The 55,266-nt window shown below is 66.6% G+C and carries 60 protein-coding genes (2 of these 60 running past the window's edge); 25 read left to right on the forward strand and 35 right to left on the reverse strand.

The features are described from left to right. The 8 genes from lpqB to H7J93_RS08105 all read right to left on the reverse strand — a co-directional run. Positions 1–34, reverse strand: the 5' end (the start) of a protein-coding gene (gene lpqB, locus H7J93_RS08070; RefSeq protein WP_267305961.1) for an MtrAB system accessory lipoprotein LpqB. The gene continues 1,733 nt to the left of window position 1, outside the view; the window shows 34 of its 1,767 coding nt (coding positions 1–34); it begins with the start codon at positions 32–34; its stop codon lies off the left edge, out of view. Positions 35–48: 14 nt separating this feature from the next. Next, a complete protein-coding gene (gene mtrB, locus H7J93_RS08075) occupies positions 49–1,686 on the reverse strand; it encodes an MtrAB system histidine kinase MtrB (RefSeq protein ID WP_267305746.1) in 1,638 nt (545 codons plus the stop codon). A gap of 49 nt (positions 1,687–1,735) precedes the next feature. Beyond that, the gene (gene mtrA, locus H7J93_RS08080; protein WP_163686772.1) at positions 1,736–2,422 is read right to left on the reverse strand and encodes a two-component system response regulator MtrA; all 687 of its coding nucleotides are present in this window, start codon (positions 2,420–2,422) and stop codon (positions 1,736–1,738) included. A gap of 160 nt (positions 2,423–2,582) precedes the next feature. Next, positions 2,583–3,266, reverse strand: a complete 684-nt coding sequence (locus H7J93_RS08085; protein WP_267305747.1) for a C39 family peptidase — start codon at positions 3,264–3,266, stop codon at positions 2,583–2,585. 118 nt (positions 3,267–3,384) lie between these two features. Beyond that, the gene (locus H7J93_RS08090; RefSeq protein WP_267305748.1) at positions 3,385–4,938 is read right to left on the reverse strand and encodes a serine/threonine-protein kinase; all 1,554 of its coding nucleotides are present in this window, start codon (positions 4,936–4,938) and stop codon (positions 3,385–3,387) included. Between the two features lie 112 nt (positions 4,939–5,050). Beyond that, positions 5,051–6,196 carry a BTAD domain-containing putative transcriptional regulator gene (locus H7J93_RS08095; RefSeq protein ID WP_267305749.1) on the reverse strand — a complete coding sequence of 382 codons (1,146 nt, stop codon included), beginning with the start codon at positions 6,194–6,196 and terminating at the stop codon, positions 5,051–5,053. Positions 6,197–6,357: 161 nt separating this feature from the next. After that, the gene (locus H7J93_RS08100; RefSeq protein WP_267305750.1) at positions 6,358–7,548 is read right to left on the reverse strand and encodes a prolipoprotein diacylglyceryl transferase; all 1,191 of its coding nucleotides are present in this window, start codon (positions 7,546–7,548) and stop codon (positions 6,358–6,360) included. A gap of 100 nt (positions 7,549–7,648) precedes the next feature. After that, positions 7,649–8,275: a dTMP kinase gene (locus H7J93_RS08105; protein ID WP_267305751.1), complete on the reverse strand. Its 627-nt coding sequence runs from the start codon at positions 8,273–8,275 to the stop codon at positions 7,649–7,651. Positions 8,276–8,334: 59 nt separating this feature from the next. Here H7J93_RS08105 and H7J93_RS08110 point away from each other — a divergent pair, with 59 nt between their 5' ends. Beyond that, positions 8,335–9,066, forward strand: coding sequence for a DUF899 domain-containing protein (locus tag H7J93_RS08110; RefSeq protein ID WP_267305752.1), 732 nt, complete (start codon positions 8,335–8,337; stop codon positions 9,064–9,066). An 11-nt stretch (positions 9,067–9,077) separates the two neighbouring features. On the opposite strand, the gene H7J93_RS08115 is transcribed toward H7J93_RS08110, so the two are convergent. Beyond that, the gene (locus tag H7J93_RS08115) at positions 9,078–10,382 is read right to left on the reverse strand and encodes a lipase family protein (protein ID WP_267305753.1); all 1,305 of its coding nucleotides are present in this window, start codon (positions 10,380–10,382) and stop codon (positions 9,078–9,080) included. 150 nt (positions 10,383–10,532) lie between these two features. Between H7J93_RS08115 and H7J93_RS08120 the strand changes: the two genes are divergently transcribed. Next, complete coding sequence (locus tag H7J93_RS08120) at positions 10,533–10,895, forward strand: heme-binding protein (RefSeq protein ID WP_267305754.1); 363 nt, start codon at positions 10,533–10,535, stop codon at positions 10,893–10,895. Positions 10,896–10,958: 63 nt separating this feature from the next. On the opposite strand, the gene ahcY is transcribed toward H7J93_RS08120, so the two are convergent. From ahcY to H7J93_RS08150, 6 genes are all read right to left on the reverse strand, one after another. Continuing rightward, complete coding sequence (ahcY, locus tag H7J93_RS08125; RefSeq protein WP_267305755.1) at positions 10,959–12,416, reverse strand: adenosylhomocysteinase; 1,458 nt, start codon at positions 12,414–12,416, stop codon at positions 10,959–10,961. A gap of 128 nt (positions 12,417–12,544) precedes the next feature. Continuing rightward, positions 12,545–13,177, reverse strand: coding sequence for a TetR family transcriptional regulator AlkX (gene alkX / locus H7J93_RS08130; RefSeq protein WP_267305756.1), 633 nt, complete (start codon positions 13,175–13,177; stop codon positions 12,545–12,547). Between the two features lie 56 nt (positions 13,178–13,233). Beyond that, positions 13,234–13,413, reverse strand: a complete 180-nt coding sequence (locus tag H7J93_RS08135; protein ID WP_267305757.1) for a rubredoxin — start codon at positions 13,411–13,413, stop codon at positions 13,234–13,236. Positions 13,414–13,495: 82 nt separating this feature from the next. After that, positions 13,496–13,651, reverse strand: coding sequence for a rubredoxin (locus tag H7J93_RS08140; RefSeq protein ID WP_276021612.1), 156 nt, complete (start codon positions 13,649–13,651; stop codon positions 13,496–13,498). Between the two features lie 2 nt (positions 13,652–13,653). Continuing rightward, complete coding sequence (locus tag H7J93_RS08145; RefSeq protein ID WP_267305962.1) at positions 13,654–14,856, reverse strand: alkane 1-monooxygenase; 1,203 nt, start codon at positions 14,854–14,856, stop codon at positions 13,654–13,656. A gap of 170 nt (positions 14,857–15,026) precedes the next feature. After that, on the reverse strand, positions 15,027–16,493 hold the full coding sequence (locus tag H7J93_RS08150; protein WP_267305759.1) for an amino acid permease: 1,467 nt from the start codon (positions 16,491–16,493) through the stop codon (positions 15,027–15,029). A 53-nt stretch (positions 16,494–16,546) separates the two neighbouring features. Here H7J93_RS08150 and H7J93_RS08155 point away from each other — a divergent pair, with 53 nt between their 5' ends. After that, a complete protein-coding gene (locus H7J93_RS08155) occupies positions 16,547–17,920 on the forward strand; it encodes an FAD-dependent oxidoreductase (RefSeq protein ID WP_267305760.1) in 1,374 nt (457 codons plus the stop codon). Positions 17,921–17,953: 33 nt separating this feature from the next. Further along, the gene (locus tag H7J93_RS08160; protein ID WP_267305761.1) at positions 17,954–18,283 is read left to right on the forward strand and encodes a hypothetical protein; all 330 of its coding nucleotides are present in this window, start codon (positions 17,954–17,956) and stop codon (positions 18,281–18,283) included. On the opposite strand, the gene manA is transcribed toward H7J93_RS08160, so the two are convergent. The 4 genes from manA to H7J93_RS08180 all read right to left on the reverse strand — a co-directional run bounded on the left by manA (position 18,280) and on the right by H7J93_RS08180 (position 22,503). Next, positions 18,280–19,506 (reverse strand): mannose-6-phosphate isomerase, class I, encoded by a 1,227-nt coding sequence (gene manA, locus H7J93_RS08165; protein ID WP_267305762.1) that lies wholly within the window; start codon positions 19,504–19,506, stop codon positions 18,280–18,282. The genes H7J93_RS08160 and manA overlap by 4 nt on opposite strands. A gap of 4 nt (positions 19,507–19,510) precedes the next feature. Further along, a complete protein-coding gene (locus H7J93_RS08170; RefSeq protein WP_267305763.1) occupies positions 19,511–20,611 on the reverse strand; it encodes a TobH protein in 1,101 nt (366 codons plus the stop codon). Continuing rightward, positions 20,608–21,996, reverse strand: coding sequence for a phosphomannomutase/phosphoglucomutase (locus H7J93_RS08175; RefSeq protein ID WP_267305764.1), 1,389 nt, complete (start codon positions 21,994–21,996; stop codon positions 20,608–20,610). The genes H7J93_RS08170 and H7J93_RS08175 overlap by 4 nt, the downstream gene beginning before the upstream one ends. A gap of 87 nt (positions 21,997–22,083) precedes the next feature. After that, entirely contained in the window at positions 22,084–22,503 is a 420-nt protein-coding gene (locus H7J93_RS08180; RefSeq protein WP_267305765.1) for a DUF3499 domain-containing protein, read from the reverse strand. A gap of 128 nt (positions 22,504–22,631) precedes the next feature. Between H7J93_RS08180 and H7J93_RS08185 the strand changes: the two genes are divergently transcribed. Continuing rightward, positions 22,632–23,054, forward strand: a complete 423-nt coding sequence (locus H7J93_RS08185) for a metallopeptidase family protein (protein WP_267305963.1) — start codon at positions 22,632–22,634, stop codon at positions 23,052–23,054. A 9-nt stretch (positions 23,055–23,063) separates the two neighbouring features. On the opposite strand, the gene H7J93_RS29405 is transcribed toward H7J93_RS08185, so the two are convergent. Further along, positions 23,064–23,471, reverse strand: coding sequence for a WhiB family transcriptional regulator (locus tag H7J93_RS29405; protein WP_372507812.1), 408 nt, complete (start codon positions 23,469–23,471; stop codon positions 23,064–23,066). Between the two features lie 295 nt (positions 23,472–23,766). Here H7J93_RS29405 and cofD point away from each other — a divergent pair, with 295 nt between their 5' ends. The 3 genes from cofD to H7J93_RS08205 are packed head-to-tail and all read left to right on the forward strand — an operon-like array spanning position 23,767 to position 26,644. Beyond that, a complete protein-coding gene (gene cofD / locus H7J93_RS08195; RefSeq protein ID WP_267305766.1) occupies positions 23,767–24,768 on the forward strand; it encodes a 2-phospho-L-lactate transferase in 1,002 nt (333 codons plus the stop codon). After that, on the forward strand, positions 24,765–26,105 hold the full coding sequence (locus H7J93_RS08200) for a coenzyme F420-0:L-glutamate ligase (protein ID WP_267305767.1): 1,341 nt from the start codon (positions 24,765–24,767) through the stop codon (positions 26,103–26,105). Before cofD ends, H7J93_RS08200 begins: the two co-directional genes overlap by 4 nt. Further along, positions 26,102–26,644 (forward strand): NUDIX hydrolase, encoded by a 543-nt coding sequence (locus H7J93_RS08205; protein WP_267305768.1) that lies wholly within the window; start codon positions 26,102–26,104, stop codon positions 26,642–26,644. Before H7J93_RS08200 ends, H7J93_RS08205 begins: the two co-directional genes overlap by 4 nt. Here H7J93_RS08205 and H7J93_RS08210 read toward each other — a convergent pair. Then, positions 26,604–27,845 carry a cytochrome P450 gene (locus H7J93_RS08210; protein WP_267305769.1) on the reverse strand — a complete coding sequence of 414 codons (1,242 nt, stop codon included), beginning with the start codon at positions 27,843–27,845 and terminating at the stop codon, positions 26,604–26,606. The genes H7J93_RS08205 and H7J93_RS08210 overlap by 41 nt on opposite strands. A gap of 155 nt (positions 27,846–28,000) precedes the next feature. Between H7J93_RS08210 and H7J93_RS08215 the strand changes: the two genes are divergently transcribed. Then, on the forward strand, positions 28,001–31,303 hold the full coding sequence (locus H7J93_RS08215) for a helix-turn-helix transcriptional regulator (RefSeq protein WP_267305770.1): 3,303 nt from the start codon (positions 28,001–28,003) through the stop codon (positions 31,301–31,303). 14 nt (positions 31,304–31,317) lie between these two features. On the opposite strand, the gene manB is transcribed toward H7J93_RS08215, so the two are convergent. Genes manB through rfbD form a run of 3 tightly spaced genes read right to left on the reverse strand, consistent with a single transcriptional unit; the run spans position 31,318 to position 34,194 of the window. Further along, positions 31,318–32,394 (reverse strand): mannose-1-phosphate guanylyltransferase, encoded by a 1,077-nt coding sequence (gene manB / locus H7J93_RS08220; RefSeq protein WP_267305771.1) that lies wholly within the window; start codon positions 32,392–32,394, stop codon positions 31,318–31,320. Next, the gene (locus H7J93_RS08225; protein ID WP_267305772.1) at positions 32,394–33,296 is read right to left on the reverse strand and encodes a glycosyltransferase family 2 protein; all 903 of its coding nucleotides are present in this window, start codon (positions 33,294–33,296) and stop codon (positions 32,394–32,396) included. Before H7J93_RS08225 ends, manB begins: the two co-directional genes overlap by 1 nt. A gap of 34 nt (positions 33,297–33,330) precedes the next feature. Then, a complete protein-coding gene (gene rfbD / locus H7J93_RS08230; protein ID WP_267305773.1) occupies positions 33,331–34,194 on the reverse strand; it encodes a dTDP-4-dehydrorhamnose reductase in 864 nt (287 codons plus the stop codon). Between the two features lie 67 nt (positions 34,195–34,261). Here rfbD and H7J93_RS08235 point away from each other — a divergent pair, with 67 nt between their 5' ends. From H7J93_RS08235 to H7J93_RS08245, 3 genes are read left to right on the forward strand one after another with little or no spacing between them, the layout of a single operon-like run. Next, positions 34,262–35,722, forward strand: a complete 1,461-nt coding sequence (locus H7J93_RS08235) for an LCP family protein (RefSeq protein WP_267305774.1) — start codon at positions 34,262–34,264, stop codon at positions 35,720–35,722. A gap of 2 nt (positions 35,723–35,724) precedes the next feature. Continuing rightward, a complete protein-coding gene (locus H7J93_RS08240; protein WP_267305775.1) occupies positions 35,725–36,429 on the forward strand; it encodes a TIGR03089 family protein in 705 nt (234 codons plus the stop codon). A gap of 23 nt (positions 36,430–36,452) precedes the next feature. Next, positions 36,453–37,868: a multicopper oxidase family protein gene (locus H7J93_RS08245; protein WP_267305776.1), complete on the forward strand. Its 1,416-nt coding sequence runs from the start codon at positions 36,453–36,455 to the stop codon at positions 37,866–37,868. 73 nt (positions 37,869–37,941) lie between these two features. On the opposite strand, the gene H7J93_RS08250 is transcribed toward H7J93_RS08245, so the two are convergent. The 3 genes from H7J93_RS08250 to H7J93_RS08260 all read right to left on the reverse strand — a co-directional run bounded on the left by H7J93_RS08250 (position 37,942) and on the right by H7J93_RS08260 (position 40,859). Further along, positions 37,942–39,105 (reverse strand): acyl-CoA dehydrogenase, encoded by a 1,164-nt coding sequence (locus tag H7J93_RS08250; protein WP_267305777.1) that lies wholly within the window; start codon positions 39,103–39,105, stop codon positions 37,942–37,944. Positions 39,106–39,169: 64 nt separating this feature from the next. Beyond that, entirely contained in the window at positions 39,170–39,682 is a 513-nt protein-coding gene (gene purE / locus H7J93_RS08255; RefSeq protein ID WP_267305778.1) for a 5-(carboxyamino)imidazole ribonucleotide mutase, read from the reverse strand. Beyond that, positions 39,675–40,859 carry a 5-(carboxyamino)imidazole ribonucleotide synthase gene (locus tag H7J93_RS08260; protein ID WP_372507828.1) on the reverse strand — a complete coding sequence of 395 codons (1,185 nt, stop codon included), beginning with the start codon at positions 40,857–40,859 and terminating at the stop codon, positions 39,675–39,677. Before H7J93_RS08260 ends, purE begins: the two co-directional genes overlap by 8 nt. Positions 40,860–40,987: 128 nt before the next feature. Between H7J93_RS08260 and H7J93_RS08265 the strand changes: the two genes are divergently transcribed. Continuing rightward, the gene (locus tag H7J93_RS08265) at positions 40,988–41,671 is read left to right on the forward strand and encodes a GtrA family protein (RefSeq protein WP_267305780.1); all 684 of its coding nucleotides are present in this window, start codon (positions 40,988–40,990) and stop codon (positions 41,669–41,671) included. Here the strand turns inward: H7J93_RS08265 and H7J93_RS08270 are convergent. After that, complete coding sequence (locus tag H7J93_RS08270; protein ID WP_267305781.1) at positions 41,626–42,144, reverse strand: PH domain-containing protein; 519 nt, start codon at positions 42,142–42,144, stop codon at positions 41,626–41,628. The two genes, H7J93_RS08265 and H7J93_RS08270, sit on opposite strands and share 46 nt — an antisense overlap. A gap of 20 nt (positions 42,145–42,164) precedes the next feature. Next, positions 42,165–42,971 (reverse strand): biotin--[acetyl-CoA-carboxylase] ligase, encoded by an 807-nt coding sequence (locus tag H7J93_RS08275; RefSeq protein ID WP_267305782.1) that lies wholly within the window; start codon positions 42,969–42,971, stop codon positions 42,165–42,167. A 96-nt stretch (positions 42,972–43,067) separates the two neighbouring features. On the opposite strand from H7J93_RS08275, the gene H7J93_RS08280 reads away from it, so the two are divergent. The 6 genes from H7J93_RS08280 to H7J93_RS08305 all read left to right on the forward strand — a co-directional run bounded on the left by H7J93_RS08280 (position 43,068) and on the right by H7J93_RS08305 (position 49,034). Further along, positions 43,068–44,708 carry an acyl-CoA carboxylase subunit beta gene (locus H7J93_RS08280; protein ID WP_267305783.1) on the forward strand — a complete coding sequence of 547 codons (1,641 nt, stop codon included), beginning with the start codon at positions 43,068–43,070 and terminating at the stop codon, positions 44,706–44,708. A 77-nt stretch (positions 44,709–44,785) separates the two neighbouring features. Beyond that, on the forward strand, positions 44,786–45,037 hold the full coding sequence (locus H7J93_RS08285) for an acyl-CoA carboxylase subunit epsilon (protein ID WP_267305964.1): 252 nt from the start codon (positions 44,786–44,788) through the stop codon (positions 45,035–45,037). Next, the gene (locus H7J93_RS08290) at positions 45,034–45,675 is read left to right on the forward strand and encodes a Maf family protein (RefSeq protein ID WP_267305784.1); all 642 of its coding nucleotides are present in this window, start codon (positions 45,034–45,036) and stop codon (positions 45,673–45,675) included. Before H7J93_RS08285 ends, H7J93_RS08290 begins: the two co-directional genes overlap by 4 nt. Positions 45,676–45,793: 118 nt before the next feature. Then, complete coding sequence (locus tag H7J93_RS08295; RefSeq protein ID WP_267305785.1) at positions 45,794–46,681, forward strand: sulfurtransferase; 888 nt, start codon at positions 45,794–45,796, stop codon at positions 46,679–46,681. A gap of 19 nt (positions 46,682–46,700) precedes the next feature. Continuing rightward, a complete protein-coding gene (locus H7J93_RS08300) occupies positions 46,701–47,111 on the forward strand; it encodes a SufE family protein (RefSeq protein ID WP_267305786.1) in 411 nt (136 codons plus the stop codon). Positions 47,112–47,234: 123 nt separating this feature from the next. Continuing rightward, positions 47,235–49,034: an acetyl-CoA carboxylase biotin carboxylase subunit gene (locus tag H7J93_RS08305; protein WP_267305787.1), complete on the forward strand. Its 1,800-nt coding sequence runs from the start codon at positions 47,235–47,237 to the stop codon at positions 49,032–49,034. A 51-nt stretch (positions 49,035–49,085) separates the two neighbouring features. Here H7J93_RS08305 and H7J93_RS08310 read toward each other — a convergent pair whose 3' ends face one another. Further along, entirely contained in the window at positions 49,086–49,784 is a 699-nt protein-coding gene (locus tag H7J93_RS08310) for an SDR family oxidoreductase (RefSeq protein WP_267305788.1), read from the reverse strand. A gap of 22 nt (positions 49,785–49,806) precedes the next feature. Between H7J93_RS08310 and H7J93_RS08315 the strand changes: the two genes are divergently transcribed. Continuing rightward, on the forward strand, positions 49,807–50,136 hold the full coding sequence (locus H7J93_RS08315; protein WP_267305789.1) for a hypothetical protein: 330 nt from the start codon (positions 49,807–49,809) through the stop codon (positions 50,134–50,136). Here the strand turns inward: H7J93_RS08315 and H7J93_RS08320 are convergent. Continuing rightward, positions 50,129–50,680, reverse strand: coding sequence for a nucleotidyltransferase family protein (locus tag H7J93_RS08320; RefSeq protein ID WP_267305790.1), 552 nt, complete (start codon positions 50,678–50,680; stop codon positions 50,129–50,131). The genes H7J93_RS08315 and H7J93_RS08320 overlap by 8 nt on opposite strands. Positions 50,681–50,931: 251 nt before the next feature. Between H7J93_RS08320 and H7J93_RS08325 the strand changes: the two genes are divergently transcribed. Next, the gene (locus H7J93_RS08325) at positions 50,932–51,375 is read left to right on the forward strand and encodes an STAS domain-containing protein (protein ID WP_267305791.1); all 444 of its coding nucleotides are present in this window, start codon (positions 50,932–50,934) and stop codon (positions 51,373–51,375) included. On the opposite strand, the gene H7J93_RS08330 is transcribed toward H7J93_RS08325, so the two are convergent. Beyond that, positions 51,346–52,068, reverse strand: a complete 723-nt coding sequence (locus tag H7J93_RS08330) for an RNA polymerase sigma factor SigF (RefSeq protein ID WP_275989105.1) — start codon at positions 52,066–52,068, stop codon at positions 51,346–51,348. The two genes, H7J93_RS08325 and H7J93_RS08330, sit on opposite strands and share 30 nt — an antisense overlap. Before the next feature lie 62 nt (positions 52,069–52,130). Beyond that, positions 52,131–52,565, reverse strand: a complete 435-nt coding sequence (locus tag H7J93_RS08335; RefSeq protein ID WP_267305792.1) for an ATP-binding protein — start codon at positions 52,563–52,565, stop codon at positions 52,131–52,133. Between the two features lie 121 nt (positions 52,566–52,686). On the opposite strand from H7J93_RS08335, the gene H7J93_RS08340 reads away from it, so the two are divergent. The 4 genes from H7J93_RS08340 (at position 52,687) to mbp1 (ending at position 54,609) form a co-directional block, all read left to right on the forward strand. After that, complete coding sequence (locus H7J93_RS08340; protein ID WP_267305793.1) at positions 52,687–52,854, forward strand: hypothetical protein; 168 nt, start codon at positions 52,687–52,689, stop codon at positions 52,852–52,854. Between the two features lie 81 nt (positions 52,855–52,935). After that, the gene (locus H7J93_RS08345) at positions 52,936–53,952 is read left to right on the forward strand and encodes a DNA topoisomerase IB (protein WP_267305794.1); all 1,017 of its coding nucleotides are present in this window, start codon (positions 52,936–52,938) and stop codon (positions 53,950–53,952) included. Between the two features lie 78 nt (positions 53,953–54,030). Then, complete coding sequence (locus H7J93_RS08350; RefSeq protein ID WP_267305795.1) at positions 54,031–54,237, forward strand: hypothetical protein; 207 nt, start codon at positions 54,031–54,033, stop codon at positions 54,235–54,237. A gap of 132 nt (positions 54,238–54,369) precedes the next feature. Then, positions 54,370–54,609 (forward strand): microaggregate-binding protein 1, encoded by a 240-nt coding sequence (gene mbp1 / locus H7J93_RS08355; protein ID WP_083154374.1) that lies wholly within the window; start codon positions 54,370–54,372, stop codon positions 54,607–54,609. A gap of 60 nt (positions 54,610–54,669) precedes the next feature. Here mbp1 and usfY read toward each other — a convergent pair whose 3' ends face one another. Next, positions 54,670–54,978 carry a protein UsfY gene (gene usfY / locus H7J93_RS08360; RefSeq protein WP_267305796.1) on the reverse strand — a complete coding sequence of 103 codons (309 nt, stop codon included), beginning with the start codon at positions 54,976–54,978 and terminating at the stop codon, positions 54,670–54,672. Between the two features lie 92 nt (positions 54,979–55,070). Continuing rightward, positions 55,071–55,266, reverse strand: the 3' end of a protein-coding gene (locus H7J93_RS08365; RefSeq protein ID WP_267305797.1) for a flavodoxin family protein. Its footprint extends 428 nt past the window's final position; the window shows 196 of its 624 coding nt (coding positions 429–624); its start codon lies beyond the right edge, outside the window; the stop codon is at positions 55,071–55,073.

The following is a 55,266-nucleotide window of genomic DNA, read 5'->3' on the forward strand; positions in this document are numbered from 1 at the left end:
AAACCGCCGCCAACCCGCGGACGCAGGACGCCATCATGCCCGAGCGCCTCACACGTTCTCCGCTTCACGGGTCGCACGCCGCGGGGCATGGTCGGGCCCAACGGGTTTCAGTGGGAGTGGACTCGTTGTGACCTTGTGTCCGCGCACCAGCGGGAGGGTCAGCCGGAAGCACGCGCCCTTGCCGGGCTCACCCCAGGCCTCCAGGCGCCCCTGATGCAGCCGGGCGTCCTCGATGCTGATCGCCAGGCCGAGTCCGGTGCCTCCGGAGCGACGCACCCGCGAGGGGTCTGACCGCCAGAACCTGCTGAACACCAGTTTCTCCTCGCCCGGCCGCAAACCGACACCGTAGTCGCGGACGGTCACCGCGACCGTGTCTTCGTCGACGGCCATCCGGATGCGGACCGGCTGATGCTCCGCGTGGTCGATGGCGTTGGCGATCAGGTTGCGCAGGATGCGTTCGACCCGGCGCGGGTCGACCTCGGCGATGACATCGTGGGAGGGCATGTCGACGATCAGCTCGATGCCGGCCTCAGCGGCCAGATGGCCCACGTTGTCCAGGGCGCTGCGGACGGTCGAACGCAGATCCACCGACTCGATGGACAGTTCGGCGACACCGGCGTCGTGGCGTGAGATCTCCAGCAGATCGTTGAGAAGCGTTTCGAAGCGGTCGAGCTCGCTGACCATCAACTCGGTCGAGCGGCGCAGCGCCGGATCGAGTTCCTCGCTGTGGTCATGGATCAGGTCGGCGGCCATCCGCACCGTCGTCAGCGGGGTGCGCAGTTCGTGGCTGACGTCGGAGGTGAACCGCCGCTGCAGGTTGCCGAACTCCTCGAGTTGGGTGATCTGGCGGTGCAGGCTTTCGGCCATGTCGTTGAACGACACCGCCAGCCGGGCCATGTCGTCCTCGCCGCGCACCGGCATCCGCTCGGTCAGGTGCCCTTCGGCGAAGCGCTCGGCGATGCGCGACGCCGACCGCACCGGGAGCACGATCTGCCGGGCCACCACAAGCGCGATCGCCGCCAGCAGACCGAGCAACACGACCGCGCCCGTCGCCATCGTCCCGCGCACGAGGGTGATGGTGGATTCCTCGTTGTTCAGCGGAAAGATCAGGTACAGCTCGAGATTGGCCACCGGCGACGACGTCGGGCTGCCGATGATCAACGCCGGGCCGGAAAAACCGTCGGTGTTCACGGTCGCGTACTGGTAGCTGACCTGGCCGGCCTTGACGAACTCGCGCAGGGCGTTCGGGATCTGCTGTACCGGACCGGCCGCGGTCGCGGCACGCGGTCCGTCGCCGGGCACCACCAGCACCGCATCGAAGGCGCCGGCCAGCCCGGGACCCGCGTCGGCGGTGCGGTCGATCAGGGTGTTGCGCGCCAGCTGCAGGCTGCTGTCCAGCGAGCGCGTCTCCTCGCCGCCGACGATGCCGCTGACGGTGCTGCGCGCCCGGTCGATCTCCTCGGTCGCCGCACTCACCTTCACCTCGAGAATGCGGTCGGTGATCTGACTGGTGAGCACGAAGCCGAGCGCCAGGATGACGGCCAGCGACAAACCGAGCGTCAAGGTGACGACGCGCAACTGCAGCGAGCGCCGCCAGACGGCACCCATCGCGCGGCTCAGCGCACCCAATCCGCGGAACAGTGGTGCCGATCGCCGATGGATGCGCCTCCTCGAACCCCAGATCACGGCGACCGCCGCACGGTCAACATCACGACCACGGCGCAGCCGTGAGGGATCACGGAGGTCCGGCCTTGTATCCCACTCCTCGAACAGTCAGTACCACCTGCGGGTTCTCCGGGTCCTTTTCGACCTTCGCCCGCAAACGCTGGACATGCACGTTCACCAAACGGGTGTCGGCGGGGTGACGGTATCCCCACACCTGTTCGAGCAGCACATCACGAGTAAACACCTGCCGTGGTTTGCGCGCCAACGCCACCAACAGGTCGAACTCCAGCGGCGTCAGGGAAATCTGTTCACCGAGCCGGGTGACCTTGTGAGCCGGTACGTCGATGTCCACGTCGGCGATCGACAGCATCTCGGCGGGCTCGTCCTCGTTGCGGCGAAGACGGGCGCGCACACGCGCGACGAGCTCCTTGGGCTTGAACGGCTTCATCACGTAGTCGTCGGCGCCGGACTCCAGGCCCAGCACGACGTCGACGGTGTCGGTCTTGGCCGTCAGCATGACGATCGGCACGCCTGAGTCCGCGCGCAGCACGCGGCACACGTCGATGCCGTTCATACCGGGCAGCATCAGGTCGAGCAGCACCAGGTCGGGCCGCAGTTCGCGGACCGCCGTCAGCGCTTGGGTGCCGTCACCGATGACCGCGGTATCGAACCCCTCCCCGCGCAGCACGATGGTGAGCATCTCGGCGAGCGAAGGGTCGTCATCGACAACCAGAATCCTTTGCCTCATGGTGTCCATGGTGTCACCAGATCGCGACAAACTGCGGGTACCACACGCGCGTTTTGCCTATTGACCCGCCGCGGAGGCACATCTGCGGCCCACTTTTGGGGCTACCCATGGGCAGAAGCCGCGGCGCGTCGAGTTCGCGCCGCGGGCTTCCCCGCCTTGAGGGACATCCTCAGGCGGCGTCCAGGGTGATGACCATGTCGTGGCCGCTGGTCTTCCAGGCTGCCTCGAAGACGTCGATCGGGACCTGCTCGTCGGCGCCGTCGTCGGTGCCGCTGTCGTTGAGGTGCACGATGCCGGCTTCGGTGTCGACGCCGGTGACCACCAGGTCATGGTCGGCGGTCGTGCGGTCCCCGTCTTCGTCCCAGATGGTTTCGGCGTTGACCCCTGCGATCACCTTGCGGCCCTCGTCGAGCGCATTCACGAGCGCCGTCATACCGGTCGGGACACCGATCTCGGCTGCGATGTCGTCGTCGGTGTAGACGGCGCGGATGCCGTAGTGCGCCAGCAGGATGGGCAGGTCCTCCGAGTCGGTACCGTTGCCCCCGTCCGGGTTGCCGGGCGGCGGCGGGAGGTAGATCGGGCCGTCGTGGTTTGCGCTCGGCGTGGCACCGGCCAAGGCGACGATCTCGTCTTCGGTCGGCTGGCGGCCGGTCAGCTGTCCCACCACATCGGCCGTGGCCATCAACGAACAGTCGTCGAGGTGCTGTTCGACAAAGAACGACGCGGCGTCATCGGGGTTGCCGTGGATGTCGGGGGTGTCGGCATTGGCGATGCCACCGGCCAGGCCGACCGCAGCAGCGCCGATCAGGACGGCGGCGGTGACAGAGCGGATGCTGATCGTGAAGGTCTTCATGGGTTTTCCTTTTCTCGAGGCGCCCGTTCTGCGCCGGTGAGAAAAGGTTCGACCCAGCCACTACCGAGATCCTTGAGGGATTCTTGAGCCGATCGAAGCGGCCCCGGTCTCAGTGACGTCAGGTGGTGGAGACCCACCAGTCGTACAGCGCCTTGAGGTCGTTGCCCTGTGCTGCGCCGAGCATCAGATCTGAGGTCTTCGTCCAGACCAGGTCGGCCCGCCCGTTGAGGGTGCCGCAGGCCAACATGCCCTCCGACTGATCGGGGGTGTTCTCGTAATCCCAACTGGTCGGCGAGCTGTCGCTGTCGGGGCATGCGGTGAGTTCGTCGTCGGCGATCGCGCCGTCGAAGTCCTCCTGCAGCCGGTCCACATCGCTGTAAAGCGCATAGAGCGCGCCCTCGTGGCCGTCACCGCTCTCGGTGGGCTTGCAGTCCACCGCCGCAATGGCGTTGTCCCACTCCTTGTTCGGCGTACATGCCGTCGGATCGGGCACCAGCGACATCAGCTGCCGCTCGGCCGGGGTGAGGTTGGCGGCCGTGCTGACCGGGTTCGGCGGTTCGTCGGGCACGGTGCGTGTGATCGTCAGCGTCGACGACGTCGCAGAGGCGTCCTTGGGGACGCGGGCCACCAGCCACGCGACGGTGGCCGCGACGGCGATCACGAGCACGACGGCCGCACCGCCGATGATCAGCGCCCGGCGGTCCCGCCGGGGCGTCGGGCCCTCGCGGCCCGCGGGCGGCGCGGAATCCGGTGCGGCGACCGCATTCACGGGCACCGTCTCCTGGTGGGCCGGATGCACGGGGTTCGAAACCTGGATCATCGGCCCCGAATCGCCTCCGCCCACGATTGCCGCTGCGGCGCGGGCGAATTCACCGGCCGTCTCGTAGCGGTCGGCGGCCTCCTTGGCCATGCCCTTCGCGATGATCGCGTCGAAGGCGGGTGGGATATCTGGGCGCATCTTGCTCGGCTGGGGCGGAGGTTCGATCAGATGCGCAGTGATCAGCATGCTGATGCTGTCGGCGGCGAACGGCTGCGCACCCGTGAGGCACTGGTGCAGCACGCACGCCAGCGCGTAGATGTCGGCCTTCTCGGTGACGGGCTTGGAGCTGAACCGCTCCGGCGCCATGTAAGCGTATGTGCCTATGGCGGTGCCCTTTTCGGTGAGCGTGTGGTCGGTGGCGGCGTTGGCGATGCCGAAGTCGACGAGGTAGGCGAAATCGTCAGCGGTGATGAGGATGTTCTCCGGCTTGACGTCGCGGTGCGTGATTCCGGCGGCGTGTGCGGCGTCGAGCGCCGCCGCCACCTGGCGGATGATCCAGACCGCGCGTGCCGGCGCCATCGCGCCGTCCCTGGCCAGCACGCTGCGCAAATCGATTCCGTCGATCAGCCGCATGTCGACGTAGAGGACACCGTCGATCTCGCCGTAGTCGTGGATGGGCACCACGTGCGGCTCTTGCAACTGGCCGGCGGCGCGGGCCTCGCGCTGCAGCCGTTCCCTGAACACCGGGTCATGCGACAGCGAGTCGGGCAGCAGCTTGAGCGCCACGATTCGGCCTTTGACGGTGTCCTCGGCCTCGTAGACCTCGCCCATGCCGCCGCGGCCGATCAGGCGGGTGAGGTGATAGGGGCCTAACCGCGAGCCCACCCGTGCGTTGTGCGGGGAGTCGTTCATCGCCGCCCTTCCTCGCACGCGTCCCGGTCCCACCGGGCCGGGTGTCCCCACTTCGGCTTTCCGAGCACCGTACTACTTCGCCCACAGCGACGGCGCAAGCGGCGCGTCGGCGTCAGTTCGCCGCCGCAGAGGCGTCGTACTCGAATGTGAACAGGTGCCCGCAGATCCGGATCTGATCGCCGTGGGCCAGCGCGACGCTGCCCTGGATCCGCGTGCCGTTGAGCTCCACGCCGTTGGCCGAGCGCAGATCGCTGATCGCGAAACCTGTTCCGGTGTCGATGATCGCCGCATGGTGGCGGCTGACCTTCGCGTCGTCCAGCACGATGTCGTTGTCGGGCAGCCTGCCGATCTTGGTGGCGACCGAGCTCAACGGGTGACGGTCGCCCGATGCGGCCACCAACCACACCGCCCCGCCGCGTGCCTCTACCTGCGTGCGCTGGTCGAGCACCGTCTTCGCGCCCGCGGCCGTGGTTTGCGCGGTCGCCTTCACGTCCAGCGGCTGCTGGCGCAGGATCTTGTCGTGCAAGGTCTGCACTGTCGGACCGGGATCGATGCCCAGGTCGTTTGCCAGTGCGGTTTTCAGCCGACGGTAGGCGTCGAGCGCGTCGGACTGGCGTTCACAGAGGTAGTAGGCGCTGATCAGCTGAGCCCACAGCGGTTCGCGGTAGGGATGGTCGGCCACCAGGGCTTCCACCTCGCCGATGATCAACGCGGCCCGACCGCAGGCGAGTTCGGCTTCGGCGTGGGCGGTGGCCACAGTCAGGCGCTCCTCGTCGAGGGCGGTCGCAAACGGGTCGACGAACGGGAACTCGCGCAGATCCTCGAGCACGTCGCCGCGCCACTGCTTCAGCGCGGCCGCCAGGTGCCGGCTCGCCCGCTCGAAATCTCCGGCCGCACCGGCCAGTACCCCCGCGGTCTTCTCCGCCGCGAACCGGCCGAGATCGCACGCGCTGTCGGCCACGGTCAACCGGTATCCGGGGGCGACGCTTGCCAACGTCTTCTGTGGCGCGGGGTCCGCCTGGCCGATGAGCTTGCGCAGGTTCGAGACATACGAGTGGACGCTGCCCCGGGCGCCGGGCAGCGGCGAATCGCCCCACACCGCGTTGATCAGCGTGTCGACGGCCACCGCGCGGTTGCGGTTGATCACCAGCGTGGCGAGGATGGCGCGCAGCTTCGGCGTCCCCACTGCCACGTCGACACCGTCGATGGTCATCTGCAGCGGGCCGAGCACACCGAAACCGAGAGCTTTACCCGCCATGTGGTGCGCCACCTTCCCCTCGATGTGCCTCCGCCGGGTCAATTGTGTCCTAGCGCTGGGTCTTGGCACGGGGGCCGGTCCAGGAAACCGCCCTGGGGGCGCGGGCTTTCGCCCACGCCCCCAGAAACGGTGCTGCGGTTATCCAGTTGTCAGCCGTTGGCTCACCGCTTGGCGACGGCGACGTTGTAGCCGGGCAGCGGTCCCTCCGACGGCGCCGCGAGTCCGGGAAGTTGCAGCGTCTTGGTGATCTCGAACTGACGCTCACCGCTCGCGTTCTTCGACCACTGACCCCAGGCGGTGTCGACGCCGTCGATCAACACTCGGCGCGCACCCATGGTGTTGTCGTCCCCGAGGTCGACCAGCGTCTTGACCCGGAACGGCTGGGAGATGCCGGTCGAGTAACGCAGTTGCACCAGGACGTTCTTCAGGGCTGCGGGCGGTGCCGGCTTGGGGGCGCCGCCGGTGAAGCTGCCCACGGACACCTGCCTGATCGGCCCGGACGGTGACGCGACCACCGCCGTGAACGGATACACGCCCGCGGCGGGGGTGTTCAGGACGACGCGCTGCAAGGGCGGCACGGTGACGATCCGCGGGGCGTTGCCGTAGGTGTAGACCAACTGCAGCGGGTTGTTGTACGGGTTGAGAATGACCGGCCGGTTGTAGGTGTCATAGCTGACCCAGCTCGAATCCCACGTTGTCACTTCACGATTCCACTCGCCGGCGGCCACCGTGCTGTCGCTCGTCATCGCCTGGGTGACGAGCTCACTTATCTGCTCGACATCGGCCTGCTGTGCCGGCTCGGGATCAGCCAACACTGGCTCGGCGTCGTCGGCCACGTCGACATCGTGCGGTGACGGGGCGTCGGCGACCGGTGTGCTGTCCGGGATATCGGCAGGCGCCTCCGCGGGTGCGTCGGCGGGTGCCTCGGGCACCGAATCGGCGGGCGCGTCGCCGGGTACGTCCGCCGGCTCCTCGGGGGTCGAATCGGCGGGCGCCTCCGCCGGAACGTCGGCAGGCTCCTCGGGCGCCGAATCCGCAGGCGCCTCCGCCGGCTCCTCGGGCACGTCCGCGGGCGCCTCCGCCGGCTCCTCGGGCATGTCCACGGGCGCCTCGGGCTCTGAATCGGCAGGGGCCGCTGGCATGTCGTAGTCGTTGTCGAACGCCGCCACATCGCCCGACGAGTCGTCGTCGTCGGCCTTGTGCCCGGAGAACTGCTGCGAGTGCGCGGCCGGCACTCCCGTGGCCCAATCCTGATGGCCCGGGGTCACGGCGGCGCTGGCGCCGCCCGCCAGGCCGATGGCCGCGCTGCCGATGAGGCCGGCGACCAGAGCCGCGCGGATGGTGTTCTTCATGTTCTGCTCCTGTGTCGGTTCCAGGCACCCGAGTGGTGCTGGTGGTGACAACAGGCTGCGAGGACCGCCTCCAGGGATTCTTACGCTCCCCGGCGGTCCGCTAGGACAACCGGTTCGCGAGCTCACCCGCATCGACGTCGGGCGGCACGACCGCCCAGCGGCCGCCCCAGTTGGCCGTGGCCAGCGCGCTGTAGACCTCGCCGGTGCGACGCTGCAGGCCGTCGTCGCGTTCGTATGCGTCCTTCGCGCGGTCGGCCTCTTCTCGGGCGCGGTTCTCCGCCCGTTCGGCGGCAAGCTCGATCGGCACCGCGAGCAGGATCTGGGCGTCGGGCTTCGGGAGCTGGAGACGGTCGTATTCGAGATGGCGCACCCATTCCACGACCTCACCGTCGGCGCCCTGGTGCAGCCGGGCCGCGCTGTAGGCGGCGTTGGAGGCGACGTAGCGGTCGAGGATCACGACATCGTATGCATCGGTGAGGTGGCCGATCTGTTCCTTGGCGCCGGCGCGGTCGAGGGCGAACAGCACCGCCATCGCGTAGACCGAGTCGGCCAGATCGCCGTGGGCCCCGCGCAACGCCTCGGCGGCCAGGTCGGCCTCCACCGAATGGTGGTAGCGCGGAAACGCAAGGGTGGCGACCGATTTGTGCGCACCCTCGAAGGCGGTGCGCAGACCGTTGGTCAAGGTGCGCTTGCCGGCACCGTCGACACCTTCGATCACGATGAGCACCCAGCGAGCGTAACGGCGCGCCGGTCGATGAGTTTCGTCGCCGCCGACGGTCTACTCAGATGACCAACCTGGAGCACGGGAGCGATGAAGTGATGACGACACACACCGTCGGGACGCGGGAGCAGTGGCGGGCCGCGTACGAGCAGCAGCTGGCCAAGGAAAAAGAGCTGACCCGACGCGCCACCGAACTTGCCGAGGAACGCCGCAGACTGCCGTGGGTGCCGGTGGACAAGCAGTACCTGTTCGACACCACAGCCGGAAAGCGCACGCTGGCCGAACTGTTCGACGGCCGCTCACAGCTGATCGTGCGGCACTTCATGCACGGGCCCAAGACGCCGGAGGGCTGCCCGGGGTGCACGTTCGAGACGGACAATCTGGTCGGCGCCGTGCCACATCTGGCGCACCGGGACGTGACGTTCGTGCTGGCGTCACGATCGCCGCTGCCGGTGCTCACGGCGTACAAGCAGCGGATGGGTTGGGACGTGGAGTGGGTGTCGTCCGGCGGCACCGACTTCGATGCCGACTTCTTCCACTACATGCATGTCCCGACGCCACGCCGGGGCAGCGGCAACATGCTCGACGTGATGGAGCTGATGGCGCTGAGCTGCTTCGCGCTGGAGGACGGCCCGGAGGGCAGCCCAGAGAAAAGCACTGTCTACCACACGTATTCGACCTACGACCGCGGGACCGAGGCGCTGAACGCGACGTGGCAGCTGCTCGACCGCGCGCCTCGGGGCCGGGGTGACGACTTCTCGAACTGGCCGCGCAAGCGCGATGAGTACGACACGTAGCGACGCGTCGATCAGAACTGGCCGCAGTTCGGTGTCGTCGGCAATCCGTTGAACCGGTCGGCAATCCACTGCATCGCCCGCTCCCCGTCCACCAGCATCGGCAGCCCGTGGTTGACGATGGCCTTGTTCAGAAAGGGCGGCTGCTCGTTGGTCCACATCTGCACATCGGCGCCCTGAGCGCACCAGTCGCGGCCCAGCTGAGCGGCCGGCCCGTACGGCACCAACGGGTCGAACCGGTTGCTGAGGATCATCACCGGCGCGTTGGGCTTGTACATGCCCAGCTTCTGCATGTCGAACAGGCTGCTGAACGGTTCCTGATTGACCAGTTCGTGGATGTCCTCGGTGAAGTACGGCTGTAGGTGGCGGAACATGAACTTCGTCAGGGTCTCGGCCACGCACTGGTCCTGCACCTTGTTCAGGAGATCCGCCCCGCGCGGCGTCATCTTCGAGCGGATCACCTGCTCGAACTCCGGGTAGGTGGTGATCACCGAGTTGAGTGCATAGCCGACGGCGCCGACCAGGACACTGCCGTCCGCGTACGGAAACAGTTCCTTCAGATCCGCAGGCGGCGCGCCCGCGTACGTTCCGACGACGTTGAGCTCCGGTGCGTACGACGGCGCCAACTCAGCCGCCGACGCCGCCGCGCCGCCGCCCTGCGAATAACCCCAAAAGGCAAGCGGGCCATGCGGATCCAGCGATGTGTCGGGAAGCCGCAGCGCCGCCCTGCCGGCGTCGAGCATCGCGTTGCCCTGGGCGACCCGATTGACGTAGGTGTGCAATCCGGGTGTGCCGAGGCCCTGGTAGTCGGTCATCACGATCGCGAAACCCCGCGCCACCATCGTGGCGACGAACAACTCCTCGTAGTTGAACGCCAGGTCCAGCCACGGCGACCAGTGGATGCCCTGATTGAACTGCCGCGACGGCGCGCACTGGTCGCCCTGCCCCTGAGTCCCTGGCCCGTACACGATCAGCGGACGGGGTCCCTGGCCCGGCCAGTTGTTGTAGGGCTCGAAGTACGTGCCGGTGACCGCCATCGGGTTTCCGCGAGCGTCGGTGCTGCGGTACATAATTCGCGTCCCGGTCGCCATGATGGCGCCCAGCTGGCCCGACGGTTCGAGTACCAGTCGCGACGGCTCGGTGCGAATGAGATCGCCCGGCGTGCCCGGCGGCAGCGGGTCAGGCGGGGTGTAGAACGCGGTGTACTCGTCCTCGTTGAATATGGGATTCCAGTCGTCGTTGCTGGGATCGGCGTTGGCTTGTGGCGCGAAAACCGCTGCCAGCGCAACGAGAACAGCGACAACCACCCCCCGGCGCACACATGGACCGTAACAGAACCGTTATGACCCTCGGCAGATGTGCAAGCACTGCGGGTTTCCTGTGCATGCGCTTGGGATCGGACGCGCCGGCGGCAGGTGAAACCCAGACTGAGAACCGAACGTGCTCGCCTGATGACCCGAGGAGTCCACATGCTCAACGCTGCCGCCACTCGCCGGCTGGTGATATCCGCATTTGCCGGCGCCGCATGGTGCGTCGCGCTGTTCAGCGCCGTCCCCCTCGCGAATGCGGATCCGCAGAATCCACCGGGCTGCACCGCTGCCGATCTCGAAGGCGTTCGGGCCGGCGTCGATGCGTCGACCGCGGCCTACCTGTTCACCCATCCGGACCTCAACGGGCTCATGGGCTCGCTGCAGGGCCAGTCGCGCGCACAGGTCGCCGAGCACGTCACGGACTACTTGAAGGCGCACCCGCAGGAGAACGTCGAGATGACCGGTATCCGTCAACCGTTGATGGATATCAAGAACCATTGCGGCGCACTGGTTTCGCCCTGAGCCCCACCACCAGAAACACAGAGGCCCCTGACACGTCGCGTCAGGGGCCTCTGTTCTAGAGCGTCAGTACCGGTAATGCTCCGGCTTGTACGGGCCTTCGACGTCGACGCCGATGTACTCCGCCTGCTCCTTGGTGAGCTTGGTCAGCGTGCCGCCGAGTGCCTCGACGTGGATACGCGCGACCTTCTCGTCGAGGTGCTTGGCCAACCGGTAGACCGCGTTGTCGTACTCGTCGTTCTTGGTCCACAGCTCGATCTGAGCGATCACCTGGTTGGAGAAGCTGTTGCTCATCACGAACGACGGGTGCCCCGTCGCATTGCCCAGGTTCAGCAGCCGGCCTTCCGACAGCACGACGATCGACTTGCCGCTGTCGAAGATCCACTGATCGACCTGCGGCTTGATGTTGAGCCGCTTGGCACCCGAACGCTCGAGTGCTGCCATCTGGATCTCGTCGTCGAAGTGGCCGATGTTGCCGAGGATGGCCTGGTCCTTCATCTGCCGCATGTGATCCAGCGTGATGATGTCCTTGTTGCCGGTCGCCGTGATCACGATGTCGGCGTCGCCGATCGCCTCCTCGACGGTGCGCACGTCGAAGCCGTCCATCAGTGCCTGCAGGGCGTTGATCGGGTCGATCTCGGTGACCGTCACGCGGGCGCCCTGGCCGGCCAGCGACTCCGCGCAGCCCTTGCCGACGTCGCCGTAGCCGCAGATCAGCACCTTCTTGCCGCCGATGAGGACGTCGGTACCGCGGTTGATGCCGTCGATCAACGAGTGCCGGGTGCCGTACTTGTTGTCGAACTTGGACTTGGTCACCGAGTCGTTGACGTTGATCGCCGGGAACGGCAGCTCGCCGGAGGCCTCGAACTGGTAGAGCCGCAGCACACCGGTCGTGGTCTCCTCGGTGACGCCCTTGACCGACTCGGCGATCTTCGTCCACTTGCTCTTGTCGGTTTCGAAGCGCTTACGCAGCACCCCGAGGAACACCTTCCATTCGGCGGAGTCGTCGTCCTCGGCGGGCGGTACGACACCGGCCTTCTCGTACTGCGCGCCGCGCAGCACCATCATGGTGGCGTCGCCGCCGTCGTCGAGAATCATGTTGGCGGGCTCGCCTTCCCAGGTGAGCATCTGCTCGGCCGCCCACCAGTACTCCTCGAGCGTCTCGCCCTTCCACGCGAACACCGGGGTGCCCTTGGGCTCCTCGGGGGTGCCGTTCGGGCCGACGACGACGGCCGCGGCGGCGTGGTCCTGGGTGGAGAAGATGTTGCAGGACGCCCAGCGCACCTCAGCGCCCAGCGCGACCAGCGTCTCGATCAGCACGGCGGTCTGCACGGTCATGTGCAGTGAACCCGAGATCCGCGCGCCCTTGAGCGGCTGGACGTCGTGGTATTCGCGGCGAAGCGACATCAGGCCGGGCATCTCGTGCTCGGCGAGCCGGATCTCCTTGCGGCCGAAGTCGGCCAGCGACAGGTCGGCCACCTTGTAATCGATGCCGTTGCGCACGTCGGCCTTCAACTCAGTCATGGATTTCTAGAGCCCTTCTTCATTCGTCTTTGTCTCTGAGCGCACAGATGTGCGCAGCGACGACACCCTAGCCTGCGGGCTCGCGGGACAGGCGCTCCACGTTTTTGACAGCGGTGGCGCTCTGACAGCTAAGAGGTATCGATAACACCGTAGCGCTCGGCGAACGGCGTCATCAAACGGGCCAGGTCACGCGCGACGTCATGGTCTGCCTCGGGCGGCATCGAGACATAGCTCATCGCGAGCCGCACGATCGCCCGCGCCAGCACCGCGGCGTCGTCCTCGGTGCACTTCACCCAGCTATCGACGAAGGTCGATGTCAGCCGCTGCGAGCAATGCGTGATGATCGGCCCGCTGTCGGTGGTGATGAGCTGCAGCAGGTCGGGTTTGACGTCACCGGTCAGCAACGATTGCACCAGGGGGTCGGCGGCGGACTCGGTGAAGAAGTCGCGAAACCCCTGCATGAAGGCGGCGTGCACGTCGCCCTCGTTGCCCTCGATGGCGCCGTCGATCTGGTCGACGAGGCGGTCCGCCAGGCGCAGCGCGTAGGCCTGGGCCAGACCGTGCCGCGACCCGAACTCGTTGTAGATGGTCTGGCGGCTGATGCCGGCGGCCTTGGCCACATGCGAAAGCGTGATCGCCGACCAGTCACGGGTGAGCAGCTCGTCGCGCATGCCGTCGAGAATCGAATCGCGCAGTAACACCCTCGACGCTTCGGCGTAGGGGATCCGTTGGGCGGTCCGGCGCTGTCGCGGGCTGCTCACCCTCGTAACGTTAGTCCGTCTAGTCGTTCCCGGCGCTTCACTTCGCCAGGCCACGGTCACGAACGTGCCACTTCCACCATGTCGAAGTCCGCCTTGGCGGCACCGCAGTCCGGGCAGCTCCAGTCGTCGGGGATGTCGTCCCAGCGAGTGCCAGGGGCGATGCCGTCCTCCGGCCAACCCTTGGCTTCGTCGTACTCGAATCCGCACTGCACGCAGACGAAGAGTTTGTAGTCCATGTCATTTCCTTTCTCGGGGTTGACTCTGCGCCGAGGGCGCGGCTTCGGGCTGTGTGCCGCCCTGGACGCAGAGTCAATGGGGTTAAACGGTTGTGAAGTCGACCTTCTCGCGTACCGCGCAGTCCGGGCAGCACCAGTCGTCGGGGATGTCGTCCCATGCGGTGCCCGCCGGGAATCCTTCTCGCGGGGCACCTTTCGCCTCGTCGTAGATGTAACCGCAGCCCGGGCACTTGAACATGCTCACGCGGCCGCCCCGTACTTGGCGAGAACCTTGTCGCGCACCCGCGGATGCACATTCACCTTGGTGATGTCTCCGTCGTAGTGCTCGAGCACCCTGTGGTCCATCACCTTTCGCCACAGTGGCGGGAAGTAGGTCAGCGAGATCATCGACGCGTAGCCACTCGGCAGATTCGGAGCGCCTTCCATGCTGCGCAGCGTCTGGTAACGACGCGTCGGGTTGGCGTGATGATCGCTGTGCCGCTGCAGGTGGTAGAGGAACAGGTTGGTCACGATGTGGTCGGAGTTCCAGCTGTGCACCGGAGCGCACCGCTCGTAGCGGCCGCTTTCGGTCTTCTGGCGCAGCAGGCCGTAGTGCTCGAGATAGTTGACGGTCTCGAGAAGGGTGAACCCGAACACCGCGGAGATGAGGATGTAGGGAATCAGCGCCAGTCCGAAGACCGCGATCAGGATGCCGTAGAACACCACCGACATCGCCCAGGCGTTGAGCACGTCGTTGGACCAGTGCCAGGGGCTCTTCCCCTGCCGGCGCAGCCGCGCGGCCTCCAACTCCCAGGCCGACTTCAGGCTCCCCCACACGCTGCGCGGCAGGAACTCCCAGAACGTCTCACCGAAGCGCGCCGACGCAGGATCCTCCGGCGTCGCGACGCGCACGTGGTGGCCGCGGTTGTGCTCGATGTAGAAGTGGCCGTAAAGCGTTTGCGCCAAGGTGATCTTGGCCAGCCAGCGTTCCAATTCGTCCTTCTTGTGGCCCATCTCGTGTGCGGTGTTGATGCCGACGCCGCCGAGCATGCCCACCGACAGGGCGAGGCCGATCTTCGCGGGCCAGCTCAGACCGCCGTCAAAGCCGAGCCAGCTCAGATTCGACGCGGTGAACAGGTAGGCCCCCAGGATCACGCTGGCGTACTGGAACGGGATGTAGAGGTAGGTGCAGTAGCGGTAGTACTTGTCGTTCTCCAGCCGCTCCATCACCTCGTCGGGCGGGTTCTGCCCGTCGGGCCCGAACCGGAGGTCGAGTGCCGGCAGCACGATGTAGAGCAGGATCGGGCCGATCCAGAACGGCACCTGCGCCACGCCGTGCCAGCCCCACTGGTTGAACGCCCACACCAGCGGCAGCATCACGAAGAGCGCCGTAGGGGCGATGAGCCCCATCAGCCATAGGTAGCGCTTTTTGTCCCGCCACTGGGCGACGTCGACTTCGGACATTTGCGTGGTCACTAGAGCCTCCCGAGGTGAGTGCCATCACGATTCGAGTTGACTCTAGCGATACTTTTGTCGTCTGTCTAGACATTCGATGTCGCTTTGTAAAGTTCCTAATTGCGATTTGGGCGTGCGCAGTCACGCTGAGCGAGACCCAGCACGCCGAAATCGCAGGGTTACGGGACCTGAGCGGCCTCGCGGCGGCCGAGCAGCGAGTGCCTGCGGCCGTAGAGGAAATAGACCACCACGCCGATCCCCATCCAGATGAGGAACCGGACCCAGGTCAGCGCCGTGAGGTTGAGCATCAGCCACAGGCACGCCGCGATCGCGGCCACCGGCAGCCACGGCACTCCCGGCGCGCGGAATCCGCGATCGAGGTCGGGGCGGGTTCGGCGCAACACGATCACCCCCGCCGACACCAGCACGAATGCGAAGAGCGTGCCGATGTTCACCATCTCCTCGAGCTTGCCGATCGGGAACACCGTCGCCGCCACCGCGACCAGCACACCGACGATGAGCGTGATGCGTACCGGTGTGCCATGGCGACCGGTCTTGGCCAACGACCGCGGCATCAAGCCGTCGCGGCACATGGCGAACAACACCCGCGTCTGGCCGAGCACCAGCACGATCACGACTGTCGTCAGCCCGGCCAGCGCACCGATCGAGATCACCTTCGCCGCCCAGTGGATCCCGTTGGCGGCGAACGCGGTTGCGAGGTTTGCCTTTTCGCCCGCATCGCGCAGTTCCGTATAGCTCACCATGCCCGAGAGCACCACGGCCACCGCGACGTAAAGGACGGTGACGATCGCCAGCGAGGCCAGGATCCCGCGGGCCACATCCTGCTGCGGGTTCTTGGTTTCTTCGGCGGTGGTGGCCACGACGTCGAAGCCGATGAAGGCGAAGAACACGATCGACGCGCCCGCGAGTACGCCATACCAGCCGTAGGTACTGCCGCCGGCGCCGGTGACCAACGAGAACAACGACTGGTCCATCCCGGAACTGCTTTCGCCACCTTCGGCGGCCGGCGGGATAAACGGAGTGAAGTTCTGCATCTTGATGTAGAACGCGCCGACGGCTACCACGAGCAGCACCACAGCCACCTTGATCACGGTGATCACCAGGCTCACCCCTGCGGAGAGTTTGGTACCCCACGCCAGGATGGCGGTGACGAACGCGATGATCAGCAGGGCGCCCCAATCCACTTCGAACCCCGCCAGATCCATTGTCCCGCCACCGAATTCGAACACTGTGCCGAGGTAGCTCGACCAGCCCTTGGCAACCACGGCTGCCGCCACGGCGAACTCGAGGATGAGGTCCCACCCGATGACCCAGGCGATGAACTCACCGAAGGTCGCGTAGGAGAAGGTGTAGGCACTTCCGGCCACCGGCACCGTCGACGCGAATTCGGCGTAGCACAGTGCCGCCAGCCCGCAGGCGACCGCCGCGATGACGAAGGAGATCGAGATCGCCGGGCCGGTGATGTTGCCGGCCGTCGACGCAGTGATCGTGAAGATGCCGGCACCGATGACGATCGAGACCCCGAAGACGGTGAGGTCCCACCAGTTCAGGTCCTTACGCAGGCGAGTATCGGGTTCGTCGGTGTCGGCGATCGACTGCTCAACCGACTTCGTCCTGCGCGCCATCGGCATGTCCTTCCAAGGGCTGTGGCTGGAATGTACCGAGTACTGTGCACCCGATGGGGCGGAGTTATAAACACTCGATCGTCATTGGGGGCAGCCTGGCGGGATTGTGCGCCGCCCGAGTGCTCTCCGACGTCAGCGAGCGCGTCACCGTCTACGAGCGCGACGAGTTGCCCGACGGCCCGGCGAACCGCGCCGCCGTCCCACAAGGCCGCCATGTGCACATGCTGATGGCGCGCGGCGCCCAGGAGTTCGAGCGCCACTTCCCCGGCCTGCTCGACGACATGGTGGCCGCCGGCGTGCCGATCCTGGAGAACCGGCCCGATTGCATCCATTTCGGGGCCGCGGGCCATGTGCTGGGGACGGCGCACCGGTTGCAGGACGAGTTCACCGCGTACGTGCCCAGCAGGCCGATGCTGGAGTGGCAGATCCGGCGCCGCGTGCTGGCGATCGAGAATGTCGCCATCGTCCACGCGACGGTGACCGAGCCGGCCTACGACGAGATGTGCCGACGAGTCACGGGTGTCCTGCTCGACTCCGGCGAGACGGTATCGGCCGATCTTGTCGTGGACGCGGCGGGTCGGGGCACCCGGCTGCCCAGCTGGCTGGAGAAGTGGGGATACCCGCGCCCCCACGAGGAGACGGTCGACGTCGGGATCGCGTACGCCAGCCAACGGGTTCAGGTTCCCGATGGCTTGCTGACCGAGAAGGTCGTGGTGGCCGGCGCTTCTCGGGATCAGCCGCGCGGGGTCGGCATGCTGCTGTACGAGGACGGCATCTGGAACGTGACGACGTTCGGGGTGGCAAAAGCCGAGCCGCCGCTGCACTTCGCGCAGATCTGCGACCTCGCCGACGATGTCCTGCCCGCGCACGTGTCGTCGGCCCTGCGGCAGGGCACGCCCCTTGGCGAGATGGCGTTTCACAAGTACCCGACCAGCCGCTGGCGTCGCTACGACAAGGTCGAGCGTTTCCCCGGCGGCATCTTCCCCTTCGGCGACGCCGTCGCGAGCTTCAATCCCACCTTCGGGCAGGGCATGACGATGACGGCCATCCAGGCGGCGAACTTGCGCGAGGTCATCGAGTCCGGGGAACCGGACGTCGCGACCCACCTGGCGAAGGCCACGGCCAAGACGACGTATCCGGTGTGGATGATGACCGCGATCGGCGACTTGACCCTGCACAACGCCACCGGTGAGATGCCGCGATGGTACAAGCCGGTCGGCGGCCTGTTCGATCAGTTCCTCGGTGCCGCCGAGACGGATCCCGTACTGGCCGAGTGGTTTCTGCGCCGGTTCAGCCTCCTCGACAGCCTCTACATGATTCCGTCGGCACGTCTGGTTGGTCGGACCATCCGGCACAACATGAGGCTGTGGCTGGCGGAGCACTCCGGCTCGTCGGCCAGGCACCAGAACCTGGTTGCCGGTCGATAAGGCCTCCGCGTAACTTGGTCGGTGGAGACCACCATGACTTCGCTGACCCGGACACTGAGGGATATCCGTGACGTCGCATCGTGCGATATCCCGTACTGGTTACCGCCCGGCGGCAGAGACAACGGCGTCTGGGCTGATACCTGGGAGTTGCTCACTGACATCGAATTCGCCGATGTCACAACGGTTCTCGATCTACTCGCCGCAGCAGACATCGGTGGCTACGCTGCGATACCCGGCGGTCGGCGCGCCCGTGCGCGAGGGCCGGTGCCCTACACCCTCTGGATCGACGCGGCGCAATATGGCGCGGCCGAAGAGGTGCTGATCAGGTTCATGCAAAATCGGGTCGCGCGGCTGGCGTTCTAGATACCGACCGTCGCCCGGAAGAGCCTCGTCGAATTGTCGGCGGCCAGGCGGATCGGCCCCTCGTCGGCCGCGACCCACGCCGCAGCTCCCTGGTTCAGGGTGATGTTGCCGCTCTTGGCGTACACCACCGTCGACCCCTTGGTGCACAACAGGATCTGGGGTCCGTCATGGCGGCTCGGGGCGTCGATCTCGTGACCCAGGTGCTCGCCGTCGATACTCAGCTCCGAGACCGCGAACTCCGCAGCCGGGGTGTTGTACAGCAATTCGATGCCGTCCTCGGTGACTGTGGGACGGAGCAGGTCCTCACTCGCCGGGGTGAAGTCGAGTACGCGCAACAGCTCGGGCACATCGACGTGCTTGGGGGTCAGCCCACCACGTAGCACGTTGTCGGAGTTGGCCATCACCTCGACACCCATGCCATGCAGATAGGCATGGAGGTTTCCCGCAGGCATGTAAATCGCCTCGCCCGGCTGCAGGGTGATGCGGTTCAACAGCAAGCTCGCCAACACACCCGCATCGCCGGGATAGCGCTCGCCGAGTTCGAGGACGGTTTTGGCCTCGGCGGCGAATTCCTTTTTGCGCGAACGCACATAGTGGATCGCACCGTCGATCACCGCAGGCACCAGGACGTCGAGGTCGGGCTGTGGGGCGGTGATCCACGTGGTGAACAGGGCCCGCAGGCCGTCCGCGTCGGGCTGGCCGACGAGCAGGCTCACGTACGGGTCGAGATCAGTCACCGCCAGCGCCCGCATCAATTCGATGGTGCGCTCCGCGGGGCGGAATCCGGCCAGCGCCTCGAATGTCCCGACCGCGATGAGGATTTCGGGCTTGTGGCTGGGGTCGCGGTAGTTGCGGTTCGGCGCGGACACGGGGATGCCCATCTTGTTCTCGCGGGCGAAGCCTTCGGCCGCCTGCCGCGCGCTGGGATGCGCCTGAAGTGAAAGGGGTTCGTCGGCGGCCAGCACCTTGAGCAGGAAGGGCAGCGTGTCGCCGAACCGGTCCCGCACCGCCGAGCCAAGCTGCCCCTCGGGATCATCGCGCAGCGTCTCGAGCAACGACCGCTCACCGTCTTCGGTCTCCAGCCACGCGGGGTCCCCCGGATGAGCGCCGAACCACAGCTCAGCCTCTGGATGTGCGGTGGGACTTGGTCGTCCGGTGAAATCGGCGATCGCAGTGCGTGATCCCCAGGCATAGGTCCGCACCGCGCCACGTAGCAGGTTCACTTGCTCAACCCCGCACCAGCTTCAGGTAGACGGCCGCCATCTCCAGGCGAAGCGCCAGCATGGCCAGTTGCTCTTCCAGACGTCCGGGCCGCACCACAGCCACGGGTGCGAGGTCACCCGCAGCGGTGTCCGGCGTCTCCGGCACGTCTTCGGCGTTGATCACGTCGACGTCGTCCAGCCCGGCGATTCTGGCGACGACCACCGGTCGTTCGGCGTCGGTGGCGAGCACGAAGGTCCGCACCCGCGGTGGCAGCGGACCGTCGATCTGCTCGTCGTGGAATATCGACCGCTCCCGCTCGGGCGCATCGCCCATCCCGTTGCGCAACGCCACCAACGCATCTGCCAGTCCCACCGCGGACACGACGCGGTGAGCGACCCGCAGCATGATGGCTGCGACGTGCCGCGCCAACACCAGAGTGGCCGCGTTGTCGCCCGCGATGACGACATCGCAACCGTCCATTCGCTCGGCCAACGCCTTCGCGGGATTGGTGAAGAGTTCGCGTCCGGCGCTGTTGCGCAACGCTTCTGAGTCCAGTTCGTCGGCGAGCGTCGCCAGATCCACCTGCAGCCCCGGGTCGACCGCTTGCAGGGCCGCAAGGCCGGCGGCGAGATAGCGGGAGAAGCGGAACTCGTCGGGTACCCACACCCGCGGTGCCATCGCGACGGACCGTCCCGCCGTTGCGTCACGCAGCGGTCCCTCGTACGGCGCGATCACGACGACGCGAGCGCCGCGGCGCACACCGGTGGCCGCGGCGGACACCAGGGCGGGATCGCCGGGGTCGTCGCCGGCGACGATCAGCACGTCGAGCGCGCCGATCCACGGAGGCACCTCGGGGGCGACGACGATCGGCGCGGCCACCGAACCACCCAGCGCAGCGGCGAGCAAAGAGCCTGCCGTTTCAGCGTTTCCGCGGCCCGCGACCCAGATCACCGTGCGGGGTGGCTGGTCGCTCTGCAGCTGATCCAGCTCGCCCTCCTCGAGCGCCGCGGCCGTCGCGCGCACCTGCGCACCGGCCATCGCCACCGCGCGAAGCGAACCGTCACGGTCGGCCGTGAGCAGTCCTTCCACGTCGTCGAGGTCGACGACGGAGTGGGTGGCGTTCACGTGGCCGCCTCAGATTCTGCGCTGACGATCCGCGAGATCTGCCCGACAATGTCGTCGACCTCCTCGATGGTCCGCGCTTCGACGTTGAGCCGCAGCAACGGCTCGGTGTTGGACGAACGCAGGTTGAACCACGACCCGTCGCCCAGATCCACCGTGACGCCGTCCAAATGGTCGAGCGAGTGGATGCGCGCGTTGAACGCCAACAACACTTCGTCGACGCGCGCCGCGGCGTCGGTGACGGTGAAGTTGATCTCGCCGGAGGCCTCATAGCGCCGATAGTCGGCCATCAGGTCAGAAAGCGGTCGATGCTGCTCGCCCAGAGCCGCCAAGACGTGCAGGGCGGCGAGCATGCCTGAATCGGCACCCCAGAAATCGCGGAAGTAGTAGTGCGCCGAGTGCTCTCCACCGAAGATCGCGCCGGTGTCGGCCATCAGCGCCTTGATGTAGGAGTGTCCGACGCGCGAGCGCACCGGCGTGCCGCCCCGCTCGGTGACGAGTTCGGGGACCGCCCGGGACGTGATCAGGTTGTGGATCACCGTCGCGCCGATCTCACGACCCAGTTCCCGCGAGGCGACCAGCGCGGTCACCGCCGACGGCGACACCGGTTGGCCTTTCTCGTCGACGACGAAGCACCGGTCGGCATCGCCGTCGAACGCCAGCCCGATGTCGGCGCCGGTCGTCAGCACGAACGCCTGGAGGTCGACGAGGTTCGTGGGGTCCAGCGGATTGGCTTCATGGTTGGGGAACGTGCCGTCGAGTTCGAAGAACAGCGGAGCGAGCGTGATCGACGGGATCGGTCCCAGCACAGCAGGAGTGGTGTGGCCGCCCATCCCGTTGCCGGCGTCGACGGCGACCTTCAGCGGCCGCAGTTCGGCGAGACTGACCAGCGAGCGCAGGAACTCACCGTAGTCGGCCAGCACGTCGCGGTCGGAGATCGAGCCGCGGGGCCCGTCGTAGGCAGGCACCCCCGCGATGACGTCCTCGCTGATCGTGGTCAACCCGGTGTCCTTGCCGACCGGCTTGGCTTCGGCCCGGCACAACTTGATGCCGTTGTAGGCGGCCGGGTTGTGGCTCGCGGTGAACATCGCGCCGGGGCAGTTCAGCAGGCCCGAGGCGAAGTACAGCTGATCGGTGGACGCCAGGCCGATGCGCACCACATCGAGGCCCTGCGCGACGACACCCTCGGCGAAGGCCTCCGAGAGTGCGGGCGAGCTGTCCCGCATGTCGTGACCGATGACCACCGAGGTGGCGTTCTCACCGCGCATGAGCCGCGCGAATGCACCGCCGACCTCGCCGACGAACTGCTCGTCGATCTCATCGCCCACCAGACCCCGCACGTCATACGCCTTGATGACTCGGTGGACAGCCGCAGCGGGCCGGGACATAAAACTCCTTGAGACATGGACTGCTGGCCGCCAGCCTAGCCGCCGATCGGCCGCCACACTTCGTCTAGTCCTCGCCTCGGCGCCCCGCTAATCAGGCGGATCTGGCAACACCCGCAGATGGCCCCGTCGCCGCCCATTGGTTTCCGACCGGCGGGCGGGCGGCGCCATCAGGGCCCCACCCGACATGCCGGTGACGGGATCGGAAAAGCCGGCTGCGACTCCGTTCATGGACGGCGGCGAATCGCGGCCTTCGCGCACCGCGTCCGCCAGGGCCACCAGATCGTCCTCGTCGGGGTGCGTCGGCAGCGGACCGGCATGGCGCACCAGCTCCCAGCCGCGGGGCGCGGTGATGCGGCTGGCGTGCAGCACGCAGAGATCCCACGAGTGCGGCTCGGACACCGTGGCCAGCGGACCGACGACTGCCGTTGAGTCGGAGTACACAAAGGTCAGCGTCGCGACCGCATAGTGGGGACACCCGGGCCGGCAGCAGCGACGGGGAACGTTCACAGCGAGAGGCTATCGTGCGCAAACGGCGCACACCGCCGGACACGCGCGCCGTCGGAGTGTCGATCTTCAACCGTTACGATCTTGTCGTGCCCGAGCGCAGACGCCTGCGATCTCGCCGCGGCCGCGAAATGCGCGGGCCGCTCCTTCCACCGACGGTCCCCGGCTGGCGCAGCCGCGCCGAGCTGTTCGACATGGCCGTGCTGGAAGCCTATGAGCCCATCGAACGCCGTTGGCAGGACCGGGTGTCCACTCTGGACATCGCCGTCGACGAAATCCCGCGTATCTCACCGAAGGATCCGGAGAGCGTGCAGTGGCCGCCCGAGGTCATCGCCGAGGGGCCCATTGCGCTGGCCCGGCTGATCCCGGCGGGTGTCGATGTACGCGGCAACGCGACCCGCGCACGAATTGTCTTGTTCCGCAAGCCGATCGAGCGACGGGCAAAGGACACCGTCGAACTCTCGGAGTTACTTCGCGAAATCCTGGTGGCACAGGTGGCCACCTATTTGGGAGTCGAGCCGTCCGTCATCGACCCCACGATCGAAGACGAGTGAACGTAACGGCTAGATCACGCCGCGCTTGAGGCGACGGCGCTCGCGCTCGGAGAGGCCGCCCCAGATACCGAAGCGCTCGTCATGGGCCAGCGCGTAGTCAAGGCACGCGTCGCGCACCTCACAGCCCTGGCAGATGCGCTTGGCTTCGCGGGTGGAGCCGCCCTTCTCCGGGAAGAACGCCTCCGGGTCGGTTTGCGCACAGAGCGCCTTCTCCTGCCAGAGGTCGTCTTCGGGCGTCAGCATTGCCGGAATTGTCGGCGCCACCTCAACCGGGGTAGGCACCAGACTCAGCTGGGGACGCCGCGGCGTCTCGAACGGTGCCGGTCCCGTATCGGTGTGCGGCGCACTGTCCACTGAGCCGAGCAGTCGGTCGTCGAACCGGACCACATGATCGAAATCGCTGTACTCAAAAGACATTTTCCGCCTCCTCACCTGGTGTCGTAGATCGGTAAAACAGAGCCCCACTATTGTTCTGTGCGGCCATCTCAATTCGAACATATGATCGAATCTCGGTCTGCGACACCGAAACCGGCCGGCCAACCGCGAAATGACACTGGTGTGATTACACACGCGTTAGCTGCCGTGGTCAAGCGCTGGAACAGAAATTCATACCATTCCGTGACCCGAATTCGGCGCGTCGAGATCTCGGCGTGTCTGTCACACGAACGGCCACATGCTCTCGCCCGCGCCGGACGGCCTAATGTCGATCAATGTGAAGGTCACCGTTCTGGTCGGCGGCGTCGGCGGCGCGCGCTTTCTGCTCGGCGTGCAGCACCTTTTGGGACTGGGCCAATTCGGGGATTCGGAGAACCCGTCGCCGCACGAATTGAGCGCCGTCGTCAACGTCGGTGACGACGCGTGGATGTTCGGTGTGCGCATCTGCCCGGATCTTGATACGTGTATGTACACCCTTGGCGGCGGTATCGATCCGGAACGCGGCTGGGGTCACCGAAACGAAACCTGGCATGCCAAGGAGGAACTCGCGGCCTACGGCGTGCAGCCCGATTGGTTCGGCCTGGGCGACCGCGATCTTGCCACGCATCTGGTCCGCAGCCAGATGTTGCGCGCCGGATATCCGCTGTCACAAGTGACCGAAGCCTTGTGCAGCAGATGGTCACCCGGTGCACGGCTGCTGCCCGCCAGCGACGATCGCAGCGAAACCCACGTTGTCATCACCGATCCCGAGGACGGCGAGAAGCGGGCGATCCATTTCCAGGAGTGGTGGGTGCGCTACCGCGCTCAGGTGCCCACGCATAGTTTCGCGTTCGTCGGCGCGGATTCGGCGACGGCCGGTCCCGGTGTCGTCGAGGCCATCGAAACGGCCGATGTTGTATTGATTGCCCCGTCCAATCCTGTGGTGAGCATCGGATCGATCTTGAATATCGCGGGAATCCGCGGCGCACTGCGTACGACGACGGCGCGGGTCATCGGCTACTCCCCCATCGTCGCCGGGAAACCGTTGCGCGGCATGGCCGACGAATGCCTGTCGGTCATCGGGGTTGCGAGTACCTCCGAAGCGGTCGGAGCGCACTACGGAGCCCGCAGCGGTACTGGCATCCTCGACGTCTGGTTGGTACACGAGGGAGATCACGCCGAGATCGAGGGCGTCGAAGTACGCGCGGTACCACTGCTGATGACGGATCCGGCGGCCACCGCCGAAATGGTGCGCGCCGGTTTCGATTTGGCCGGCCTGAAGCTGGATCCACCACCATGACAGAGCACGGATCTGCTGCAGCCGTCGAAATGCTGCCAGTCCCTGGCCTTCCCGAGTTCCGCCCCGGTGACGATCTCCCCGGTGCGATTGCCACGGCGGCACCCTGGCTACGGGATGGCGACATCCTGGTGGTCACCAGCAAGGTGATTTCCAAGTGCGAGGGCCGAATCGTCGATGCGCCCGTCGACCCCGACGAGCGAGACGTTCTGCGACGCAAGCTGATCGATGCGGAAGCCGTGCGCGTGCTTGCGCGCAAGGGCAAAACGCTGATCACCGAGAACGCGCTTGGCCTGGTGCAGGCAGCCGCTGGAGTGGACGGTTCGAACGTCGACACCGCAGAGCTCGCGCTGCTGCCCACCGACCCCGATGCCAGCGCCGCAGCCCTGCGGGACGGGCTGCGTGAATGCCTCGGAGTCACCGTGGGTGTGGTGGTCACCGACACCATGGGCCGCGCGTGGCGCAACGGACAGACCGACGTCGCCATCGGCGCGGCAGGGCTGAAGGTGCTGCACGGCTACGAAGGATCGCAGGATCGGCATGGCAACGAGTTGATCGTCACCGAGATCGCCGTCGCCGACGAAATCGCCGCGGCAGCCGATCTGGTCAAGGGCAAACTGACCGACATCCCGGTCGCGGTGGTGCGCGGGCTGTCTCTGCCCGACGACGGGTCCAACGCCCATCGACTGGTGCGCGCCGGTGAGGATGATCTGTTCTGGCTCGGCACCGCCGAGGCCATCGCGCTGGGCCGCAGCCAGGCTCAGCTGTTGCGAAGGTCGGTGCGCTCCTTTGCCGATGCACCCGTTAACCCAGACCTGATCGAAAGCGCGATCGCCGAAGCGCTGACCGCGCCCGCACCGCACCACACGCGGCCGGTCCGGTTCGTGTGGATGCAGGATTCGGGCCGGCGATTGGCCCTGCTGGACCGAATGAAGGAGAAGTGGCGCACCGATCTGGCCGGCGACGGGCGAACATCGGAGGCGATCGAGCACCGGGTCAGTCGTGGCGACATCCTCTACAACGCGCCCGAACTCGTCATCCCCTTCATGGTGCCCGATGGTGCGCACAGTTACCCCGACGCCGAACGCACCGCCGCGGAGCACACGATGTTCACCGTCGCCGTCGGGGCCGCCGTCCAGGCCCTCCTGGTAGCGCTGGCAGTTCGCGGCGTGGGTAGCTGCTGGATCGGGTCCACTATCTTCGCCGCCGATCTGGTGCGGGACGAGCTCGACCTGCCTGCCGACTGGGAACCGTTGGGAGCCATTGCGATCGGCTTCCCACCCGAGGAGCCGCGACCGCGGGATCCGGTGCCGGTCGACGACCTGCTGCTACGGCGATGAGCCTGCACGCGTCGGCGGTCGCGATGCTGACCGAGTGGCAGGCACCCGACCCCGCCCAGGACACCCTGCGCCATGCCGTGCTGGCGTTCCTTGCCGCGCGTCCCGACGGATGCCTGCGGGCGTGCGTGCCGGGGCACGTGACCGGTTCGGCCTTGGTGATCGACCACAGCGGAACGGACGCGCTGCTCACGCTGCATCCCCGGTTCGGCCGCTGGCTCCAACTCGGCGGGCACTGCGAGGAATCCGACGCCGACATCGTCGCGGCCGCGCTGCGGGAGGCCACCGAGGAGTCGGGCATCGACGGCCTGGAGATCGATCCGGTGTTGGCCGCGCTGCACGTGCACCCCGTCACGTGCTCGCTTGGCGTTCCGACGCGTCACCTCGACATGCAATTTATCGTCCGCGCGCCCGCGGGTGCCGAAATCGTGCGCAGCGACGAGTCACTGGAGCTTAGGTGGTGGCCGCTGGACGCCCTGCCGCAGGATTGCGACTTCGGCCTCACCCAACTGGCCGCAGCGGCGCGGAATCGAACTGGATAGGGAGAGATTTCGGCCCTGCGATGCCGACGATGGGGCGCCACGGTGCTGGACCCGCTCGGCGGATCCGAGGCATGAGCGTTGACATGTGAACCAGAGCTTCGGCTAGCTCGACCTTGGCGAGGTGCGCGCCGAGGCAATGATGAGCACCGCCGCCGAACGTCATGACCGCTGCTCGCCCCGTGCGCGTGATGTCGAAACGTTCTGGATGCTCATATCGTTGCGGATCTCGGTTGGCGGCGGCCGTGTTGACGACGACGCATGCCCCGGCGGGAATCACCACGCCGTCGACATCGACGTCCTCGACGGCGATGCGCACGCACGTGAAGGATGCCGGCGAGTACCGCATGACCTCTTCGACAGCGTCCGGGGCGAGTTCCGGATGATCCCGAAGGAGGGCCCACTGCTCCGAGTGATCACAGAACACCTCGATCGCCGCGGCCAACTGGTTTCGCGTGGTGTCGGTGCCGGCGACGAGAAGCACAGCGACGAGGTCGAGGATTTCACGGCCGGTGAGCCGGTCGCCGTCACTCTCGGCGCGGATCAGCTCGGAGAGCAGGTCCTCGGTCTCGGCTTGGTGCTTGCGCTCGATCAGATCGACGAGATATCCATCCAGCTGCTCCCATGCGTTCAGGATCTTCGCGGCATCGTCGGCCGCGGTCGGGGCGAACGCTCTGGCGATATCTCGCAGCCAGTCCGCGAATACCGGCCAATCACACGGTGGCACGCCGAGAAGCGTGCAGATGATCGGAACCGGATACGGCCTTGCGATGTCGGCAACCACGTCCACCCGTCCAGCGGTGAAGTGCGGTTGCACGAGTCCGGTGATGTGGTCCCGGCACGCTGCGCGCAGCCGGTCGGCGGCCTTCGGCGTGAAGGCGCGTGAGACGAGTCGGCGCAGCCTTTTGTGGTCGGCGCCGTCGATGCCGACGATCAGCGCGGACATCTTGTCCCAAAGGGGACCGGACGTGGTGCCGAACATCGAAAGGCCGCAGGCCGCAGGCATTCCGAAGCGCGTATCGCGCAATGCGAGGCGGACCAGGTCATAGCTGATCAACTCGGGCCCGAAGGGCCCGAGCGCGATCGGCCCGTGCCGTTGAGCCTCGGCGATGGCGGCGTGGGCCTCGTCGGGGCACTGCAAGCCGTGATAGGCGATTCTGGGGAGTGCGGCGTCGAAGACGGTCGGGTGCTTGGTGTCGGTCACCGTGGTCCTCCTGCGGTCGGGAGGTTTCGACTCTCTCGTCGTTTCGGCCCCTGGTCATCGGCCGGAAGGCCTATTCCGAAAAGCAGACCGTAGGCGGCGCTGCATAGGCCATTTGGCTGATGATGTTCGCTTCCGCTCGCCCCAGGCTGATTAGCATGAGCGAGACGAATTGGAGCGACGTGAGCGTGAGCGAGCTTCTTCCCAGCGGCACGGTGACGCTGCTGCTCGCCGACGTCCAGGGCTCCACGCAGCTGTGGGAGACCGCTCCCGACGAGATGGCCGACGCGGTCACGCGCCTCGATGCTGCGGTGGCCGACGCGACGGCCACGCACAGCGGAGTCCGGCCCCTCGAACAGGGCGAGGGTGACAGTTTCGTCATCGCGTTTGCGCGCGCAAGTGACGCGGTGGCGTGCGCGCTGCAGTTGCAACAAGCGCCCCTGGCGCCGATCCGGCTGCGGATCGGCTTGCACACCGGCGAGGTCCAATTGCGCAGCCAGAACAGCGGGGAGGCCAACTACATCGGTCCGACGATCAACCGGACGGCGCGGCTGCGAGATCTCGCGCACGGTGGGCAGACGGTGTTGTCAGCCGCCACCGGCCATCTCGTTGTCGACCAGCTGCCCGTCGGCGCGTCGCTTTCCGACCTCGGCTCGCACCCGTTGAAGGACCTTCCGAGGCCCGAGCAGGTGATGCAGCTCTGCCACCCAGACCTGTGCAACGAGTTTCCTCCGCTTCGGGTTTCGAATACCGTTGCCGCGCCGCATCTCCCGGTGCAACTGACCAGCTTCGTTGGCAGAGAAGATGCAATCACGCAGGTGAGCAGACTGTTGGCCGATAGTCGGCTGGTGACGCTCACCGGAGCAGGCGGGGTAGGCAAGACCCGACTGGCCGTCCATTTGGCCTCAGATACGGAACCACAATTCACCGACGGGTCGCGCTACGTCGATCTCGCGTCGATCACCGATCCAGATGTGGTGGCGATCACGGTGATTCGCGCCCTCGGGCTGTCGGATCAGCTGGGTCGGCCCACCATGGACACGCTCCTTCGGTTCGTCTCAGATCGAGACATGCTCATCGTGTTGGACAATTGCGAGCACCTACTCGACGCGGTGGCAGATCTCGTGGCCGCATTGTTGGGACGCTGCGGCCACCTGACGCTGTTGGCGACAAGCCGGGAACCGATCGGTGTCCCTGGCGAGGCGACCTGGCGGGTCCCGTCGCTGCCGCTGGCCGACGAGGCATTGGAGTTGTTCGCAGACCGCGCTCGACTCGCCCGGCCTGACTTCGTTGTCACAGAAGAGAACACCAACACCGTGATGGAGATTTGCCGGCGGCTCGACGGCATGCCACTGGCCATTGAGCTCGCTGCGGCACGGGTGCGAGCGTTGTCGCTCAATGAGATTCTGGATAGTCTGCACGACCACTTCATGCTGCTGACGGGGGGCGCGCGCACCTCCGTACGTCGGCAACAGACTCTGCGAGCGTCGGTCGACTGGTCCCACGCCCTGCTCACCGATACCGAACGGATTCTGTTCCGCAGGCTGGCCGCATTCATGGGTGGGTTCGACCTCGATGCCGCACGCGTCGTCGCGTCCGGCGGCGAGATCGCACCGTTTCAAATTCTCGACCAGCTGACCCTGCTGGTGGACAAGTCGTTGGTTATTGCCGAGGATGCCCGCGGACGCACCCGATACCGACTGCTCGAGACCGTCCGGCAATACGCGCAGGAGAAGCTCGGTGAGTCCGGTGAAGCCTCGGCCGTGCGCTTTCGTCACCGCGACTATTACTCGGCGAAAGCAGTACAGCTCAACGCTCCTCCGAAGGACGAATCCAGGTGGCGGATGTCGTTGGCGGAGGCCGACATCGACAATCTACGGGCGGCTTTCTCGTGGAGCCGTGACAACCGTGAGAACGAACGAGCGCTCCAACTCGCGTCGGCGCTGTGGCCGCTATGGGTTTCGCGCGGCCGCCTCCGGGAAGCGTTCGCATGGTTCGACGCCGCATTGGCCGCCGACGATGAGTCCGTTCAGCCGGCCAGCCGCGCATGGGCCCTCGCCCATCGCGTGATGCTGCATTCGCAACTGCAAGAGACCAACCCGGCCGACGACGCCATGGAAGCGCTGACGATCGCACGGGACATCGGTGATCCCGCGCTCATCGCCCATGCAGTCCTTGCGTGCGCCAGCACCGCAGGCATAGATCTCGACTTCGCGCAGCCCTACATCGGCGAGGCGATCGAAATCGCCCGCTCGAATGGTGATCAGACGATGTTGGCTACCGCCCTGACGTGGCATGGGCAATACGCCCACGTCGCCGGTAAGCCGATCGCCGCACTGAGCGCCGCCGAAGAAGGCCGGCTTATCGGCGAGCAGCTCGGCCACCGCTATATCGCGCGCGGATGCCGGTGGGCCGCCGGATGGGCACGAATGGCGCAAGGCGAGTTGCGTACAGCTGCGGCAGAACTCCTCGACCTGGCGGCCGACGCGAGCCGGGATGCGGACGCCATCTGGGCCTGGGCGGGACTCTTTCACGCAGCGGAAGCGCAGGTTCATCTCGGCGATATCGACGGTGCCCGAGACAGTGTCGACGCTGTGCGCCCAGCCGTCGAAGAGCTCGGCGGCAATTACCAGGCTTTCACCGATTTGGCGGATGGATTGATTGCAATTGCCGCAGGCGACATCGAAGCGGCACATCGATTCGACCAGAACGCGTGGCGAAAGCTGGACACAACGCTGTCGTCGCAGGCGAGGATCAGCGCATGGCGGCGAGCGGCCGTCGCCCTCGCGCATGGGGAGACGACCGCTGCAAGGCACTTGGCCGACGAGGCCGTGAAGATGACGAGCGGATCCCACCGAGCCATCGCACTGACCACGCGTGCTCGGGTCGCGATCGCCCAAGGCGATGTCGCACAGGCCGAGAGTGATGCGCACTCGGCCCTCATCATCGCCGTAGAGGTCGGTGCGCTGCTCGGGGTCAGCGATACGTTGGACTGCCTGGCCACCCTGGCTTGCCAAGCAAACGCGCATGCCGAAGCCGCTCGGCTGTTCGGTGCGGCGGACGGAATAAGGCAGCGAACCGGCGAGGTGCGGTTCCAGATATTCCAAGCCGCCTATGACAGCGTCCTCGAGCAATTGCGTAATGCTATGCAGCCGAATGACTTCGACGCCACCTGGACCGAGGGCACACAACTGTCAACAGATGAGGCCATCGGTTACGCGCAGCGCGGTCGCGGTGAGCGCAAGCGTCCGAGCAGCGGCTGGGAGTCGCTGACCCCCGCCGAGCTCGATGTAGCGCGGCTGGTGTGCGAAGGGCTGGGCAATAAGGAAGTCGCCGCGCAGCTTTTCGTCTCTCCGCGCACCGTTCAAGCGCACCTCAGCCACATCTACACGAAGCTGGGCGTCAGCACCCGCGTCCAACTGGCGAATGCGGCGCGCACACGCACCGCGACGGTTGATTAGCGCGCCGAAATCGCTCAAATATCGGTCGAGTAGCGGATACCGCCGTCGGGAATCGTGACTCCCGGCCACACCCGTGCGCCACGCAACAACTCGCAGCGCGCACCGATGTCGGCGCCGTCGCCGATCACGCCGTCGCGGATCAGCGCACGGGGACCGATGTGCGCGCCGAACCCGATGATCGACCGCTCGATCACCGCGCCGGCCCCGACCTTGGCGCCGTCGAAGATCACCGCACCGTCCAGCCGTGCGCCACCGGCGATTTCGGCGCCGCGCCCGACGACCGTACCGCCGATCAGCAGCGCACCGGGTGCGACGCTCGCGCCGTCGTGAACCAACTCCTCGCCGCGGTGACCGTGCAGCGCCGGCGACGGCGCGATACCGCGAACCAAGTCAGCTGAGCCGCGTACGAAATCCTCGGGGGTGCCCATGTCGCGCCAATACGTGGAATCGACGTACCCGCACACCCGAAGACCGTCGGCCAGCAGTGCCGGGAACACCTCGCGTTCGACGGAAAGCGCGCGTCCCTTCGGGATCCGGTCGATCACCTCGCGCTTGAAGACATAGCAGCCGGCGTTGATCTGATCGGTGGGCGGATCCTGCGTCTTCTCCAGGAACGCGGTGACCACACCTTCGGAGTCGGTCGGCACGCAGCCGAACGCACGGGGATCGCCGACACGCACCAGATGCAGCGTCACGTCGGCGTGGTTGCTCTCGTGGCTGTCCAGCAGCGCACGCAGGTCGGCGCCCGACAGCACGTCGCCGTTGAACACCAGCACGGTGTCGTGCCGCAGCCTCGACGCCACATTGGCGATGCCGCCGCCCGTCCCGAGAGGCTCGTCCTCGACGACGTACTCGATCTGCAGACCCATCTTGGATCCGTCGCCGAACTCCGACTCGAATACCGACGCCTTGTACGACGTGCCGAGCACCACGTGCTCGATGCCGGCATCGGCGATCCTCGACAGCAAATGGGTCAGGAAGGGCAGGCCCGCGGTCGGCAGCATCGGTTTGGGCGCCGACAGCGTCAACGGGCGCAGCCGGGTGCCCAGACCGCCCACCAGAACGACGGCGTCCACTTCTGCCGGATTCATCAGCGCCGTCCTTTCGCCTGCTTCCGCCGGGCATTGCGTACCACCAGCCCCGCCCGCGCGGCGAGAGCGGCCCTGATCGTCCACCGCAACGGCGCCTGTGACCAGTGCGAATAGCGATCTGCCAGAAAAGTGTAGGTACTGGTGTGGTGGGCAGCCAAGTTGCGTGCGGGATCCCGCCCGGCCGCATGGCCCTTGTCGTGCAGAATCTCCGCCGCGGGCACGTACACGTTCTGCCAGCCCGCCCGAGCCAGGCGATCGCCCAGGTCGACGTCCTCCATGTACATGAAATAACGCTCGTCGAAACCCGCGACCTCCTCGAACGCCGCGCGCCGCAGCAAAAGGCACGAGCCCGAAAGCCAGCCGACGGGTCGTTCGCTCGGTTCGAGCCTGGCCTGCCGGTAGGCAGCGGTCCACGGATTGGACCGCCACAGCGGTCCGACGACGGCGTGCATGCCGCCGCGGATGAGGCTGGGCTGGTGCCGCGCCGACGGGTACACCGTGCCGTCGGGGTCGCGGATCATCGGTCCCAGCGCACCCGCCCGCGGCCAGCGGGCCGCCGCATCCAGCAGGATGTCGATGCTGTTGGGCCCCCACTGGACATCGGGATTGGCGACGATGAAGAAGTCAGAATTCTCGGAGATCTGCTGAGTTGCACCATCTTTCAGGAACTCGTCGACCGCGCGGTTGACCGCGGTACCGTAGCCGAGGTTCGACCCGGTCCGCAGCAGGCGCACGTTGGGATACCGCTCGAGCGCTTCTTCCGGCGCACCGTCGGTGGACCCGTTGTCGGACATGATGACGGTCACCGCCCGGTCCGTGGCGTGCGACAGCGACGCCAGAAACCGGTTCAGATGTGGCCCCGGTGAATACGTCACCGTCACCACGACTAATTCGTCACTCACCTAGCGGCTACCAACTCGACTCACGGCGTAGAGGTTAACTGTGCTCGGCCAGAGCGGCGGCAAGCGCTTCGCGCCACGGCCGCAGCGGGGTCAACCCCGCCTTCTCCGACAATCGCGACGACAACACCGAATAGGCAGGTCGAGGGGCGGGTCTCGGGAAGCGGCCGCTGTCGACCGGCCGCACCCGGGCAGGATCGGCGCCAACGCCCTCGAACACCGCCTGCGCCTGCTCGAAACGGCTGGTCTGGCCGCCGTTGGCGGCGTGCAGGATCGGTTCCCGAATGTTGCCCTCGGCGACCTCGAGCAGCGCACCCACCAGATCGGCGGCATATGTCGGCGACCCCACCTGGTCGGTCACCACATCCACTGGCCCGTCGCCTGCGGCCAGCCGGCGCATCACGGCCACGAAGTCACCGCCGTCGCCGCCCTCGTAGATCCACGCCGTCCTGACGATGTGCGCGTCGGGCATCGCTGCCAGCACCGAGAACTCACCTGCGAGCTTGGTGCGCCCGTACACGCTGAGCGGCCCCGTCTCGTCGTCGATCTCATAGGGCCGGTCGCTGGTGCCGGGGAACACGTAGTCGGTGGAGATATGGATGAAGTCGGCTCCTGCCCGCGCACAGGCCTGCGCGATGTTGGCCGGGCCCACCGCGTTGACGGCATGCGCGCGTTCCTCGTCGGATTCGGCTGCGTCGACGTTGGTGTAGGCCGCGCAGTTGATCACCACGTCACCAGGTTCGATGAATCGCTCCGCCGCCGACGCATCGGTGATGTCCCACTCAGATGACATCAACGCCAGCACTTCGCGACCCAGTTTACGCGCCTGAGCTGCCAATTCGCGTCCGACCATGCCACCGGCACCGGAGATAACAATTCGGGCAGACTCTCGGAAAGACATAGTGACGAGTCTGGCACGCCGACCCGCGCTACCGAGCCTGCGCCCTTTTCGCAAGTAGCCTGGGCTGATGCCCGCTCGCACATTTCGTGTCATCGCCGTGTCGTTGGCACTGGCGATCGTCGTCGGAACCGGGGTCGCATGGGGCAAGATCCGATCGTTCGAATCCGGCATCAACCACATCTCGCCCTTGGCGCTCGGCGGCGGCGGCGAAGACGGTGCGATCGACATCCTGCTGGTCGGGGTCGACAGTCGCACAGATGCACACGGAAACCCGCTGTCCGCGGAAGAACTCGCCACCTTGCGGGCCGGTGACGACGAGGCGACCAACACCGACACCATCATCTTGATCCGCATCCCTAACAACGGGAAGTCCGCCACCGCGATCTCAATTCCCCGCGACTCCTACGTGGAGGCACCCGGGATCGGGAAGATGAAGATCAACGGTGTCTACGGTTCTGCGCACTTCGAGAAGCTGGTGGAGCTCGTCGAACAGGACGGCATGGACAAGGCGCAGGCCGAGCCGGAAGCCATCGAGGCCGGCCGCGAAGCGCTGATCAAAACTGTCGCCAATCTGACCGGCGTCACGGTGGACCACTACGCCGAAATCGGTTTGCTCGGCTTCTCGCTCATCACCGACGCGCTCGGCGGCGTGAACGTGTGCCTGAAAAATCCGGTCTACGAACCGCTTTCGGGTGCGGACTTCCCTGCGGGCTGGCAGAAGCTGGACGGTCCGCAGGCGCTGAGCTTCGTTCGTCAGCGCCACGATCTCCCCCGCGGCGACCTCGATCGCGTGGTGCGCCAGCAGGCTGTGATGGCATCGCTTGCGCACGAAGTCATCTCGGGCAAGACGTTGTCCAGCCCCGCGACCCTGAACCGCCTGCAGGACGCCGTACAACGCTCGGTGGTGCTCTCCGACGGTTGGGACGTCATGGAATTCGCCGAGCAGTTGCAGAAGCTCGCGGCGGGTAACGTCGCCTTCGCCACGATTCCCGTTCTGCAGGAGAACGGGTGGAGCGACGACGGGATGCAGAGCGTCGTGCGCGTCGATCCCACCGAGGTCAAGGAGTGGGTCGACGGACTCCTACACGACCAGGACGAGGGCAAGACCGAGGAACTCGCGTACTCGCCGGAGAAGACGACCGTCGACGTGGTCAACGCCACCGACATCAACGGTCTCGCCTCCTCGGTCTCCCGAGTGCTGGCCGCCAAGGGCTTCACCCCTGGCAGTACCGGCAACCACGAAGGCGTGAGCAACAGCCAGGTACAGGCCGCCAAGGCCGACGACATTGGCGCGCAGGAGATTGCCAAGGAGCTCGGTGGGCTGCCCGTCGTCGAGGACGCCTCGGTGGCTCCCGGGATGGTCCGGGTCGTGCTGGCCAACGACTACACGGGCCCCGGTTCAGGTCTCGACGGTGCCGACCCGATGCTGTCCACCACCGACCCCGTTGCGGCCGAGGTGCCTGCGGTCGACCCGCTGGCGTCGCCGATCATCACCGCCGGTTCGGACGATCCGGAGTGCGTCAACTAGACGTGAGCACAGTCAGTTCGGCGATCCTCGATCCGCTCATGGCGTCCGACCCTGCCGGCCCGCGGATCACCTACTACGACGACGCCACAGGCGAGCGAATCGAGTTGTCCACCGCCACCCTGGTGAACTGGGCGGCCAAGACCGGCAACCTGCTACGGGACGAACTGGGCGCCGGGCCGGACACCAAGGTGGCCGTGCTGTTGCCCGCGCACTGGCAGACCGCCGCAGTGCTGTTCGGGATTTGGTGGATCGGTGCGGAGGTCGTCGCCGGTGGACAGGCCGATGTCGCGCTGTGCACCGCGGCACGGCTCGGCGAGGCGGACGACGCCGTCGGCGTCGGTGAGATCGCGGTCCTGTCGCTGGATCCGTTCGGCAAGCCGGCTCCCGATCTTCCTGTGGGCGTGACGGACTACGCCACTGCGGTCCGCGTGCACGGCGATCAGATCACCCCCGAGTGCCACCCCGGTGCCGCGCTCGAGGGCCGGTCGGTGGCCGAGGTGCTGTCCGCGGCGAACGCTTCGGCGAACGCACAGGGGCTCACGTCGGACGACCGCGTGCTGTCGACGGCCGACTGGATAACTGGCGACGACCTGGTCAATCACCTGCTGGCGCTGTACGCGGTCGGGGCGTCGCTTGTGCAGGTCGCGAATCCGGATACCGCGGCGCTGGATCGTCGCAGACAAACGGAGAAGATCACCCGCGGGTAGCCGAAAAGTGCCACGCTTGGAGCATGCTCGGCCGACGGCAGTTCCTCGCGCTGGGCGCGGTAGGCGTCGCGGGAGTGGCGGCGGCCTGCTCACGGTCCCAGGCGCCGTCCGGCCCGCCGGCCCCGGACCTCACGCTGGCCGCCGGGGAGACCGACATCGACCTCGCCGGCGCCACGCTGCGCACCTGGGCCTACGGAAATCAGGTTCCCGCTCAGGAGATTCGCGTGCGCAAGGGGCAGCGGATCCGCGCGGAACTGACCAATGCGCTGCCGCAGGGCGTCACCGTGCACTGGCACGGCATCGCCATCGTCAATGACATGGACGGAGTGCCGCCGCTGACGCAGGCCGCGGTGCCGAAGGGGCAGACGTTCCTCTACGACTTCGTGGTGCCCGACGCCGGAACGTATTGGTTCCATTCCCATGTCGGCACTCAACTCGACCGCGGCCTGTACGGACCGTTGATCGTCGAGGACCCCGATGAGAAGGTCGACTACGACGGCGAAATCGTTGTGGTGCTTGACGATTGGATCGATGGCACCGGCACCAACCCGGACGAGGTGTTCGCGAACCTGCGCAGGACGGGCATGAAGCCGATGGAACCGGGCGGCCCAGGGGTGACGCCGACGAGCCCACTCGGGTCGGACGGCGGCGACGTCACCTACCCGTACTTCATCATCAACGGCCGCGCCCCACAGGATCCCCAGGTGGTGGATTTCCGTACGGGCCAACGGATCCGACTGCGAGTGATCAACGCGGGCTCGGACACCGCGTTCCGGGTCGCGGTGCCCGACACGACGATGAGGGTGATCCAAACCGACGGCTTCCCGGTGGTGCCGGTGCAGGCGACCTCGGTGATTCTCGGCATGGGCGAGCGGGTGGACGCGATCATCACCGTCAACGAGTCGCTGCCGGTCGTCGCCGTGCCGGAGGGCAAAGAAGGCCACGCACGGCTGAACATGCGGGTCAATCACGCGCCGGCCACCATGAACGTGGACGCGTTCGTCGCGGCGGTACGCGCCCAGGTACCGCTGGACACCGCGACGCTGTCACCGACCCCGGAAGTCACGTTGCCTGCGAAAGCCCCCGACCAAGTCATCGACGCCCGCCTGGCGGGACCCGTCGACGGCTACAACTGGCCGATCAACGGCAAGCAGTACGACCCGCCGCGCGGCGGGGTCGCGGTGAAACCGAACCAGCGCGTCCGGATCCGCTACATCAACGAGTCGATGATGTTCCACCCGCTACACCTGCACGGCCACACGTTCCAGGTGATGAAGGGTGCCACCCCGAAGGCTCGCAAAGACACCGTGCTGGTGCCGCCCCTGCAGACCGTCGACGTCGACTTCGATACGAACAACCCCGGCAAGTGGATCACCCACTGCCACAACACCTATCACCTCGAGGCGGGGATGGCGTTCTTCCTCGAGTACTCGGGCTAACTTGTCCGCGAACAGACACAAACGCACCCTGACACGCCGTAAAAGCGGTCGGTTTGCGTCTGCTCGCGGGTAACTACTTGAGCAGTGCGCGCGACATCACCACGCGCTGAATCTGGTTGGTGCCCTCGTAGATCTGAGTGATCTTGGCGTCGCGCATGAACCGCTCGACGGGGAAGTCCACCGTGTAGCCGTAGCCGCCGAACAACTGCACGGCATTGGTGGTGACCTCCATCGCCACGTCGGACGCGAAGCACTTCGACGCCGAGGAGATGAAGCCGAGATCGGGTTCGCCACGCTCGGCGCGGGCCGCCGCCGTGTACACCATGAGCCGGGCCGCCTCGATCTTCATCGCCATGTCGGCGAGCATGAACTGCACCGCCTGGAAGTCGGCGATGCGCTGCCGGAACTGCTTGCGCTCCTTGGTGTATGCGATCGATGCCTCCAGCGCACCCTGGGCGATACCGACCGCCTGCGCACCGATGGTCGGGCGGGTGTGGTCCAGCGTGGCCAGCGCGGTCTTGAAGCCGGTGCCCTCGTCGCCGATGATCCGATCGCCGGGAATGCGGCAATCCTCGAAGTACAACTCGGTGGTCGGCGAGCCCTTGATGCCCATCTTGCGTTCCTTGGCGCCGATGATGAACCCCGGATCGTCCTTGTGCACGACGAACGCCGAGATGCCGTTGGCGCCCTTGTCCGGATCGGTCACCGCCATGACCGTGTACCAGGTGGAGTGCCCGCCGTTGGAGATCCAACACTTGGCACCGTTGAGCACCCAGTCGTCGCCGTCACGGCGGGCGCGGGTACGCATTCCCGCCGCATCGCTGCCGGCCTCACGTTCGGACAGCGCATACGACGCCACCGCTTCGCCCGCGGCGATGCTCGGCAACACCTGCTTCTTGAGTTCCTCGGAACCGCGCAACAGCAGTCCCATGGTGCCCAGCTTGTTGCACACCGGGATCAGTGACGACGACGCGCACACCCGCGCGACCTCCTCGATGACGATGCACGCGGCAACCGAGTCGCCGCCCTGGCCGCCGTACTCCTCGGGAATGTGGATCGCGGCCATCCCCGAGGCCGTCAGCGCCGCCAGGGCCTCGTCGGTGTAGCGCGCCTTTTCGTCGACGTCCGCGGCGTAGGGCGCGATCTCCTTGTCGCACAGGTCGCGCATCACCGCGCGCAGCTCGCTGTGCTCGTCAGACAGCTTGAATGCGTCGAATGACGGGTTTCCGATGGCCATGCCAACTCCTTGCTACTCGTCGGTAACTTTACGCCTCGGCGTTACCGATCCGACCGCGGCAGATCTACTGCCCGAGCAACCGTTCACGCAGGGCCGCGTCCTTCTCCAGCACCATGTCGGCCAGCCCACTCTGAAAATTCTCGACCCTTTTGCGCAGCGCCACGTCCGAAGATCCGAGGATCCGCACGGCCAGCAGGCCGGCGTTACGCGCACCGCCGATCGACACGGTGGCCACCGGCACACCCGCCGGCATCTGCACGATCGACAGCAACGAATCGAGGCCGTCGAGCTTGGCCAGCGGCACCGGCACGCCGATGACGGGCAGCGGTGTCGCCGACGCGACCATGCCGGGCAGATGCGCGGCCCCGCCCGCGCCGGCGATGATCACCTCGATACCGCGCGCCGCGGCGCCTTTGGCGTACTCGAGCATGCGGTCGGGGGTGCGGTGCGCCGACACGACCCCGACCTCGAACGGGACATCGAACTCGGCGAGCGCGTGCGCTGCGTCCTCCATGACCGACCAGTCGCTGTCGCTGCCCATGATCACGCCGACGCGCGGCTTTGGCGCACTAGTCATGCGAACTCCATCCGTCCGTCCATTCGGCGTGCGACAACCAGTGTGCGGCCCGCACCGCGCGTGCCCGAACCTCCGCGACGTAGTCGGCATCATCCGGCGAGCCGCCCGGTGCGCCGAGCACGTTGACGTGGCCGATCTTGCGGCCTGGCCGTTCGCCCTTGCCGTACAGATGCACCTTGGCCTCCGGCATCCGGCCGAACAGGTGGTGCAGCCGCTCGTCCATGCTCATCTTCGGAGTTTCTTGAGCGCCAAGCACATTCGCCATGACGGTGACAGGAGCGATAGGCGCGGTGTCCCCCAGCGGATAGTCGAGCACCGCTCGCAGGTGCTGCTCGAACTGACTTGTGCGTGCACCGTCGATCGTCCAGTGGCCCGAATTGTGCGGTCGCATCGCCAGTTCGTTGACCATCAGGCCCCCGTCGACGGTCTCGAATAGTTCGACCGCAAGGACCCCGACCACACCGAGTTCGTCGGCCAGACGCAACGCGAGCCCGGCTGCGGCGCCGGCGATGTCGTCGTCCAGATCGGGCGCGGGCGCGAAGGCCTCCACACAGATGCCGTCCCGCTGCACGGTCTCCACCACCGGCCACGCCGCGCCCTGGCCGAACGGCGACCGCGCCACCAACGCAGCCAGTTCGCGGCGCATCGCCACCTTCTCCTCGACGAGGACCTCGACACCGGCGGCCAGATACTCAGCGGCCACCTCACGGGCGTGGTCGGTGTCCCGCGCCAGTGTCACGCCGCGCCCGTCGTAGCCACCACGCACGGCCTTGACCACCAGCCCCGCATGCGAGCCCGCGGCGAAGTCATCCACATCGGACGCGGACGTCACCTCCGCGAAGCGCGGGACCGGCGCGCCGAGGGCCTTCAATCGCCGGCGCATCACCAGCTTGTCCTGGGCGTGGATCAGCGCCGACGGTGGCGGCGCGACGTTGACGCCTTCGGCGATCAGCTTCTCCAGCATCTCGGTCGGCACGTGTTCGTGGTCGAACGTCAGCACGTCGGCGCCTTCCGCCGCGCGACGGAGCGCGTCGAGATCGTCGTGCGAACCGATCACCACATCCGGGGTCACCTGCGCCGCCGGATCCTGCGGTGTGACGGCCAGCACACGCAGCGTCTGGCCCAGCGCGATCGCGGCCTGCTGGGTCATCCTCGCCAGCTGTCCGCCGCCGATCATGGTCACCACAGGGGGCGAAGTCGAGTTGCGCGGCACGTGCCTATGTTGTCATGCGAGCGCCCCGCCTTTACCGACGGTGACCTGCCGGGGTACGCGTGAGGTGGTCATTTTCCGTACACTGCCCTGTTGTGTCCTTCACCGATGCCACGATCGCGCGCCTACCGCGCCCGATCCGGCCGTACTTCGAACGGCACCACGAGCTGATCAAGTTCGCGATCGTCGGCGCCACCACCTTCGTCATCGACTCAGCGGTCTTCTTCACGCTGAAGCTCACGGTGCTGGAGCCCAAGCCTGTGACGGCGAAGATCATCGCCGGCGTCGTTGCGGTGATCGCCTCCTACATCCTCAACCGCGAATGGAGCTTCCGCGACAGGGGTGGGCGGGAACGCCACCACGAAGCGTTGATGTTCTTCGCGTTCAGCGGTGTCGGCGTGCTGCTGTCGATGGCCCCGCTGTGGTTCTCGAGCTATGTGTTGATGTTGCGCGTCCCCGAGGTCAGCCTGACGGTGGAGAACATCGCCGACTTCGTCGCCGCGTACATCGTCGGCAACCTGCTGCAGATGGCGTTCCGTTTCTGGGCGTTCCGGCGCTGGGTGTTCCCAGACGAGTTCGGCCGCAACCCGGACAAGGCGCTGGAGGCCACTCTCACCGACGGCGGCATCGCCGAGACGATGGAGGATGTCCGCGACCCGGCTCTGCACCACATCGATGCCGAAGGCAATGTGACGCCGCTGCGCAGGCCGACCCGGCGCACGCGGCGCCTCGATCAGCTCGGCGACTCCTCAGAGCCCAGGGTGTCGAAAACTTCGTGATACAGCAGTGAGTGGACCTGTTCCACCTGCGGGATATCCATGAACTCCAGCGGATCATGCGACGCTGACTCGATGATCAGCGTGCCGGTGCGCAGTACGCGATCGACCACACCGTGACGGAATTCCACGCTGTTGATCCGCGCGAGCGGGATGTCGATACCTGACCGGGTCAGCAGGCCGTGACGGAACATCACCCTGCGATCCGTGATGACGAAATGCGTTGTCCACCAATTGAGGAACGGCCAAACCGTCAGCCACCCGATGATGACCAGCCACACGACTCCGATGACGATCATCACGACGTTGCGCGCCGTTTGGTCCCAGTTGGTGGTGTTGACGTAACCGGCGCCGAACGCCGCAATCGCGGTGACCACCAACAGGATCAGTACCGGGCCGATCAGCCGCTTCCAATGCGGGTGGCGATGCAGTACCACGTGCTCGCCTTTGGCCAGCACTTTGTCCGGGTATCCCATGGCGAAGACCCTATGGCGTGTCAGCCGTCCGTGGGTCGCAAGTGGACGATGTCGCCCGCGGCGACCGTCGCTGTGCGCCCGTCACTGTCGATCGACAGCCGGCCCTGGTCATCGACGTCGCGCGCGATCCCCACGATCTCCTGATCGCCGGGCAGGATCGCGCGTACCGGCTTCCCGAACGTCATGCTGCGGGCGCGATAGTCGGCGACCAGGTCGGCGTCGGCGCCCCCCGCCCGCCGCCATGCGTCGACGCGACGACCCAATTCGCTCAGCAACGCAACCACCAGCTGGTGACGATCCGGTGCGGCCACGCCGAGATCGGTGAGCGAGGTGACGCCGGCGACGCCCACTTCGTCACCCGTCAGCGAGACGTTCAGCCCGATGCCGACGACGACCGCCCGCTGTTCGGCGGCCACCTCGGCGAGGATTCCGGCCAGCTTGCCGCCACCTGCCAGCACGTCGTTCGGCCACTTCAGGCCGGCGTCCACGCCGAGCGGACGCACGGTGTCGACGATGGCCACGCCGGCGGCCAGCGGGAGCCATCCCCAGGCGTCGGTGGGCACCCCGCCGGTGTCGATGGCCATGGACATCGTGATCTGCGCGTACTTCGCCGCCGACCAGCTGCGTCCCTGCCTGCCCCGGCCGGCCGTCTGGTGCTCGGCGATCAACACGGCGCCTGCGATGGGGGCGCCGCTGTTGGCGCGCGCTACCAGGTCGGAGTTGGTGGATCCGGTCTCGTCGACCACGTCCACCGATCGCCATACCGGGCCGCCAAGGATGTCGGCTCGCAGGGCGGCCTCGTCGAGTGGAGCGCGCACTGCCGTCATCGGACAAACCTTAGGTGACACCACTCCAGCCTGCTTAAGGAGATATTAAGGACGCGCCGTCCGCGCCGCGTCGGCCGTTGGCTAGCATCGACCCTCATGACGAGCGTTAGCGATCAGTCGGTCGAGCCCTCTGGCGAGCACGAAATCGACATCCACACCACAGCGGGCAAGCTGGCCGATCTGCGCAGGCGCCTCGAGGAAACGTTGCACCCGGTCGGCGAGGCGGCGGTCGAGAAGACGCACGCCAAGGGCAAGCTGACCGCCCGCGAACGCATCCTTGCGCTGCTGGACGAGGGCTCGTTCGTCGAACTCGACGCGTTGGCCCGCCACCGCAGCACCAACTTCGGCCTGGCCGACAAGCGCCCGTTCGGCGACGGCGTGGTCACCGGATACGGCACCATCGACGGCCGCGAGGTCTGCATCTTCAGCCAGGATGCGACGGTCTTCGGCGGCAGCCTCGGCGAGGTCTACGGCGAGAAGATCGTCAAGGTCCAGGAACTCGCGATCAAGACCGGACGGCCGCTGATCGGCATCAACGACGGCGCCGGTGCACGTATTCAAGAGGGTGTCGTCTCACTCGGCTTGTACAGCAACATCTTCCACAACAACATCATGGCTTCCGGTGTGATCCCGCAGATTTCGCTGATCATGGGCGCCGCCGCGGGTGGGCACGTCTACTCCCCCGCGCTCACCGACTTCGTGATCATGGTCGATCAGACCAGCCAGATGTTCATCACCGGACCCGACGTCATCAAGACGGTCACCGGTGAGGACGTCACGATGGAGGAGCTCGGCGGCGCGCACACCCATATGGCCAAGTCCGGCACCGCGCACTACGTGGCGACGGGCGAGCAGGACGCGTTCGACTACGTCCGCGAGTTGTTGTCGTACCTGCCGAGCAATAACTACTCCGACCCGCCACGTTATCCCGCAGCCGTTCCCGAGGGCGCGATCGAGGACAACCTCACCGACGAGGACCTCGAGCTGGACACGTTGATCCCCGACTCGCCGAACCAGCCGTATGACATGCACGAGGTCATCACGCGCATCCTCGACGACGACGAGTTCCTCGAGGTGCAGCAGGGCTACGCGCAGAACATTGTCGTGGGCTTCGGCCGCATCGAGGGCCGCCCGGTGGGCATCGTGGCCAACCAGCCGACCCAGTTCGCCGGCTGCCTGGACATCAACGCCTCCGAGAAGGCGGCGCGCTTCGTCCGCACCTGCGACTGCTTCAACGTGCCGATCGTGATGCTGGTCGACGTGCCGGGCTTCCTGCCGGGCACCGACCAGGAATACAACGGCATCATCCGGCGCGGCGCCAAGCTGCTCTACGCGTACGGGGAGGCGACAGTCGCCAAGATCACCGTGATCACCCGCAAGGCGTACGGCGGTGCGTACTGCGTCATGGGCTCCAAGGAGATGGGCGCCGACGTGAACGTGGCGTGGCCCAGCGCTCAGATCGCCGTGATGGGCGCTGCGGGCGCGGTCGGGTTCGTCTACCGGCAGCAGCTCAACGAGGCCGCCAAGAAGGGCGAGGACGTCGGCGCGCTGCGCCTGCAGCTGCAGCAGGACTACGAGGACACCCTCGTCAACCCGTACGTCGCCGCCGAACGGGGCTACGTTGACGCCGTGATCCCGCCGTCGCATACCCGCGGCTACGTGGCGACCGCGCTGCGTCTGCTGGAACGGAAGGTGACGCAGGTGCCGCCGAAGAAGCACGGGAACATCCCACTGTGAGCGAAGCGAACGATTCAGCAGGTGTGAGCGAAGCGAACGATTCAGCAGGTGTGAGCGAAGCGAACGATTCAACAGGTGTGAGCGAGGCTGAGGCCGTGCCCGCCGATCCGCACGCGCACGAGGCGCACATCCAGGTCGTCAAGGGCAACCCGACCGAGGAGGAGCTCGCCGCGGTGATCGCCGTGCTCGCCGCCGCGTCGAGCGTCCCAGCCGAGCCGCGCGAGCAGGAAGAGAACCTGTGGGGCCATCCGGTCGACCGGCTGCGCTACTCGGTCTTCAGCTGGCAGCGGGTCACGCTGTTGGAACGGACTCACATGCGTCATCGATGACGCGCTTTGTCCTCGCGTCGGCATCTCCCGGTCGCCGTAAAGTGTTGCGCCAGGCCGGAATTGATCCACTAGTCATCGTGTCCGGTGTGGACGAGGACGCCGTCATGGAGACCCTGGACCCGTCGGCGACGCCAACTGAGGTCACCACCGCTCTTGCATTGGCCAAGGCCGAGGCCGTCCTCGGACTCCTTGATGCCGCGGTCGCCGCGGATTGCGTTGTCATCGGCTGTGATTCGATGCTGTACCGCGACGGTCAACTGCGGGGCAAACCGGCGAACGCCGACGAGGCCCTACTGGCGTGGCAGGAGATGGCAGGCACCTCGGGTGAGCTTTTCACGGCCCACAGCGTGATTCGCTTGCAGGACAAGGCCATTACGTGGCGGGCCGCCGACGCCACCGTCACCGCGGTCAGGTTCGGACACCCCTCTCCCGCCGATCTGAATGCCTACGTCGGCAGTGGCGAGCCCATGGCGGTGGCGGGTGGCTTCACCCTCGACGGGCTGGGCGGATGGTTCGTCGACGCTGTCGACGGCGACCCGTCGTCGGTGATCGGCATCGGCCTGCCACTGATCCGACGACTGCTCGACGAGAAAGGCATCTCAATCGCGGACCTCTGGACCGCGAATCCGGTCACCTAGTCCGCGGCGAGCGTGCGTCCGCTGCGCAATTCCGGCCCGCTTTTCGCGGTGAGCGCACATTCGGCGCTCACCGCGACTCGCGGAGAGACGCGCGTACCGGCTGAGTAGGCTCGCAGTTGTGCCACTGCCTGCCGATCCTTCCCCCGCCCTGGCCGATTACGCCCATCCGGAACGCCTGGTCACACCCGACTGGTTGTCGGGCAACCTAGGCCGACCCGGCTTAGCGATCGTCGAATCCGACGAGGACGTGCTGCTCTACGACACGGGCCACATCCCGGGTGCCGTGAAGATCGACTGGCACACCGACCTCAACGACCCCCACGTCCGCGACTACATCACCGGCGAACAGTTCGCCGAGCTGATGAACCGCAAGGGCATCGCCCGCGACGACACCGTCGTGATCTACGGCGACAAGAGCAACTGGTGGGCGGCGTATGCGCTGTGGGTGTTCACCTTGTTCGGCCACCCCGACGTGCGACTGCTCGACGGCGGACGCGACCTCTGGATCAACGACGGCCGCGACACCACCCTCGAGGTGCCGACGAAGACCTCCACCGGCTACCCCGTCGTCGAGCGTGACGACGCGCCCATCCGCGCGTTCAAGGAGGACGTGCTCGACATCCTCGGCAAGCAGCCCCTGATCGACGTCCGCTCCCCGCAGGAGTACACCGGCGAGCGCACCCACATGCCGGACTACCCCGAGGAGGGTGCGCTGCGCGGCGGGCACATCCCCACCGCGAGGTCGATCCCGTGGGGCAGGGCGGCCAAGGACAACGGCCAGTTCCGCGGCCGCGCCGAACTCGAGGAGCTATACGGCTTCCTGAGCCCGGATGACAAGACGGTCGTCTACTGCCGCATCGGCGAGCGCAGCAGCCACACCTGGTTCGTGCTGACGCATCTGCTCGGCCGTGAGGGTGTGCGTAATTACGACGGCTCCTGGACCGAATGGGGCAACGCCGTGCGGGTTCCTGTCGCCGTCGGAGAAGAGCCCGGCGACGCGCCGTGAGCGAACGAGCGATGTGCCGATGACGATGCCCGCCGCCCTGGCCGAGGTGGTCTCCGAATTCCAGGAGATGCAGGGGCAGGACAAGCTGGCTCTGCTGCTGGAGTTCGCCGGCGAGCTGCCTCCGCTGCCCGCAGACCTCGAAGAGGCGGCGATGGAACCGGTGCCGGAATGCCAGTCGCCGCTGTTCCTTCACGTCGACGCCGCCGACCGCGACCACGTCCGGCTGTACTTCAGCGCACCTGCGGAAGCGCCGACGACGCGCGGCTTCGCCTCGATCCTGGCTCAAGGGCTCGACGAGCAGTCGGCCGATGACATCCTGGCCGTGCCCGACGACTTCTACAGCGATCTCGGGCTGGCCGCCTTGATCAGCCCGCTGCGGCTACGCGGCATGTCGGCGATGCTGGCGCGCATCAAGCGCCATCTGCGTTGAGACCGGCGCCACACCGTGAACCGGTTAAGGGCACCGCGTCATCAGCAGCCCCGCGGAGTCTCCTAAACTGCCTCCGATACATTCTTAAAGACGTTTCTTAAAAAAATGCCGTCAGGAGGCGCAGTGGCCAGTCACGCCAGCTCAAAGATCTCCAAGGTGCTCGTCGCCAATCGTGGGGAGATCGCGGTCAGGGTGATTCGGGCCGCCAAGGACGCCGGGCTGGGAAGCGTGGCGGTGTACGCCGAGCCCGACGCCGACGCGCCTCACGTACGGCTGGCCGACGAGGCCTTCGCGCTCGGCGGCCAGACGTCGGCCGAGTCCTACCTCGTCTTCGAGAAGATCCTTGAGGCCGCCGAGAAGTCCGGAGCCAACGCGGTCCATCCCGGCTACGGATTCCTTTCGGAGAACGCCGATTTCGCTCAGGCGGTCATCGACGCCGGCCTGATCTGGATCGGCCCCAGCCCGCAGTCGATCCGCGATCTCGGCGACAAGGTCACCGCGCGGCACATCGCGGCGCGCGCCGAGGCGCCGTTGGTGCCCGGCACCCCCGACCCGGTCAAGGACGCCGACGAGGTCGTCGCCTTCGCCAAGGAGTACGGCGTGCCCGTCGCCATCAAGGCGGCATTCGGCGGTGGCGGTCGCGGCATGAAGGTCGCCCGCACCATCGAGGAGATCCCCGAGCTGTTCGAGTCGGCCACCCGCGAGGCCGTCGCCGCGTTCGGCCGCGGCGAGTGCTTCGTCGAGCGCTACCTGGACAAGCCCCGCCACGTGGAGGCCCAGGTCATCGCCGATCAGCACGGCAACGTCGTCGTCGCGGGCACGCGCGACTGCTCCCTGCAGCGCCGCTTCCAGAAGCTCGTGGAAGAAGCGCCGGCACCTTTTCTCACCGACGCGCAGCGCAAGGAGATCCACAAGTCCGCCAAGCGCATCTGCAAGGAGGCCGGTTACTACGGCGCCGGCACCGTCGAGTACCTCGTCGCCCAGGATGGGCTGATCTCGTTCCTGGAGGTCAACACCCGCCTGCAGGTCGAACACCCGGTCACCGAGGAGACCGCGGGCATCGACCTTGTCCTGCAGCAGTTCAAGATCGCCAACGGCGAGGCCCTCGACATCACCGAGGACCCCACCCCGCGCGGCCACTCGTTCGAGTTCCGCATCAACGGCGAAGACGCCGGCCGCGGCTTCCTGCCCGCCCCGGGCCCGGTCACCAAGTTCGTCGCCCCCACCGGCCCCGGCGTGCGGATGGACTCCGGCGTGGAGAGCGGCTCGGTCATCGGCGGCCAGTTCGACTCGATGCTGGCCAAACTGATCGTCACCGGCGCGACTCGCGACGAGGCGCTGGCCCGTTCGCGGCGCGCGCTGGCCGAGTTCACCGTCGAGGGCCTGGCCACCGTCATCCCGTTCCACCGAGCGGTGGTTTCGGATCCGGCGTTCATCGGCGACGGTGAGAAGTTCGACGTGCACACCCGCTGGATCGAGACCGAGTGGAACAACACCATCGAGCCGTTCACCGGCGGTGACCCCATCGAAGAGGAAGACACGATCCCGCGGCAGTCGGTTGTCGTCGAGGTCGGGGGACGTCGCCTCGAGGTGTCACTGCCCGGCGACCTCGCACTGGGCGGAGGTGGAGCGGCACCTGCGGGTGGCGGCGTCGTGCGCAAGAAGCCCAAGCCCCGCAAGCGCGGCTCGCATGGCGGCGCGGCAGCATCCGGTGACGCCGTCACGGCGCCGATGCAGGGCACCGTCGTCAAGGTCGCCGTCGAGGAGGGGCAGGAAGTCTCCGCAGGTGACCTGATCGTGGTCCTCGAGGCGATGAAGATGGAGAACCCCGTCACGGCGCACAAGGACGGCACGGTGACCGGTCTCGCGGTCGAGTCGGGTGCGGCCGTCACTCAGGGCACGGTCCTCGCCGAAATCAAGTGATTTGTGTGCGTTGAGGAGCGCTCAGCGCTCGCGAACGCACACAAATCGCCGTCAGTCGACCGTCACGAGACTGTTGCGCTGCAGCGGCGTGCCGAAGTAGGCGGCCTCGGGGTCGACGACGACGGACGTCGTGTTGTCGCCGTGCCGGGCCAGTGACTCGCGCGCCATCTGTTCGAACGAAATCTTCTCGGGCCCACCGATATTCACGACGGCGTTGAGCGGAACGGAGACGGCGGCGAGCGCGACCTCGGAGGCGACGCGGTCCGCCGCGATGGGCTGGATCAGCGCGTCGGGGACACGTACCTCGTCGCCGACCGTCAGCGATCCGGTGATGGCATCGGTGAACTCGGCGAACTGTGTCGCCCGCACAATGGTGTAGGGCAGGCCGGATTCGGTGAGCAACTTCTCTTGGGCGACCTTGGCGCGCATGTAGCCGCTGTGCGGCAGACCATCGGCACCGACGATCGACAGCACGACACAGTGGCCGACGCCCGCATTCTTTGCGGCGGCAACGATATTCGTAGTCGCCGTCGTGAAGAAGTCCAACACCGGCCCGTCCTCGAACGACGGGGAATTCGTGACGTCGACGAGCGCGGCGGCGCCCGCCAGCGACTCACCCAGCCCCTCACCGGTGAGCACGTCGACACCGGAACCGCGGGCTGCGGCGACCACTTCGTGTCCGTCGGCCGCCAACAGCCCGACCACCTTGGTGCCGATCAGCCCACTGGCACCGATCACTGTGATCTTCATAGGCCATGCCTACCATCGGAGAGTGGAGCCCGTGGAAATTAATGCAGGTGCCTGGTATCTGCGCGCACCGCGGGACGACGAGCTGATCGACGACCGCCCGGCACTCGCCTCGATGGGCGAGGAAGACCCCGACTACATCGCACGCTGCACCGCGCAGTGGGCGACGGACACCGGTTACACGTGGGCCGTCTGTGAACCAACCACCGGCGAGATGCTCGCCGAGGTACGGGTCGACCCGCGGGCCGCCACGTTGACCACCAGGGCGCGGGAGGGTCACGACGATGCCGCGGAGATCGCCGAGCAATCCGTTCGCCGCTTCGCGTCGGCGATGCTCGGGCTGACGATCACCTGACCCGATCGGTATCCATGTCGATGTCGCGGCCGCTCGCCAGGTCGGCGCATTCCACCTCGACGACGTCGCGGCGTGCGGCGAGGAAGCGCCGAGCGCCCTCGTCGCCATGCAGGCCGTCCAGCAACTCGGCCCAGTACCGATCAGCCACGACGACCGGGTGCCCGGGCACGCCGCCGTATACGGCCCTCGCCAGCCCCGAGGACGACGACCGCGCGGCCGCCAGCACCCGCATCACCACGTCGGCCCCCACATCGGGAGTGTCGACGGTGTGCAGCACCGCGAAGTCGCCATCGGCCGCGGACAGGCCGGCGCGCAATGAGGCGGATAACCCGTCTGACCAGTCGGTTGCGACGACGGCACGGGCGGGCGCAGGGACGTCGACGATCGCGGCGCCCAACACCACGATCACGTCGTCGCAACCGCCCCCGTGCAGCGCGGCGACCGCGGATGCCAGCCATTCGCCTTGCGCGGCAAGTACTTTCGGCATGCCAAACCGCGTGCCCGCCCCCGCGGCGAGCAACACACCTGCCGTCGTTGGTGACATGTCATCAGTTTGGTGCCGGTCGGCGGGCGAAACAAGCGTTGCCGGCACTTTGACCTGCAGTTGAGCCGTTCCGATTGTTAGTAGGCGCCACAGAGCGTAGGGTTCGATGCAGGTTGAGGTAACAGCCATCTGCAAACGTCATCGACGTGCAGGGCGGATAGCACCTCCTGCTTCGAGGCTTTCAATAGCGCAGGGCCAAATTTTTGACGTGAGCCACAGTACGAATCGCGTATTCACTGATGGAGTCACATATGTCCACTACGACAGATACCCGGCAGCCCGAGCCGGAAACCCCGATCGAGCATGCCGATGCACATACGGCGCACTTCGCGACCCGATTGCTAGGACCGAACACCGCCGTGATCACGGCACAAGGCGAGATCGATGCCGCGAACGCACAGGACCTGGTCGACTACGCGATGCAGCACGGCGATCGCATCGAGAACCTGGTACTCGACATGAGCGAAGTGGAATTCTTTGGCACCTCTGGCTTTTCGGCGTTGCACGCGCTGAACATCCGGTGTGCGGGAGAATCCATCAGATGGGCTTCGGTGCCAAGCGCGGCGGTCACGAGATTGCTCGAGATCTGCGACCCCGAGTCGGCCCTGCCGTTCTACGGCAGGCTGGACAGCGCGCTGTCCGCGGTTCAGGAGAAACGGCGGGCGTCACTCAAGCTGGTCTCGGAGGCGCGCTAGCGACTTCGCCAGCAGTCGGGACACGTGCATCTGGGAGATGCCGACGCGCTCCGCGATCTGTGTCTGCGTGAGCGATTCGAAGAATCGCAGCAACAGCACTGTGCGTTCGCGCTCTGGAAGCGCTTCGAGCAACGGCCGCAACGCTTCTCGGTTCTCGATCTGATCGAGTCCCAGATCGACGTCGCCGAGGGTGTCGGCGATCGCCGGGGCATCCTCGGTGCCGCTGCCGCCACTGTCGATCGACAGCGTGTTGTAGGAGCTGCCGGCCACCAGACCCTCGATGACCTCGTCTCGGTCCATGTCGAGCTCGGCGGCCAGCTCCGAGGCGGTGGGGGCACGCCCCAGCCGCTGCGACAGTTCCGCGGTCGCGGCGCCCAGCCGGAGGTGAAGTTCCTTCAGCCTGCGGGGCACCTTCACCGACCAACTGTTGTCCCGGAAGTGTCGGCGGACCTCTCCCATGATCGTCGGCACCGCGAACGAGACGAAGTCCGAACCGGCGTTCACGTCGAACCGGATCACCGCGTTGACCAGGCCGACTCGTGCCACCTGGACGAGATCGTCGCGGGATTCCCCGCGTCCGTCGAATCGGCGGGCGATGTGGTCGGCCAGGGGCAAGCAGCGCTCGACGATGCGGTCCCGCTGCCGTTGGAAGGCCGCCGTATCTTCGGGTACGCCCTCGAGTTCGCGGAACATGTCGGCGACATCCGCGTACTCAGAGTTCGATCTCGACGACGAACCCTGTGACGTCGAGGGGCTCACTGCAGCGAGCTCGCTCGCCTCGTCGTCATCGAAATCCCAAACACCTGCCCTTCGTCAGGGCCCTGCCCGTCTTGGAAGGTCCGCACGTCGTCGGTCAGCGAGCTCAGCACATGCCAGCTGAAGCTTCCGGGGGCCAGGATGTCGGGACTCTTGCATGTCGTCGACGCGTGGATGACAACCGCGTCGTCCTGGGGGTCGACGACCAGCAACAGCGTCGCGTCCGGGACGGCGCACCGGATCAGCCGCGTGCATGCTTCGTCGACGGCCAGGCGCAGGTCGGCGACGGAGTCGAAGTCCAGATCCTCGTACGTGGCCACAGCGGCGACGAGCGTCCGAAGCACCGCAAGGTTTTCCAGTGTGGCGGCCACTCGGAGTTCGACCGACCCAGCTTTGCGTTGGTGCCCGTTGTTTGATTTAGCAACGTCGGCCATTTGACCTCCCGGCAATGTTGAAGCGAGGTTACCCCAGGTCGAGTCCCAGTTACCCATGGACACATCCGGAGCCGGCCAAGGCCGACGTGTGCCGAGTAGCGGGGCCGGGTAATCCACGGTTATGAAGCAGGTGGAGTCGCACGGCCGGCTCGGCGACGCGAACCCGGGTGGCACCCGAGGCCTGCGTCGGATCATCGTCACGGCCGGGCTGGTGCTGGTTGGACTGATCTTGATCGTGGTGGCGATATACGCCGGGGCGTTCATCATCCTGGCGCCGATGATGCAGTGACACCGAAGATGGGGCTGTCCGTGTTGGTTCGTGAGTCGGCATGGTCTGACATCCATACCCTCACCTGGTCACGCGCCAAACATGCGGCTTCGACGTAGCCAGGTGCGCGGTCCCGGACTCCGCCGGGTGCGTAGGGGTCGCGGGTTCTCGTATTACTACCCCGACGGTTCGCCGGTCACCGACGAGGAGACGCTTGGCCGCATCAAGGACCTCGTGATCCCACCGGCCTGGAAGAAGGTCTGGATCTGCTCATATCCCAATGGCCACATCCAGGCGGTCGGGACCGACGCCGCCGGCCGCAGGCAGTACCTCTACCACCAGAAATGGCAGGAGGAACGCACCGAGGAGAAGTTCGACCGCGCACTGCACATGTCCGCAGCACTACCCGAGATGCGTCAGCAGATCGCCTCGGACCTGCGTGGCCGCGGACTCACCCGAGACCGCGTGATCGCGCTGGCACTGCAGCTGCTCGATCTCGGATACTTCCGATCGGGGTCAGAACAATACGCCGAGGAGAACAACTCGTTCGGCCTTGCGACACTGCTCTGCGAACACGTGACGCTTGCGCAGGACGCCGTCGAGTTCGACTATCCGGCCAAGAGCGGGGTGCGCCGGACCCTCAAGATCGAGGACTCCGAGGTGGTGCGATCGGTGCGAGCGCTGATGCGCAGACCCGATCGCACCGAGCGGTTGCTGGTGTGCCGCAACGGTTCCGGCTGGGCCGAACTGCACGCCGACGATCTCAATGGCCGCTTCAAAGAGCTTGTCGGCGACGAGTACACGGTCAAGGATCTGCGCACCTGGCACGGCACGGTCCTGGCGGCGGCGGCATTCGTCGACGCCGATCCGCCGGCGAACAAATCGGTGATCAAGCGGGTGGAATCGGCTGTCATGAAGGAGGTCGCCGAGGAACTCGGCAATACCCCCGCGGTGGCCCGGGGGTCCTACGTCGACCCCCGCGTCGTGGAGGGATATGAGTCCGGCCTCACGATCGCCGCCGCCGCCCGGCGCGCCGCGAAAACCAAAGCAGTGGACAAGCGCCAGGCAATTCTGGACAGCGGCACCGCACGGTTGATCCGCAAGGTCGCGAAGGGCTAGCAAGCCAGGTGTCGTTGAATCTAAAAACTCAAGCGCCGAACCGTTTTCGGATCTGCGGCAAGGGTATCCTCGAACATCATGCGCGAAAGCACAGACCTTCCCGACGACGTGCCCCTGGCCGATGCCGCTGAGCAACTGCGTCCGGTCCGTGAACCGGACCTGGATGACGAGGCATCAGCTGAGCCGCCGACCGAACCGCCGCTGGAGGTCACCCCTGCCGACTGGCAGGAGCAGCTGGAGGTGGTCGAAGTCGACCCCGACGAGTTCTCACCCGACGAGGGATAGGTCTCAGCGTCCGCACTGGAGCGTTTACCACCGGCGCGCTCGGGTACCCACCGGTTGCGGGAGATTTCCCCGTGGCCCCCGCTGGAGAAAAGTGGGCACGGCCAATCCACTGCAAATAGCGGAAAGGCAACTATGACCGAGAAGAACAGTGGTCCCGAAGAAGGCATCAAGGGCGCCGTCGAGGACGTGAAGGGTAAGGCCAAGGAAGCGGTTGGCACCGTGACCGGGCGTGACGACATGGTCCGCGAAGGCAAGGCCCAGCAGGACAAGGCCGATGCGCAGCAGGATGCGGCGCAGAAGGAAGCCGAGGCCGAAGCCGCTCGCGGTGGCGCCAAAGCTGCTGAGAAGCGCCAAGAGGCCGAGCAGCGATAGGAAGACCTAACGCGGAAGGGCCCAGCCGATTCGTTCGGCTGGGCCCTTTTCGTGTGGTGTCTAACTGCTGGGCCGTTGCCGCAGCGCATCGGGATGCTCTGCGTACCAACGGTCTTCGATCCGACGCACCCGCAGGTGTTCGATCAGCAGCCAGCCGCCGCCGACGATGAATCCCGCAACGGCCACGGACGCCAGCGTCAGGCCGACATCCTGATGACGCGTGGCGAACGCCGCCAAGCACGAGACAAACAGCACAAGGGCCACCCCGATCACGATGAGCCCCGGCATGATCTTGTTGTCCTTCATCGACTCCCCGGCGTGCGGGCGCGTTGTCCTGGCGTGGTCAACGGGATCTTTCGGGCCTTTCATCGGTACTCCTTTCTCCGACGTACCCTGAAGCCGCCCTGCGTGGGCTGATATCCACGGTAGGCCTACCGGACGGCGTTGTGCCAGAAACGACATCACTGGTAAGGCGGGTACTGCTGTTCACGCAGCACACCGGCCAGATGGGCGGCGTTGCGGGCCGCGGCGGCGGTGGTGGAAGCGACCGCCTCGGGCACCTCGTCGAGGTCCTTGTAGTCGCCGGACTGCATGGCCTCGCCGTTCCAATACGTGCATCCCTGGGCGGGGATGGTGTAGCCGATGTCGTTGAGTCCC

Origin of the sequence: Mycobacterium barrassiae, assembly GCF_025822765.1 — a bacterium.
GTDB lineage: Bacteria > Actinomycetota > Actinomycetes > Mycobacteriales > Mycobacteriaceae > Mycobacterium > Mycobacterium barrassiae.

Coding starts and splice junctions, on each gene's coding strand:
- mtrA (WP_163686772.1), bottom strand. CDS start 2,422: ATGGACACCATGAGGCAAAGGATTCTGGTTGTCGATGACGACCCTTCG.
- H7J93_RS08085 (WP_267305747.1), bottom strand. CDS start 3,266: ATGAAGACCTTCACGATCAGCATCCGCTCTGTCACCGCCGCCGTCCTG.
- H7J93_RS08090 (WP_267305748.1), bottom strand. CDS start 4,938: ATGAACGACTCCCCGCACAACGCACGGGTGGGCTCGCGGTTAGGCCCC.
- H7J93_RS08095 (WP_267305749.1), bottom strand. CDS start 6,196: ATGGCGGGTAAAGCTCTCGGTTTCGGTGTGCTCGGCCCGCTGCAGATG.
- H7J93_RS08100 (WP_267305750.1), bottom strand. CDS start 7,548: ATGAAGAACACCATCCGCGCGGCTCTGGTCGCCGGCCTCATCGGCAGC.
- H7J93_RS08110 (WP_267305752.1), top strand. CDS start 8,335: ATGACCAACCTGGAGCACGGGAGCGATGAAGTGATGACGACACACACC.
- H7J93_RS08120 (WP_267305754.1), top strand. CDS start 10,533: ATGCTCAACGCTGCCGCCACTCGCCGGCTGGTGATATCCGCATTTGCC.
- ahcY (WP_267305755.1), bottom strand. CDS start 12,416: ATGACTGAGTTGAAGGCCGACGTGCGCAACGGCATCGATTACAAGGTG.
- H7J93_RS08135 (WP_267305757.1), bottom strand. CDS start 13,413: ATGGACTACAAACTCTTCGTCTGCGTGCAGTGCGGATTCGAGTACGAC.
- H7J93_RS08140 (WP_276021612.1), bottom strand. CDS start 13,651: ATGTTCAAGTGCCCGGGCTGCGGTTACATCTACGACGAGGCGAAAGGT.
- H7J93_RS08145 (WP_267305962.1), bottom strand. CDS start 14,856: ATGTCCGAAGTCGACGTCGCCCAGTGGCGGGACAAAAAGCGCTACCTA.
- H7J93_RS08150 (WP_267305759.1), bottom strand. CDS start 16,493: ATGGCGCGCAGGACGAAGTCGGTTGAGCAGTCGATCGCCGACACCGAC.
- H7J93_RS08155 (WP_267305760.1), top strand. CDS start 16,547: ATGGGGCGGAGTTATAAACACTCGATCGTCATTGGGGGCAGCCTGGCG.
- H7J93_RS08160 (WP_267305761.1), top strand. CDS start 17,954: ATGACTTCGCTGACCCGGACACTGAGGGATATCCGTGACGTCGCATCG.
- H7J93_RS08175 (WP_267305764.1), bottom strand. CDS start 21,996: ATGTCCCGGCCCGCTGCGGCTGTCCACCGAGTCATCAAGGCGTATGAC.
- H7J93_RS08185 (WP_267305963.1), top strand. CDS start 22,632: ATGCGCGGGCCGCTCCTTCCACCGACGGTCCCCGGCTGGCGCAGCCGC.
- H7J93_RS29405 (WP_372507812.1), bottom strand. CDS start 23,471: ATGTCTTTTGAGTACAGCGATTTCGATCATGTGGTCCGGTTCGACGAC.
- H7J93_RS08200 (WP_267305767.1), top strand. CDS start 24,765: ATGACAGAGCACGGATCTGCTGCAGCCGTCGAAATGCTGCCAGTCCCT.
- H7J93_RS08205 (WP_267305768.1), top strand. CDS start 26,102: ATGAGCCTGCACGCGTCGGCGGTCGCGATGCTGACCGAGTGGCAGGCA.
- H7J93_RS08215 (WP_267305770.1), top strand. CDS start 28,001: ATGAGCGAGACGAATTGGAGCGACGTGAGCGTGAGCGAGCTTCTTCCC.
- manB (WP_267305771.1), bottom strand. CDS start 32,394: ATGAATCCGGCAGAAGTGGACGCCGTCGTTCTGGTGGGCGGTCTGGGC.
- rfbD (WP_267305773.1), bottom strand. CDS start 34,194: ATGTCTTTCCGAGAGTCTGCCCGAATTGTTATCTCCGGTGCCGGTGGC.
- H7J93_RS08235 (WP_267305774.1), top strand. CDS start 34,262: ATGCCCGCTCGCACATTTCGTGTCATCGCCGTGTCGTTGGCACTGGCG.
- H7J93_RS08245 (WP_267305776.1), top strand. CDS start 36,453: ATGCTCGGCCGACGGCAGTTCCTCGCGCTGGGCGCGGTAGGCGTCGCG.
- H7J93_RS08250 (WP_267305777.1), bottom strand. CDS start 39,105: ATGGCCATCGGAAACCCGTCATTCGACGCATTCAAGCTGTCTGACGAG.
- purE (WP_267305778.1), bottom strand. CDS start 39,682: ATGACTAGTGCGCCAAAGCCGCGCGTCGGCGTGATCATGGGCAGCGAC.
- H7J93_RS08260 (WP_372507828.1), bottom strand. CDS start 40,859: ATGATCGGCGGCGGACAGCTGGCGAGGATGACCCAGCAGGCCGCGATC.
- H7J93_RS08270 (WP_267305781.1), bottom strand. CDS start 42,144: ATGGGATACCCGGACAAAGTGCTGGCCAAAGGCGAGCACGTGGTACTG.
- H7J93_RS08275 (WP_267305782.1), bottom strand. CDS start 42,971: ATGACGGCAGTGCGCGCTCCACTCGACGAGGCCGCCCTGCGAGCCGAC.
- H7J93_RS08280 (WP_267305783.1), top strand. CDS start 43,068: ATGACGAGCGTTAGCGATCAGTCGGTCGAGCCCTCTGGCGAGCACGAA.
- H7J93_RS08290 (WP_267305784.1), top strand. CDS start 45,034: ATGACGCGCTTTGTCCTCGCGTCGGCATCTCCCGGTCGCCGTAAAGTG.
- H7J93_RS08300 (WP_267305786.1), top strand. CDS start 46,701: ATGACGATGCCCGCCGCCCTGGCCGAGGTGGTCTCCGAATTCCAGGAG.
- H7J93_RS08310 (WP_267305788.1), bottom strand. CDS start 49,784: ATGAAGATCACAGTGATCGGTGCCAGTGGGCTGATCGGCACCAAGGTG.
- H7J93_RS08320 (WP_267305790.1), bottom strand. CDS start 50,680: ATGTCACCAACGACGGCAGGTGTGTTGCTCGCCGCGGGGGCGGGCACG.
- H7J93_RS08325 (WP_267305791.1), top strand. CDS start 50,932: ATGTCCACTACGACAGATACCCGGCAGCCCGAGCCGGAAACCCCGATC.
- H7J93_RS08330 (WP_275989105.1), bottom strand. CDS start 52,068: ATGTTCCGCGAACTCGAGGGCGTACCCGAAGATACGGCGGCCTTCCAA.
- H7J93_RS08335 (WP_267305792.1), bottom strand. CDS start 52,565: ATGGCCGACGTTGCTAAATCAAACAACGGGCACCAACGCAAAGCTGGG.
- H7J93_RS08340 (WP_267305793.1), top strand. CDS start 52,687: ATGAAGCAGGTGGAGTCGCACGGCCGGCTCGGCGACGCGAACCCGGGT.
- H7J93_RS08345 (WP_267305794.1), top strand. CDS start 52,936: ATGCGGCTTCGACGTAGCCAGGTGCGCGGTCCCGGACTCCGCCGGGTG.
- H7J93_RS08350 (WP_267305795.1), top strand. CDS start 54,031: ATGCGCGAAAGCACAGACCTTCCCGACGACGTGCCCCTGGCCGATGCC.
- mbp1 (WP_083154374.1), top strand. CDS start 54,370: ATGACCGAGAAGAACAGTGGTCCCGAAGAAGGCATCAAGGGCGCCGTC.
- usfY (WP_267305796.1), bottom strand. CDS start 54,978: ATGAAAGGCCCGAAAGATCCCGTTGACCACGCCAGGACAACGCGCCCG.